Annotated in this window: 53 protein-coding genes (2 of these 53 running past the window's edge); 23 read left to right on the top strand and 30 right to left on the bottom strand. The window is 73.6% G+C overall.

Annotation, left to right across the window (positions count from 1 at the left end):
• The 5 genes from D6B71_RS04935 to mraZ form a co-directional block, all read right to left on the bottom strand.
• Positions 1–439, bottom strand: partial view of a peptidoglycan D,D-transpeptidase FtsI family protein gene (locus D6B71_RS04935; RefSeq protein WP_240641081.1) — the start only. Its footprint begins 1325 nt before the window's first position; only the first 439 of its 1764 coding nucleotides appear in the window; its start codon is at positions 437–439; its stop codon lies off the left edge, out of view.
• A 57-nt stretch (positions 440–496) separates the two neighbouring features.
• Positions 497–1162, bottom strand: coding sequence for a cell division protein FtsL (gene ftsL, locus D6B71_RS04930; RefSeq protein ID WP_126688184.1), 666 nt, complete (start codon positions 1160–1162; stop codon positions 497–499).
• Positions 1159–2124 carry a 16S rRNA (cytosine(1402)-N(4))-methyltransferase RsmH gene (gene rsmH, locus D6B71_RS04925; RefSeq protein ID WP_121252563.1) on the bottom strand — a complete coding sequence of 322 codons (966 nt, stop codon included), beginning with the start codon at positions 2122–2124 and terminating at the stop codon, positions 1159–1161. Before rsmH ends, ftsL begins: the two co-directional genes overlap by 4 nt.
• 22 nt (positions 2125–2146) lie before the next feature.
• Positions 2147–2314 (bottom strand): hypothetical protein, encoded by a 168-nt coding sequence (locus D6B71_RS22630; RefSeq protein WP_164519539.1) that lies wholly within the window; start codon positions 2312–2314, stop codon positions 2147–2149.
• 193 nt (positions 2315–2507) lie between these two features.
• On the bottom strand, positions 2508–2939 hold the full coding sequence (gene mraZ / locus D6B71_RS04920) for a division/cell wall cluster transcriptional repressor MraZ (protein ID WP_121252561.1): 432 nt from the start codon (positions 2937–2939) through the stop codon (positions 2508–2510).
• Between the two features lie 482 nt (positions 2940–3421).
• Here mraZ and D6B71_RS04915 point away from each other — a divergent pair, with 482 nt between their 5' ends.
• Genes D6B71_RS04915 through D6B71_RS04905 form a run of 3 tightly spaced genes read left to right on the top strand, consistent with a single transcriptional unit; the run spans position 3422 to position 8074 of the window.
• On the top strand, positions 3422–4399 hold the full coding sequence (locus D6B71_RS04915) for an AAA family ATPase (RefSeq protein ID WP_121252558.1): 978 nt from the start codon (positions 3422–3424) through the stop codon (positions 4397–4399).
• 13 nt (positions 4400–4412) lie between these two features.
• Entirely contained in the window at positions 4413–5699 is a 1287-nt protein-coding gene (locus D6B71_RS04910; protein ID WP_121252556.1) for a DUF58 domain-containing protein, read from the top strand.
• Complete coding sequence (locus tag D6B71_RS04905; protein WP_121252554.1) at positions 5696–8074, top strand: transglutaminase TgpA family protein; 2379 nt, start codon at positions 5696–5698, stop codon at positions 8072–8074. Before D6B71_RS04910 ends, D6B71_RS04905 begins: the two co-directional genes overlap by 4 nt.
• Positions 8075–8762: 688 nt before the next feature.
• Here D6B71_RS04905 and D6B71_RS04900 read toward each other — a convergent pair.
• The 7 genes from D6B71_RS04900 to D6B71_RS04870 all read right to left on the bottom strand — a co-directional run bounded on the left by D6B71_RS04900 (position 8763) and on the right by D6B71_RS04870 (position 16915).
• Positions 8763–9227, bottom strand: a complete 465-nt coding sequence (locus D6B71_RS04900; RefSeq protein WP_121252986.1) for a DUF3040 domain-containing protein — start codon at positions 9225–9227, stop codon at positions 8763–8765.
• A 193-nt stretch (positions 9228–9420) separates the two neighbouring features.
• Positions 9421–10593, bottom strand: coding sequence for a DNA polymerase IV (dinB, locus tag D6B71_RS04895; RefSeq protein ID WP_240641080.1), 1173 nt, complete (start codon positions 10591–10593; stop codon positions 9421–9423).
• A 42-nt stretch (positions 10594–10635) separates the two neighbouring features.
• Positions 10636–11397: a methyltransferase domain-containing protein gene (locus tag D6B71_RS04890; RefSeq protein WP_121252552.1), complete on the bottom strand. Its 762-nt coding sequence runs from the start codon at positions 11395–11397 to the stop codon at positions 10636–10638.
• A 64-nt stretch (positions 11398–11461) separates the two neighbouring features.
• A complete protein-coding gene (locus D6B71_RS04885) occupies positions 11462–15367 on the bottom strand; it encodes a DNA polymerase III subunit alpha (RefSeq protein WP_206051560.1) in 3906 nt (1301 codons plus the stop codon).
• A complete protein-coding gene (locus D6B71_RS04880; RefSeq protein WP_121252548.1) occupies positions 15357–15824 on the bottom strand; it encodes an SAV_6107 family HEPN domain-containing protein in 468 nt (155 codons plus the stop codon). The genes D6B71_RS04885 and D6B71_RS04880 overlap by 11 nt, the downstream gene beginning before the upstream one ends.
• 11 nt (positions 15825–15835) lie before the next feature.
• Positions 15836–16180 (bottom strand): DUF6504 family protein, encoded by a 345-nt coding sequence (locus D6B71_RS04875; protein WP_121252546.1) that lies wholly within the window; start codon positions 16178–16180, stop codon positions 15836–15838.
• Positions 16181–16369: 189 nt separating this feature from the next.
• A complete protein-coding gene (locus D6B71_RS04870) occupies positions 16370–16915 on the bottom strand; it encodes a hypothetical protein (protein ID WP_121252544.1) in 546 nt (181 codons plus the stop codon).
• A gap of 71 nt (positions 16916–16986) precedes the next feature.
• On the opposite strand from D6B71_RS04870, the gene D6B71_RS04865 reads away from it, so the two are divergent.
• Genes D6B71_RS04865 through D6B71_RS04850 form a run of 4 tightly spaced genes read left to right on the top strand, consistent with a single transcriptional unit; the run spans position 16987 to position 19785 of the window.
• Positions 16987–17484 (top strand): YbaK/EbsC family protein, encoded by a 498-nt coding sequence (locus tag D6B71_RS04865; protein ID WP_121252542.1) that lies wholly within the window; start codon positions 16987–16989, stop codon positions 17482–17484.
• 9 nt (positions 17485–17493) lie between these two features.
• Positions 17494–17850: an ArsC/Spx/MgsR family protein gene (locus tag D6B71_RS04860; RefSeq protein ID WP_121252540.1), complete on the top strand. Its 357-nt coding sequence runs from the start codon at positions 17494–17496 to the stop codon at positions 17848–17850.
• A gap of 8 nt (positions 17851–17858) precedes the next feature.
• Positions 17859–18473, top strand: a complete 615-nt coding sequence (locus tag D6B71_RS04855; RefSeq protein WP_121252538.1) for a DUF4126 domain-containing protein — start codon at positions 17859–17861, stop codon at positions 18471–18473.
• A 10-nt stretch (positions 18474–18483) separates the two neighbouring features.
• Positions 18484–19785, top strand: coding sequence for a phytoene desaturase family protein (locus D6B71_RS04850; protein WP_121252982.1), 1302 nt, complete (start codon positions 18484–18486; stop codon positions 19783–19785).
• A 34-nt stretch (positions 19786–19819) separates the two neighbouring features.
• Here D6B71_RS04850 and metF read toward each other — a convergent pair whose 3' ends face one another.
• Positions 19820–20710: a methylenetetrahydrofolate reductase [NAD(P)H] gene (gene metF / locus D6B71_RS04845; protein ID WP_121252536.1), complete on the bottom strand. Its 891-nt coding sequence runs from the start codon at positions 20708–20710 to the stop codon at positions 19820–19822.
• A 73-nt stretch (positions 20711–20783) separates the two neighbouring features.
• Here metF and D6B71_RS04840 point away from each other — a divergent pair, with 73 nt between their 5' ends.
• On the top strand, positions 20784–21902 hold the full coding sequence (locus D6B71_RS04840) for a polyprenyl synthetase family protein (protein ID WP_240641079.1): 1119 nt from the start codon (positions 20784–20786) through the stop codon (positions 21900–21902).
• Positions 21903–21935: 33 nt separating this feature from the next.
• On the opposite strand, the gene D6B71_RS04835 is transcribed toward D6B71_RS04840, so the two are convergent.
• Positions 21936–22301: an Rv2175c family DNA-binding protein gene (locus D6B71_RS04835; RefSeq protein ID WP_121252534.1), complete on the bottom strand. Its 366-nt coding sequence runs from the start codon at positions 22299–22301 to the stop codon at positions 21936–21938.
• Between the two features lie 135 nt (positions 22302–22436).
• Here D6B71_RS04835 and pknB point away from each other — a divergent pair, with 135 nt between their 5' ends.
• The 4 genes from pknB to aroF all read left to right on the top strand — a co-directional run bounded on the left by pknB (position 22437) and on the right by aroF (position 27739).
• Positions 22437–24560 (top strand): Stk1 family PASTA domain-containing Ser/Thr kinase, encoded by a 2124-nt coding sequence (pknB, locus tag D6B71_RS04830; RefSeq protein WP_240641078.1) that lies wholly within the window; start codon positions 22437–22439, stop codon positions 24558–24560.
• Between the two features lie 70 nt (positions 24561–24630).
• Positions 24631–25572: a deoxyribonuclease IV gene (locus D6B71_RS04825; protein WP_121252530.1), complete on the top strand. Its 942-nt coding sequence runs from the start codon at positions 24631–24633 to the stop codon at positions 25570–25572.
• Positions 25573–25576: 4 nt separating this feature from the next.
• Positions 25577–26479: a DMT family transporter gene (locus tag D6B71_RS04820; protein WP_240641077.1), complete on the top strand. Its 903-nt coding sequence runs from the start codon at positions 25577–25579 to the stop codon at positions 26477–26479.
• A 222-nt stretch (positions 26480–26701) separates the two neighbouring features.
• Entirely contained in the window at positions 26702–27739 is a 1038-nt protein-coding gene (gene aroF / locus D6B71_RS04815; protein ID WP_121252528.1) for a 3-deoxy-7-phosphoheptulonate synthase, read from the top strand.
• Here the strand turns inward: aroF and D6B71_RS04810 are convergent.
• From D6B71_RS04810 to D6B71_RS04795, 4 genes are all read right to left on the bottom strand, one after another.
• Entirely contained in the window at positions 27736–28728 is a 993-nt protein-coding gene (locus tag D6B71_RS04810; protein ID WP_121252526.1) for a threonine aldolase family protein, read from the bottom strand. The two genes, aroF and D6B71_RS04810, sit on opposite strands and share 4 nt — an antisense overlap.
• 19 nt (positions 28729–28747) lie before the next feature.
• Positions 28748–30088 carry a class II 3-deoxy-7-phosphoheptulonate synthase gene (locus tag D6B71_RS04805; protein ID WP_121252524.1) on the bottom strand — a complete coding sequence of 447 codons (1341 nt, stop codon included), beginning with the start codon at positions 30086–30088 and terminating at the stop codon, positions 28748–28750.
• 79 nt (positions 30089–30167) lie between these two features.
• Positions 30168–31622 (bottom strand): APC family permease, encoded by a 1455-nt coding sequence (locus tag D6B71_RS04800; RefSeq protein WP_121252522.1) that lies wholly within the window; start codon positions 31620–31622, stop codon positions 30168–30170.
• Between the two features lie 140 nt (positions 31623–31762).
• Complete coding sequence (locus D6B71_RS04795) at positions 31763–32977, bottom strand: pyrophosphate--fructose-6-phosphate 1-phosphotransferase (RefSeq protein WP_121252520.1); 1215 nt, start codon at positions 32975–32977, stop codon at positions 31763–31765.
• A gap of 179 nt (positions 32978–33156) precedes the next feature.
• Here D6B71_RS04795 and D6B71_RS04790 point away from each other — a divergent pair, with 179 nt between their 5' ends.
• Entirely contained in the window at positions 33157–33975 is an 819-nt protein-coding gene (locus D6B71_RS04790; protein WP_121252518.1) for a DUF1028 domain-containing protein, read from the top strand.
• Positions 33972–35495 (top strand): glycerol kinase GlpK, encoded by a 1524-nt coding sequence (gene glpK, locus D6B71_RS04785; RefSeq protein ID WP_121252516.1) that lies wholly within the window; start codon positions 33972–33974, stop codon positions 35493–35495. Before D6B71_RS04790 ends, glpK begins: the two co-directional genes overlap by 4 nt.
• 4 nt (positions 35496–35499) lie before the next feature.
• On the opposite strand, the gene D6B71_RS04780 is transcribed toward glpK, so the two are convergent.
• From D6B71_RS04780 to D6B71_RS04750, 7 genes are all read right to left on the bottom strand, one after another.
• Positions 35500–36405, bottom strand: coding sequence for a hypothetical protein (locus tag D6B71_RS04780; RefSeq protein ID WP_121252513.1), 906 nt, complete (start codon positions 36403–36405; stop codon positions 35500–35502).
• 23 nt (positions 36406–36428) lie between these two features.
• Complete coding sequence (locus D6B71_RS04775; protein ID WP_121252512.1) at positions 36429–37112, bottom strand: response regulator; 684 nt, start codon at positions 37110–37112, stop codon at positions 36429–36431.
• A gap of 9 nt (positions 37113–37121) precedes the next feature.
• Complete coding sequence (locus tag D6B71_RS04770; protein WP_121252510.1) at positions 37122–37643, bottom strand: flavin reductase family protein; 522 nt, start codon at positions 37641–37643, stop codon at positions 37122–37124.
• A 53-nt stretch (positions 37644–37696) separates the two neighbouring features.
• Positions 37697–39238 (bottom strand): hypothetical protein, encoded by a 1542-nt coding sequence (locus D6B71_RS04765; protein WP_121252508.1) that lies wholly within the window; start codon positions 39236–39238, stop codon positions 37697–37699.
• A 126-nt stretch (positions 39239–39364) separates the two neighbouring features.
• Complete coding sequence (locus D6B71_RS04760; RefSeq protein WP_206051559.1) at positions 39365–39937, bottom strand: M15 family metallopeptidase; 573 nt, start codon at positions 39935–39937, stop codon at positions 39365–39367.
• Between the two features lie 90 nt (positions 39938–40027).
• Positions 40028–41161, bottom strand: coding sequence for a MacS family sensor histidine kinase (gene macS, locus D6B71_RS04755; RefSeq protein WP_121252506.1), 1134 nt, complete (start codon positions 41159–41161; stop codon positions 40028–40030).
• Positions 41162–41172: 11 nt separating this feature from the next.
• Positions 41173–41895: a lysophospholipid acyltransferase family protein gene (locus D6B71_RS04750; RefSeq protein ID WP_121252504.1), complete on the bottom strand. Its 723-nt coding sequence runs from the start codon at positions 41893–41895 to the stop codon at positions 41173–41175.
• Positions 41896–42060: 165 nt separating this feature from the next.
• Here D6B71_RS04750 and D6B71_RS04745 point away from each other — a divergent pair, with 165 nt between their 5' ends.
• Both D6B71_RS04745 and D6B71_RS04740 read left to right on the top strand, forming a co-directional pair.
• Positions 42061–42861 (top strand): alpha/beta hydrolase, encoded by an 801-nt coding sequence (locus D6B71_RS04745; RefSeq protein WP_121252502.1) that lies wholly within the window; start codon positions 42061–42063, stop codon positions 42859–42861.
• 31 nt (positions 42862–42892) lie between these two features.
• Positions 42893–43291: a hypothetical protein gene (locus D6B71_RS04740; RefSeq protein WP_121252501.1), complete on the top strand. Its 399-nt coding sequence runs from the start codon at positions 42893–42895 to the stop codon at positions 43289–43291.
• A gap of 23 nt (positions 43292–43314) precedes the next feature.
• Here D6B71_RS04740 and D6B71_RS04735 read toward each other — a convergent pair whose 3' ends face one another.
• The 5 genes from D6B71_RS04735 to D6B71_RS04715 are packed head-to-tail and all read right to left on the bottom strand — an operon-like array spanning position 43315 to position 47294.
• Positions 43315–44268: an ROK family protein gene (locus D6B71_RS04735; RefSeq protein ID WP_121252499.1), complete on the bottom strand. Its 954-nt coding sequence runs from the start codon at positions 44266–44268 to the stop codon at positions 43315–43317.
• A gap of 10 nt (positions 44269–44278) precedes the next feature.
• Positions 44279–45220: an ROK family glucokinase gene (locus tag D6B71_RS04730; protein WP_121252497.1), complete on the bottom strand. Its 942-nt coding sequence runs from the start codon at positions 45218–45220 to the stop codon at positions 44279–44281.
• Positions 45217–45627: a hypothetical protein gene (locus tag D6B71_RS04725; protein ID WP_121252495.1), complete on the bottom strand. Its 411-nt coding sequence runs from the start codon at positions 45625–45627 to the stop codon at positions 45217–45219. The genes D6B71_RS04730 and D6B71_RS04725 overlap by 4 nt, the downstream gene beginning before the upstream one ends.
• Entirely contained in the window at positions 45624–46814 is a 1191-nt protein-coding gene (locus D6B71_RS04720) for an ArsA family ATPase (RefSeq protein WP_121252493.1), read from the bottom strand. Before D6B71_RS04720 ends, D6B71_RS04725 begins: the two co-directional genes overlap by 4 nt.
• A gap of 27 nt (positions 46815–46841) precedes the next feature.
• On the bottom strand, positions 46842–47294 hold the full coding sequence (locus D6B71_RS04715) for an SRPBCC family protein (RefSeq protein WP_121252491.1): 453 nt from the start codon (positions 47292–47294) through the stop codon (positions 46842–46844).
• A 134-nt stretch (positions 47295–47428) separates the two neighbouring features.
• On the opposite strand from D6B71_RS04715, the gene D6B71_RS04710 reads away from it, so the two are divergent.
• The 7 genes from D6B71_RS04710 to D6B71_RS04680 form a co-directional block, all read left to right on the top strand.
• A complete protein-coding gene (locus D6B71_RS04710) occupies positions 47429–49216 on the top strand; it encodes an AMP-dependent synthetase/ligase (protein ID WP_121252489.1) in 1788 nt (595 codons plus the stop codon).
• A gap of 212 nt (positions 49217–49428) precedes the next feature.
• The gene (gene cpaB / locus D6B71_RS04705) at positions 49429–50169 is read left to right on the top strand and encodes a Flp pilus assembly protein CpaB (protein ID WP_121252487.1); all 741 of its coding nucleotides are present in this window, start codon (positions 49429–49431) and stop codon (positions 50167–50169) included.
• A 6-nt stretch (positions 50170–50175) separates the two neighbouring features.
• Positions 50176–51372: a CpaE/TadZ family protein gene (locus tag D6B71_RS04700; RefSeq protein ID WP_121252485.1), complete on the top strand. Its 1197-nt coding sequence runs from the start codon at positions 50176–50178 to the stop codon at positions 51370–51372.
• 4 nt (positions 51373–51376) lie between these two features.
• The gene (locus D6B71_RS04695; protein ID WP_121252483.1) at positions 51377–52891 is read left to right on the top strand and encodes a TadA family conjugal transfer-associated ATPase; all 1515 of its coding nucleotides are present in this window, start codon (positions 51377–51379) and stop codon (positions 52889–52891) included.
• The gene (locus D6B71_RS04690; RefSeq protein ID WP_121252481.1) at positions 52891–54795 is read left to right on the top strand and encodes a type II secretion system F family protein; all 1905 of its coding nucleotides are present in this window, start codon (positions 52891–52893) and stop codon (positions 54793–54795) included. Before D6B71_RS04695 ends, D6B71_RS04690 begins: the two co-directional genes overlap by 1 nt.
• A 1-nt stretch (position 54796) precedes the next feature.
• Positions 54797–55717: a type II secretion system F family protein gene (locus D6B71_RS04685; RefSeq protein WP_121252479.1), complete on the top strand. Its 921-nt coding sequence runs from the start codon at positions 54797–54799 to the stop codon at positions 55715–55717.
• Positions 55717–57130: the 5' portion of a sensor histidine kinase gene (locus tag D6B71_RS04680; protein WP_121252477.1), read on the top strand. Its footprint extends 203 nt past the window's final position; 1414 of the gene's 1617 nt are visible here — the first part of the coding sequence; the start codon lies at positions 55717–55719; its stop codon lies beyond the right edge, outside the window. Before D6B71_RS04685 ends, D6B71_RS04680 begins: the two co-directional genes overlap by 1 nt.

The raw sequence follows: 57130 nt of genomic DNA, 5'->3' as shown, positions 1-57130 counted from the left end.
CGGCCAGCACGTCGGTGGCCAGCGTGGCGGGCACCCGCCGGGCGATGTACTCGAAGCGGCTGCCGTCCTCGCGGAGCTTGGTGAGCGTCTCGACGTAGTCGACACCGAGCCGGCGGGCGAGGAAGCGGGCGATCTCCGGAGCCCGGTCGACGGTCATGAAGGGGTCGGCGACGACCATCAGCCCCTCGACGGACTCGGCGAGAGGCTCCCCGTTGCGGTCGACGATGTCGCCGCGCGCCGCGGGGAGGACCACCTCGACGGTGCCCTCGGCGGCCGCCATCTCGGCGTACGCGCGCGGGTCGACGCCCTGGAGCTGGACCAGGCGGCCGGCGAAGACCGACAGCACCATCGCGATGACCACGAAGCCGATGCGCAGCCGGAGCTGCGGTGATCCGCGCAGGCCACCCACCGGGCGGCCCTGCGGGCGACTGCGAGGCACCTGGGCTCCTCGGGTTGGGTCGGACTGGATCGGCGGATCGGGCGGGTGCCCTGCGGGTCAGCGGCGGGCGGAGCGGGGACCGTCCTGGGACTGCTGTGACTGCTGGGACTGCTCCTGGGACCCATTCCTACCTTGCCCACGTGTCCCGGACGCGGCGTTGTCTCCCGTGTCGCCCGAGGAGTTGCGAGTTCCCTCCCCGGCTCCGTCACCGCGACCGTCCCGGTCACCGGGCAGCTCACCCTCGGGCGGCTGCACGATCGTCACCTCGGGCGCCGGGTCGAGGACCTCGGGCATGGCCGGCGGCACCGGCTGCAGGGCCAGCTGCCCGGCAGCCGCCGTCGGCTCACCCAGCACCTCGCCGTCGCCCAGCTGGAGGAAGAGCGGCGCGCCCGGCTGCACCATGCCCATCCGCTGCGCCCGCTCGGCCACCCGCTGCGGGTCCCTCAGCCGCTCCAACTCCATCTCCAGCGTCTGCTGGCGGGCGGCCAGGTTCGTCGCCTGCCCCTCCAGCGCGGTGGCGGCGAAGGACGCCTGCTGCATCGAGGTGTTGAACAGCAGCAGCCCGATCACCCCGCCGAGCATGACCAGGCTGACCAGGATCACGAACGGCACCTTGGGCGCCTGCACCCGTGCCCGCGGCACCACCGTGAGCCGGGCCCGCTCGACGGCCGCGCCGGCCAGTCGGGGCACTCGAGAACGGACCTGGACGGCAGGACTGCTCATGAGCTGGCTCCTCGGGTGCTCGGACGGACTCGTTCCACGGCGCGCAGTCGCACCGAGGCGGCTCGCGGGTTCTGCTCGATCTCGGCGGCGTCGGCCTTCTCGGCCCCCCGGGTGACCAGGCGCAGCGCCGGCTCCTGTCCGGCCGGGACGAACGGCAGGTCCTCGGGGACGTGGCTGCGGGTCACCTCGGCGAAGGCATGCTTGACCAGCCGGTCCTCGAGCGAGTGGTAGGCCTCGACCACGACCCGCCCGCCGACGCCGACGGCGTCGATGGCGGCGGGCAGTGCCCGGCGCAGCACCGCGAGCTCGTCGTTGACCTCCATCCGCAGCGCCTGGAAGGTCCGCTTCGCCGGGTGCCCTCCGGTGCGCCGCGCCGGCGCCGGGATCTCGGCGTACAACAGCTCGACCAGCGCGGCGGACGTCGCGAACGGCTCCCGCTCTCGACGACGCACGATGGCAGTGGCGATCTTGCGGGCGAACCGCTCCTCGCCGAAGTCGCGCAGCACCCGGGCCAGCTCGGCCGCGGAGTAGGTGTTGAGCACGTCGGCGGCGGTCGGTCCGGTCGTGCCGTCCATGCGCATGTCGAGCGGAGCGTCCTCGGCGTAGGCGAAGCCGCGCGCGCGGACGTCGAGCTGCATGGACGAGACGCCCAGGTCGAACAGCACCGCGTCGACGCTGAGCAGGCCGACCCGGTCGAGCACCTCGGGCAGCTCGTCGTAGACGGCGTGCACGCCGACGAACCGGTCGCCGAACTCGGCGAGGCGCCGTCCGGCGAGCTCGAGCGCCTGGGGGTCCCGGTCGATCCCGATCACTCGCGAACGGGGGCATCGGGTCAGCACCGCCTCGCTGTGCCCGCCGAGGCCGAGGGTGGCGTCGACGAGCACGGAGCCGTCGCGATCGAGGCTGGGGGCGAGAAGGGCGACGACCCGGTCCAGGAGGACCGGTTCGTGAGCGGGAGCCATGTCGGTACGCCGTCCGCCGCCGTCAGCTGCCCAGTCGCAGCAGCAGCACCAGCACGCCCGCGGTCGCGACCGAGGTGACGGCGGAGAACGCCATCAGGACCAGGGCCTCGTAGGCCTGCTGTCGCACCCGGCGACGCGAGCCTCCCACAGCCGACCGGGCGGCCGGGTGGGAGATCGGTGTGATGCTCATGGTGGTCGACCCCGCTCGGTGTGCATTGGTGGCGCGTTGGTGGTGCGTGCGTGAGGCGTCTTCGGGTGTGCGGCGTCCCCGCAGGGCCAGGTCCCGGCCCGCTCCCAGGGGAAGGTGCGCTCTGGAACCGGGGAAGGTGCCCCAGAGTGCGGTGGGAGCGGGCGTGGACCTCGCCCTGCGGAGGGTGGTCGGGTCAGCCGGAGGGACTCGGCTCCTCGTCGAGCTCGGCGAACTTGTGCTGCGCCGCGGCGGAGTACTCCCGCCAGCGGTCGGGGTTCCAGATCTCGATCCGGTCCATGACGCCGATCACGACGACGTCGCCGCTGAGCGAGGCGTAGTCCCGCAGCGAGGCCGGGATGCCCACCCGGCCCTGCTTGTCGGGCACTGCCTCCTCGGCCCCCGAGAAGAGCATCCGGGCGTAGTCCCGGGCACCTCGCGACGTCATCGGCGTCGCCTGGGCCCGACGGGCCTCCTCCATGAAGACGTCCTGGGGCCACACGACCAGGCAGTTCTCCTGACCTTGTGTCACCACGAGCCCCTCCACGAGTCGTTCCCTGAACTTCGCCGGGAGGAACAGCCGCCCCTTGTCGTCCAACTTCGGGGTGAAGGTGCCCATGAAGAACATCGGGCACCTCCTCGGCTGCTCCTGCGCAGCTCCTCCACTGCGCTCCACCTTAAACCACTTTCCCCCACCGTCAACCACCGAAGGCGTGTCTCGGGCACCGATTTCGGCCCGTTCCGCCCTCGCCCGCTCCGGCGTGTCCGAGATCCGGCTCGAGGTCAGAGACCGCGCCCCAACCACTCGCAACTCACATCCGTGCAGGTCAAAGCGGATATCGGCGGCGCCGACGCCGGGGTCGACGGGACCAGGCGGTGGCCGGGTGGAGCGTGGTGGAGGGCGGCGCGCGCCAGGTGGGGGAAGGTGGAGCGCCGGTGGAGGATCCGCCTCACCCAGTCGCTTCTCCGGGTCCTTCGGCAACCGGGGCGCCGTTCGCGACGTCGCACGATCATGTGGAGAGCGGGCGGGTTGCGGCCTCCACTACGGTGGTGGGAACACCCGGATGGCGCTCGCCGCGCCCGGACGGGCCGAACGGGGAAGGATCGGACGTGGGATCGCCGAGCAGCGGAGGGGCCGACCTCGAGACCCTGGCCAGGGTCGTCGACCGGGTCCGGCAGAACATCGAACGCGTCATCGAGGGCAAGCCGGACGTCGTGTCCGCCAGCCTGGTCGTGCTGCTCGCCGGCGGGCACCTCCTGATCGAGGACGTGCCCGGCGTCGGCAAGACCATGCTGAGCAAGGCCCTGGCCCGCAGCATCGACTGCACGGTGCGCCGCATCCAGTTCACCCCCGACCTGCTGCCCTCCGACGTGACCGGGGTGTCGGTGTTCAACCAGAACACGCGCGAGTTCGAGTTCCGCCCCGGCGGGGTGTTCGCCAACATCGTGGTCGGCGACGAGATCAACCGGGCCTCCCCCAAGACCCAGTCGGCGCTCCTGGAGTGCATGGAGGAGCGCCAGGTGACCGTCGACAGCACCACCTACGTGCTCGAGCAGCCGTTCATGGTCGTGGCCACTCAGAACCCGATCGAGATGGAGGGCACCTATGCGCTCCCCGAGGCCCAGCGAGACCGCTTCATGGCGAGGGTCTCGGTCGGCTACCCGGTCGAGGCCGCAGAGCTCGCGATGATCGCCACCCACACCGGGGCCAACCCGCTCGACGACCTCGAGCCGGTCACCGATGCCGGCGAGATCCGCAAGCTCAGCGGCATCGTCGGCCAGGTCCACGTCTCCGACGCGGTCCAGCGCTACGCGGTCGCCCTGATCTCCGCCACCCGGCGCACCGATGACCTGACCCTGGGTGCCTCGCCCCGCGCCACGCTGCACCTGGTGCGGGCAGCGAAGGCGTACGCCGCCATGCAGGGGCGCGACTACGTCCTGCCCGACGACGTGCTCACCCTCGCCCAGCCGGTGCTGGCCCACCGCCTGCTGCCCAGCGTCGAGGCCGCGATGAGCGGACGGTCCACGACCGCCATCCTCGACCGCCTGGTCGCCGGCGTGCCCGTGCCCGACAGCTCCCGGGTCTGAGCGAGCGGCGCCGATGCGGGAGGCACTGGCCGGCCTGACCATCCGTGGCCGCTCGTTCGTCGCCGCCGGGGTGACGGCGGTGGTGTGCGCGGTGCTGCTCGGCCAGCCGGCGCTGACCCGGGTCGGCGTACTCGTGCTGGCGCTGCCACTGATCACCGCCGTCGTCATCGGCCGCAGCCGCTACCGCCTGGCCCTGGTGCGCACGGTGACGCCGCAACTGGTCGCGGCGGGGCAGCCCGCGCGGGTGAGCCTGACGTTGACCAACGAGGGGCGGACGCCGAGCGGTGTGCTGCTGCTCGAGGACCAGGTCCCCTACGTGCTGGGCACGCGTCCGCGATTCGTGCTCGAGGGGATCGGTCACGGCTGGCGCCGTCACGTCACCTACCAGGTGCGCTCCGACGTGCGCGGCCGCTTCGAGATCGGGCCGATGAGCGTCCGGGTCAGCGACCCGTTCGGTCTGGTCGAGCTCGGCCGCGCCTTCCAGACGATGGTGCCGCTCACCGTCACCCCCCGCACCGTCGCGCTGTCGGCCATCCCGCTCGGCGGCGGCTGGACCGGCTCCGGCGACAACCGGCCCCGGGCCTTCGCGGTCGGCAGCGCCGAGGACGTCACGGTGCGCGAGTACCGCCAGGGTGACGACCTGCGTCGGGTGCACTGGCGCAGTTCCGCTCGCGTGGGCGAGCTCATGGTGCGCCGCGAGGAGCAGCCGTGGCAGTCACGCGCGACGCTCTTCATCGACAACCGCAGCCGGGCCCACCGCGGCCAGGGTCTCGCCTCGTCCCTCGAGGCGGCGGTCGCCGCCGCCGCCTCGATCGCGGTGCACCTGAGCCAACGCGGCTTCGCGGTGCGGCTGGTCACCGCCGCCGGCGAGGATCCCGCGAACGCCTGGCACTCCCGCGAGGCCGCCTTGAACACCGGCCCGCTGCTGGAGTCCCTGGCCGTCGTCCAGCCACTCAGAGCACCCGCGCTCGACACCGGTTGGCTCGGCGAGAGCACCGGTGGCGGGCTGCTGGTCGCCGTGCTCGGCTCGATCGAGCAGCACGACCTGCCGGTGCTGCGCCGGATGCAGCACCACACCGAGGCGGCGCTGGCGATCGCCCTCGACGTCGACGCCTGGGCCCACGGCGCGACCTCCGAGGCGACGCCCACCGCGGCCGCCGGCGCCGTGCCCGTGCTCGCCAGGCATGGCTGGCGAGCGGTGGGGCTGCGACCGCGCGACCGGCTCCAGTCGGTGTGGGAGGAGCTCGGACGAGTGCAGGCCGGTGGGGTCCCGTCCCGGCACGCGGAGGCGGCCCGATGAGGCGCACCGGCTTCGGTCTCGCGCTGGCGATGGGCCTCACTGCGGCGGGCACCACCTGGGTCGCGACCACCTCGTGGAGCGGCTTCACCGCCGAGCCGGACCGCTACCTGATGCCGCTGCTGTGGCTGGCCCTGACGGTGGCCGGCTCCGGCGCGCTGGCCCGGTGGGTGCGGCTGCCCCGGCCGCTGGTCGTGCCGCTGCAAGTGCTGGCCACGCTGCCGGTGGTGTCGCTGACGTTGACCGGGAAGCCGCTCCCCCTCGGTGACGGCTGGGTCGAGCTGCGCAGCGCGATCGACCTCGCGGTCGAGTCCGCCAACCGCTACGCGCCCCCGGTGCCCGCCGACGCGCCCGGCGTGCACCCGTTGCTGGTCCTCGGCGGCTGGGGCTGTCTGCTGCTGGTCGACCTGCTGGCCTGCACCCTGCGGCGGGTGCCGCTCGCCGGGCTGCCGCTGCTCGCCGTCTACAGCGTCCCGGTCGGGCTGCTGGGCGGTGCCCTGGGCTGGTGGGGCTTCGCGCTCACCGCCGCGGGCTTCCTGCTCCTGCTCTACCTGCACGAGAGCGACGAGGTGAACCGCTGGGGGCGCGGGCTCGACGGCGAGGGCGTGGCTCCGGACGCGGCGAGCTTCGGCGTCCGCACCGGGGCCGTGCGCGCCAGCGCCGGCACCATCGGCGGGGCGGCCACGGCGCTCGCGGTGGTGGTCCCCGCCTTCGTCCCCACCTTCGGCATCCACGTCTTCGACCTCGGACGTGGCGACGGTGGCGACTCCGAGATCACCATCGAGAACCCGATGACCGACCTGGTCCGCGACCTGATCCGGGGCGAGAACGTGCCGCTGATGCAGGTGCGCACCAACGATCCGCGGCCGGACTACCTGCGGATCGGGGTGCTCAACCACTTCTCCGGCGAGGAGTGGACCTCCGGTGACCGGCAGGTCCCCGACGACCAGGTCGCCGAGGGACAGATGCCGGCGCTGGACGGGGTCGACCCGTCCGTGCCGCGCACGCTGTACAGCTACCAGGTGCAGGTGACCGACGACTTCGAGTCGACCTGGCTCCCGACCCAGGCACCGATCAGCCGGATCCGAGCCGAGGGCGACTGGCGCTACGACGAGGCCACGATGGACTTCCTGGCCGCCGACGAGGACCTCACCACGGCCGGTGCGGCCTACAGCATGACCGCGGTCGAGCTGGACCTCTCCTCCGAAGCGCTGGCCTCCGCGCCCTCCCCTGCCGGAGAGATCGGCCCCGAGTTCACCGCCCTGCCACAGGCCCTGCCTCCGGTGGTGCGCAACCTGGCGGCCGAGGTGACCCGCGACGCTCCCACCCGGTTCGAGAAGGCCGTCGCCTTGCAGCAGTGGTTCCGTGAGGACGGCGGGTTCGAGTACGACGTGAGGTCGGCGCCCGGCAACGGCAGCAACGCGCTGGTCGAGTTCCTCTCCGACGACGAGGAGGGCCGCATCGGCTACTGCGAGCAGTTCTCCTCCGCGATGGCGGTGATGGCCCGCGTCGTGGGCATCCCCGCCCGGGTGGCGGTCGGCTTCCTCGAGCCCGCCCGGATCGGCCCCGGCCTCTGGGAGTACAGCGCGCACGACATGCACGCGTGGCCGGAGCTCTACTTCCCCGGCTCGGGCTGGGTGCGCTTCGAACCGACGCCGCCCGGACGGGCCGAGGACACACCCTCTTACACGACGCAGACCCTGCCCGGGGTCGATCCCACGACGGGGCCCACGAACCTGCCGAGCGCCGGGAACCCGCGAGACGACGAGGTCGCGAGCCGAGGCCCGGAGGAGACCCCCGAGTCGGCAGCGGTCGTCGACGACGAGAGCGAGTTCCCGTGGGGGCCCACCGCCGGCGCGGCCGTCGTCGTCGTCCTCGGCGCGCTCGCTCTGCTCCTGCCCCGCGCCCGCCGCTCCCGGCTCCGCCAGCGACGACTCCACGGCTCCCCCGAGGAGGCGTGGGCCGAGCTGCGGGCCACCGCCACCGACCTGCGCCTGCCCTGGCCCGAGGGCCGGTCACCACGGGCCACCCGCGCCTGGCTGGTCACGATGCTCGGCCGTCCCGTCGACGACCTGACGCCGGCCCGCCCGGCCCGCGGCCCCGACCAGGCGCCCGATGCCGTCCTCGCCCTGGACCGCATCGTCTCGGCGCTGGAGCGGCTGCGCTACGCCCGTGCGGTCGAACCCCACGTCGGCGCGTTGAGCGCCGAGGTGACGACCTGCGTGGCCGCCCTCGAGGGCGGCGCCACCCAACACGCCCGCCGGTTGGCCACCTGGTGGCCGCGCTCGGTGCTGAACTGGTCGGCGCTCGCGGTGCGCCGCCAGCCGCCGACGCCGATGGAGACCCGCTACGGCGGCGTGGTCGACCGCGTGGGGTGAGGCACCGCTGCGCGGGGCTTCCGCTGCGCGGGGCTTCGTGGTCTGCCTGACCATCTGGGCTGGTGGGTTGTGGGGAGTGGGGTGGGGGTCTGCGTCGCTCGCGCTCCCGGGCCGACAGGGACGATGCCGTCATGGACCGGCCCCACCTACAGCAGGGCGCGCGGGTTCACCGTGGGCTTGGAGTGTGGGGCCGGCCCACAACGGCTTGTCTTTAGCGTCCCGGCAGCGCGGCGCCTCCGACCCCCACCCCACCCGCGCAGGCGCCGGCCCACTGGCCCGGCGCCCCCGGGGAGGTGAGGAGTGCGCTTCGCGCATGACCCGGCCGGCCCAGGCCCGTCGAGTGGGCGAATCCCGGGTGCTGAGAGACATCGCGGCGTAGCCGCGAAACCCTCTCCCACCCGGGGTCGGTGAGCCCGGCGCCGGGCGCGGGGTGGGGCGGCGGAGCCGGAGGGGGCCCCCGGACGGCCGTGGATGGGACTGGCCCCCGCTCCGTGAGGAACGAGCGGAGCGGGTGGTTGGCCGGCCGGGGCCCCCTCCGGCGCAGCCGACCCGCCCCACCCACACACGCCACCGCAGCTCACCAGCACCACGCAGCCCCGCGCAGCGGAAAGCCCGCCGCGCAGCGGCGGACCACCACCCCGGGCGACACTCAGCCCACGATGTCGCACAGGGGCGAGACCCCCAGCGTTCAGAGGCCGCCGTTCTCCCGGCGGCGCCGCCACCGCTCTTCCATGCGCTCCATGAACGAGGACTGCGCGGCGGCGGGACGGTGGGGGGTCTTGCGGGAGCGGCCGGAGCGGCCCTTGCGGCCGCCGTCGATGACGGTGAACCCGCGGGAGGGGTGGGCCGCGGTCGGGTCGGCGGCGACCGCATGGCTGCCGCGGAGGGCGGCGAGCCCGACGTAGGCGGAGCCGAGCATGATCACGAAGCCGACGATGCCGATCGTGAACCCGGTCGGCCCGGGGTCGGCGATCACGCCGGTCATCAAGATGGCGATGCCGGCGACGAACGCGATGCCGGCGAAGACCGCGCGGCGTCGGGCAGTGCGTCGCAGGGTCGTGCCGCGCAGGGTGGAGGCGAACTTGGGGTCCTCCTCGACGAGCGCGCGCTCCATCTGCTCGAGCAGTCTCAACTCCTCTTCGGAGAGCGGCACCGTGTCCTCCAACGCACTCTTTGCCTTCGCAGCCAGCGGAACCCCACGACTGGCTGTCCTCCAGTCTAGGTGCCCCCCCGAGGACAGGGTAGGCACGATCGACAAATTCGTGTTCCTTGCTTCGCCACCTGGTCCCCGCCGCGACTGTCCCGCAAACCTCCGGCCGGCGTGTCGGCCCCGGTCTTGGCCTTCGTCAGCCGAGCAGGCTGGCCGGACGGACCGCGGCCGGGCCGAACCGCCGGGTCGCCCGGTCGACGGCCCGGTCGGCATCGGACCAGCCGTGCTCCCGCTCGTCCAGCGTGAGCTGGTGGTGCACGCTCTGCCGCGGGACCAACCCCTCGACCCGGACCCCCACCAGCCGGAGCCTGGCCCGCTGCAGCCCCAGGGCGTCGTAGAGGCGGGTGGCCGCGCGATAGACCTCGACGGTGACGTCGGTGGCCTCCGGCAGGGTGCGGGAGCGGGTGATCGTGGTGAAGTCGGCGAACCGCACGGTGATCGTGACGGTGCGGCCGGCCACTCCCGCGACACGCATCCGGCCGGTCACCTTCGCCGAGAGCCGCAGCAGCTCGCGCAGCACCACCTCGCGGTCGTCGACGTCACGACCGAAGGTCTCCTGCGCACCCATCGACCGGTCGGGGTCGTCGTCCATCCGCCGCGGGACGATCTCGCGGCGGTCGGTGCCCCAGGCCAGCTCGTGGAGGTGCCGGCCGAGGCTGTCGCCCACGGCCCGCTGCAGGGTGCGCAGCGGGGTGTGCGCCACGTCGCTGACGGTGACCAGGCCCAGCCGGTGCAGCAGGGCCCGAGTCTGCTCGCCCACCCCCCACAGCTCGCCCACGTCGAGCGGGTGCAGGAACGAGGTGATCGCGTCGGGAGGGACCACCAGCACCCCGTCCGGCTTGGCCCGCCGGCTGGCCAGCTTCGCCACCGACACCGAGGCCGCCACCCCGACCGAGCAGGTGATGCCCTGCTCGTCGTGGATCGCAGCGCGCAGCTGTTCGGCGATCTGCACCGGCGACCCGAGGCGGCGCGCGGCGCCGCGCACGTCGAGGAACGCCTCGTCGGAGGAGACCGCCTCGACCAGCGGGGTGACCCGCCGGAAGCACTCCATCACCGCCGAGGAGACCTGACCGAACAGGGTGTGGTCGGGCTGCACCACGACCATCTGGGGGCACAGCCGCCGGGCCCGGGTGGCGGGCATCCCGGAGCGTACGCCGTGCTGGCGGGCGTGGTAGTTGGCCGAGAGCACGACCCCGCGGTGGCCGCCCCCGACCATGACCGGCAACTGCTGCAGGTCGGGCCGGTCCCGCAGCGCCACCGAGGCGTAGAAGGCGTCCATGTCGACGTGCAGGATCGGCGTGCCGTTCACCTGGGCCCCCCGCAACCACCCGGGCCGCCCGGGCCGCCCGGATCAGCGCGCCAGCACGTGCAGCTGCGTGGCGAGGGGGAGGTACTCCGGCCGCTCGGCGACGGCACGCTCGAGGTCGACCAGGGCTGCCGTGGCGCCCGGCTCGAGGTCGAGCAGCGACCCCGGGACCAGGTCGGCGAAGACCCGCACGCCGTGGACCGAGACCGGGTCGAAGCCGGTGTCCTCGAGCAGGTCGGCGATCTCCTCGGCGGTGAACCGGCGGCCGGTGCGCCCATGGGCGTCACCGGCGGTCGCCGGGTCGAGCAGGGCCAGCGCCTGGCCGAAGTGTCCGGCCATGGCGCGGGCCAGCACCGCGGCGTGTCGCTGGGCCACCACCAGGCTGAGCGCGCCGTCGGGGCGCAGCACCTCACGCAGAGTGCCGAGCCCGGCGGCCGGGTCGACCACGACCTCCAGGACGCCGTGGCACAGCACCACGTCGGCGCTGTCGGGGCCGACGAGGTCGAGCAGGGTGGACAGGTCGCCCTGCTGGCCACGGACCTCGACCCCGAGCTCGCGGGCCCGGCGGTCCAGGGACGCCAGCGCGTCGGGACTGGGGTCGACCACCGCGACCCGGTGGCCGAGCTCGGCCACCCGGACCGCGAGGCCACCGGTGCCGCCGCCGATGTCGAGCACGTCGAGCACCGGACCGTCCGGGCGGCGCTCGAGGACCGGGCGCAGTGCCTCCCACACCACCGTGGTGCGGGCGGCGTTGCGACGCTCGCCAGGCCGTTCGGCGCCACGGGCGTCGGAGAGGGAGGCAGGCATGGCCGCCAGCCTAGTGCTTGCCGCTGGAAGTTCGTCGGGGGTGGCCCGTGCCCGAGTGCCGCCGTCATCCGGGGCTCCCCGGGCTGCGGTGCCAGAGCTTGCGGCCCACCTCACGGGCGTCCTCGCCGGCAGGTCGGACGTCGGCGTACGGGGAGAGCTTGAAGCCACTGGAGTGCACCAGCACCCGGCGTCGGCCCATGCCACCGGCTGCGCCCGCACCGCGGTCGGGAGGCTGGGCCACCACCGGCCGGGTCGATCGGCTCTCGGCAGCGCCGGCAACGGCGTGAGAACCGGCCGCATCGAACCCGGCGGGAGCCGCCGCCATCTGCTCCCGGACCGCCGCGAGGCCGGCCTCGGCCGAGGGGGCGGACCGCCACAGGGTGTGCAGTTCGGGCAGCTCCCAGCAGCCGGTGGCCCGCAACGACACCCCCCGCCGGCCGGTGCGGCGCAGCTCACCGCGCACCACCAGCAGCCAGGAGTGGAACACGGTCGCCGCGTAGGGCCCCTGGGCGTCCTCGAAGAAGGTGGCGTCGACCGGACCGGTGCCGTCGTCGAGGGTCAGGAACACCACGCGGCGCCCGGAGCGGATGGGTGGCGTCTGGGTGGCCACCTTGACCCCGGCCACCAGCAGCTCGGACCGGCTCCGGCGACGCAGGAGGTCCTTGCTGCGGGTGACGCCGAGGGCGTCGAGGAAGCCGTCGTAGGTCTCGACCACATGGCGGCTGGCATCGAGCCCGAGGATCTCCAACTCGGCCCGCATCTTCTCCTCGGGGCTCAGCTCGGGGAGGCCGGAGACCTCGCCCTCCCCCGGGGTGTCTCCGAGGTCGAGCGCCAACTGCACCGAGGTCACCGGAGCCGGCGGCGCGCCGGCCCGTGACTGGGCCGCGGCGCGGGCCCACACCCCCGGCTCGGCCAGCGCGTGCCGTTCGGTCGCCGGAGCCGTCTCACGCTCTGCCGGCTCGGTGCTGTTGCGCGCCGCGGCGTCGTCCGCCCGGGTGCGGGCCGGGGTCACGGTGGCCCGGCGCCGGGCCAGGCCCCGGCCGCGCCCGGCGCGGTCGGCGGCACGGGCGTTCCGGTCGAGCTCGGCGACCTGCAGCAGCAGGTCGCGCCGGGTCACCTGGCCGCGCCGGCTCACCCCGCGGTCACCCGACCCGAGGTCGTAGACCGCGTCGAAGCCACCTGCCAGCACCAGCCGCTCGACCACCGGGCGGGAGACCCGGGCGCGCTGCCAGAAGTCGCCGAGCGAGTGGAACGGCCGCGCCGTGACCACCCGGTCGACCTCTGCCGCGCTGATCCCCTTCACTTCGGAGAGCGCCAGCCGGATGCCGTAGCGGGGCGCCTCGTCGGCGGCGTCCTCGGCAGGCAGACGTTCGACGCGGTAGTCCCGGTCGCTGGCGTTGACGTCGAGGCCGAGCACGGCCACCCCGAACTGGCGGGCGTCGTCGAGGATCAGCCGCTTGGGGTACATGCCGGGGTCGTGGGTGAGCACCCCGGCCAGGAAGTGCGCCGGCCAGTGCGCCTTGAGCCACGCGGACTGGTAGGTGGGCAGGGCGAACGCCGCGGCGTGGGCCTTGCAGAACCCGAAGGAGGCGAACGACTCGAGCACCCGCCACACCGTCTCGACCACCGGCAGCGGGTAGCCGCGACCGAGGGCGCGGGGGAAGAACCAGTGCCGCACCTGGGCCATCCCCTCGACGTCGCCGAGCGCGCGCCGGGCCTCGTCGGCCTCGGCGTTCGTGACGCCGGCGAAGGTGGCGATGATCTCGATGACCTGCTCGTGGAAGACCACCACCCCGTGGGTCTGCTCGAGGATCGGGCGCAGGTCGTCGTGGAGGTAGGCCGGCGGCCGCCAGCCCTGCTTGGCCTCGAGGTAGGGAGTCACCATGTCGCTCTTGACCGGCCCGGGGCGGAACAGCGAGATGTCGGTGACGATGTCGGTGAAGCTCTCGATGCCGGACTTGCCGACCAGCTCACGCTGGCCCGGCGACTCGATCTGGAAGACCCCGAGGGTGCGGGAGGAGGAGATCATCGCGTAGGTGTCGGGGTCGTCGAACGGCACCTGCTGCTCGTCGTCGATGTCGAGGGCGACGTCGTCGACCCGGCGGATCTCGGTGACGGCGTGCGCCATCGCCGACTGCATGCGGATGCCGAGCACGTCGAGCTTGAGCAGGCCGAGGTCCTCGACGTCGTCCTTGTCGAACTGGCTCATCGGGAAACCGGCGTAGCTGGCCTCGACCGGCGTGCGGTCGAGCAGGGTGGCGTCGGAGAGCAGCACGCCGCACGGGTGCACCGCGACGTGTCGGGGCAGTCCGTCGAGGCGCTCGACGAGCTGGAACATCAGGTCGAGCCGGCTCTCCCCCAGCCCACTGGCCCGCAGCTCGGGCAGCTCGCGCAGGGCGGTGCGGGCGTCGCGGGCCCGGATGTGGGGGAACGCCTTGGCGATCGCGTCGACCTCGCCGGGCGGCATGCCGAGCGCGGCACCCACGTCGCGCACCGCGTGGCGAACGCGGTAGGTGTCCATCATCGACACGCACACGCAGCGCTCGCCGCCGTAGCGGTCGAGGATGCGCTCGTAGACCTCGGTGCGCCGCGCCGACTCGACGTCGACGTCGATGTCGGGCAGCGCCTGGCGCAGCGGGGAGAGGAACCGCTCCATGAGCAGGCCGTGCCGGATCGGGTCGACCCCGGAGATCCCGAGCAGGTAGTTGACCAGGCTGCCGGCGCCTGACCCCCTGGCCGCGACCCGCACCCCCATCTCGCGGATCAGGTCGGTGACGTCGCCGACGGTGAGGAAGTACGACGCGTAGCCGAGGTCGCGGATCAGGCACAGCTCGTCGTCGAGCCGCTTCCAGACCACCTGTTTGGGGCCGGAACCGTAGCGGTCGCCGATCGCCCCCTCGCAGCGCGCCCGCAGCAGCCCGTCGGCGCTGTGGTCTCGGGTCAGGGCACCGGAGGCGAGCTCGAACTCGGGGAAGTGGACCTCGCCGAGACCGAGGTCGGCCCGCGGGTCGAGCGCACACCGGTCGGCGACCGTGCGGGTGCGCGCCAGCAGCCGCAGCGCCTCGCGGGCCGGGTCGCCGAGGCCCGAGGCACGGCAGATCTCCTCGGCGACCTCGGCCATCTGCTTGCCCGAGAGCAGGCGCCCCTCGGCGTTGCCCCGGTCGACGTGGCGACGGTCCAGCGCCACCAGCCGCCGAGCCGCGTCGAGCACGTCGGCGGTGACCGCGTCGCGACGGTCGGCGTAGCGGACGGCGTTGGACAGCACCGTGCCGAGGCCCGCCTGCCGGGCGACCCCGGCCATCCGGGCCGCGTGGGGGGTGGTGCCGGGCCCCCACGAGCCGTCGCGGCCGGCCGGCAGCCGGTGGGAGACGAGCTCGACGAGCAGGTTGGCGGACGGGACCAGCTCGCGCCAGGGCGCGAGCGCGGCCAGCGCCAGGTCGGCACGGCGCCGGGTGACCGCCGAGCCCAGCTCGGACCCGGGACCCAGCAGCACCATCAGGTCGCCGGCCGCCAGGGGCTCGGCCAGCTGCTCGGCGAGCAACCCCAGGTCGAGGACCGGGCTGCCGCGCTCGCCGGCGAGGTGGGTCGCCGAGACCAGCCGGCACAGGGCCGCCCATCCGGCCCGGCCGCCGCGCCCACCGGCCGAGGCCAGGAAGGTGACCCGGGGCAGCCTGGCGTCGCGGAACGCCCCGCCGCGCACCGGCGTGCGGGGCCTGGCCGGCGCCGAAGCCGGACTCGAGACCAGGGTCGGGCGGTAGGCGAGGTCGACTCCGAGCAACGGGCGGACCCCGGCGGCCAGGCAGGCCTTGGCGAACTTCACCGCCCCGTAGGTGCCGTCGCGGTCGGTGAGGGCGAGGGCGTCCATCTCCTGCTCGACCGCCCGCTCGACCAGCACCTGCGGGTGGGAGGCGCCGTACTGCAAGGAGTAGCCCGACGCCACGTGCAGGTGGACGAAGGGGTCAGGCGACACCGGTCCGAGCCTCGCTCCGGGTGGCTCGGCCCGCGGGGACCGCGAGGCGCTCGGCACAGGGCACATGGGGGACCAGGCCGAGCGCCTGCTCCACCACGGCGAGGAAGCGGTCCGCGTCGCGGACCAGGTCGTCGGCCTCGCGCTCGCTGACCGCGCGGGTCGAGCCGGCCTCGGCCGCGGCCCGCTTGGCCGCGCCCGCGGCGAAGAACCGGGCCCACTCCTCCAGCTCGGGGGCGACCTCGGTGAGCAGCACCCAGGCGTTCTTCTGGGGGCGGCGCCGGGCCGGCGCCGGCCGGGCCCGCGCGGCCAGCAGCGCGGCCGCGGCCCGCAGCGCCGCAACGTGCGCGCAGGCGTAACGGGTGGGGATCTCGTCGGCGGCGATCGCCTCGTGCAGCGACTCGGCGGCCCGGGCGAGGTAGGAGTGCGTGGTCGCCGGGAGTGCGTAGGGGTTGGTCATGGCGAGCCCTCTCAGTCCGTGCAGCCGAGGAGCTGCCACCGACCCTCGGCCCAGTCATAGGAGAGCTCGAAGACCCCCTCGCGCCCCTCGACCCCGGGACCGGTCGCCCCGCGGCCGGCCTCGACCCGCCACAGCTCGCGCTCGACGAGCAGGTCGCCCAGCGGCGTGGGGCCGGGGTCGTCGGCCCCGAGCACCGCCCGCGCCCCCGCGGACTGCCACCACGGACCGGTCTCCACCCAGTGGGCGAGCACCGCGCGCACCTTCCACAGACGACCGCGCCACAGGAACTGCTCCGGCCCCTCCACTCCGGTGACCAGCCCCTTGCGCACCTCGACCGGGTCGTCGTACCGCCTCATGCCGCCTCCTCCAGCGTCATCAAGGCGGGGGTCGGGTCAACCCCCACCGGCGAAGGTGTTCGAACATTTGTTCGAACGACTTCACCGTACACCTCACCACCGACCGGACGTCAAGGCCCCGGCCGGGGCGGTGCAGCGGCTGTGCACTGCGGAGGGGGACGACTGTCAGGAAGGGCGTCAGGAAGGGCGTCAGGAAGGCTCGCCGGCGGGCTCGTGGGGAGCCTGCGGGTCGTCCAGTCGATCGTCCTGGGCGGCGCGCCGGCGGTGCCAGGCACCGGTGACGTAGGCCGTGGTGTCGCGGTGCCAGAGGAACCACAGCAGCGCCACTTCGAGCACCACCGAGACCACCGAGAGCACCGAGAAGACCGACGGCATCCGGGTGCGCAGGATCGCCAGCGTGGAGACCGCCACCAGGACGACGGTCACGGACAGCGTCACCCTCGCCCAGTGGTGGCCACTGCGGAAGAACGCGGCGAGCACCGCGATCAGCAGCACCATGACGACGAACAGCACCAGCACCACCGGCACGAACGCGGGGGTGATCGGCTCGGCCTTGAGCGCCTCCAGCCCGTCGTGGGCCAAGATGCTGCGCGCGCTGGCGTTGCCCTCCGCCCAGGCCCGGACGATCTCGTCCTCGAGCACCACGGTCAGCACCGCGACCACGGAGGCCAGCAGCAGCAGCGCCCCCAGCAGCTGCATCGCCCGATCGACCGAACCCGGTCGCTGCCGACCCATGTGCGCTCCTCTCCGAAACCCCACGACGAACCCGAACTCCCCATGGTCGCACCCTCGCTAAGGTCGCGGCCATGAGCACAGACCGTCCAGACGAGCACTCGCGTGAGCACCCGAGCATCACGCACTTCCGTGACGAGCACGGCAGGCGTGGCGGGGCCGGTCAGATCGTCATTCTGCCCGACTCGGTGCACACGGCCGCGCTCGCCGCCCAGGCGCTCGGCTGCGAGGTCGGCGCGATCGCCAACAGCCTGCTCTTCGACGCCGCCGGCACACCGGTGCTGATCCTCACCTCCGGGGCCCACCGGGTCGACACCGCCAAGACCGCGGCGACCCTCGGCCTGCCCCGGCTGGACCGGGCCGACGCCGCGTTCGTGCGCCGCCACACCGGGCAGGCCATCGGCGGGGTCTCCCCCATCGGCCACCCCTCCCCGATCCCGACCTACCTCGACTCCTGGCTGCGTCGCCATCCCGTCGTCTGGGCGGCCGCCGGCCACCCGGCAGCGGTGTTCTCCACGACGTACGACGAGCTGGTCGCCCTCACCGGCGCCGCCGAGATCGACGTCGAGTAGGAGGGACTCGTGGAGATCTGGCTCAACCCCGCCTGTTCGAAGTGCCGCTCCGCGGCGGCCGAGCTCGACGCGGCCGGCATCGACTACACGGTCCGGCGCTACCTCGACCGACCGCCGACGCCCGAGGAGCTGGCCGGGGTGCTCGACCGGCTCGCGCTCGAGCCGTGGGACCTCGCCCGGCCGAAGGAGACCCGCGCGGCCGGCATCGACCTCCCCCGCGACGCCGCGCACCGCGATGACTGGCTCACCGCGCTGAGCCGCCACCCGGAGGCGATCCAGCGTCCGATCCTCACCGCCTCCGACGGCACCACCGTCGTCGGCCGCGACCCCGACGCGCTGGCCCGCGCGATCGCCGCCGAGAGCTGAGACGGTCCGTGGAGTCCCTCGCGCTCTCGTTCACCAGCGGCTGGGCCAGCGGCGTCAACGCCTGGCTGGTGGTGCTCGTGCTCGGTGTGACGGATCGGCTCGGCGACGTCGAGGGGATCCCCGACGTGCTCGGCCGGTGGGATGTGCTGGCCGTGGCCGCAGCCCTGTTCGCCCTGGAGTTCGTCACCGACAAGATCCCCTACGTCGACTCCACCTGGGACGCGATCTCGACGGTGATCCGCCCGACGGTCGGCACGGTCGTCGGAGTGCTGCTGGCCGGCGAGGCCGACTCGTTGGAGCAGGCGGTCTCCGGTGCGGTCGGCGGAGGTACGGCGCTGCTCTCGCACGCGGTCAAGGCGGGCAGCCGGCTGGCGATCAACACCTCCCCCGAGCCGGCGTCCAACCTGCTGGCCAGCGTCGCCGAGGACGTCGCGGTGCTGGCCGTCGTGTGGTTCGCGATCGAGCACCCGCGCGCCGCGGCAGCTGTCGCCGCGGTGCTCCTGGCGGCCGGGCTGGTCGTGCTCTACCTGCTCGCCCGGCTGGTGCGCCGCGGCTGGCGGCGCTGGCGGCACCGTGGCCGGGCCGCACCGGGCCCCGCCCCCGGCCCCCGGGCCGGACCGTAGGCTGCGCGCCATGGCACGGGTCGTGGTCGTCGGCGGCGGCTTCGGCGGGCTCGCCGCCGCCGCCCGCCTCGCCAAGCTGGGGCACGAGGTGACGCTGCTCGAACGGTCTGCGGCCCTGGGCGGCGCGTTGAGCAGCGTGAGTGCGGGGGGCTTCACCTGGGACGCCGGACCCTCCGCGACGCTGCTCCCCGCGGTCGTGCGCGACCTGTTCCGCAAGTCGGGCCGCCCGCTCGAGCGCGAGCTGGAGCTGACCCCTCTCGACCCGCTGCGCGAGCACCGGTTCGAGGACGGCACCTCGGTGCGGCTGCCCGGCGGCTCGCGCGCCGCCCAGCTGGCCGCGTTCGACGAGCTCGGCCCCGGCCTCGGGCAGCGCTGGGTCGACCACGTCGCGTCCTACACCGAGGTCTGGGAGGTGCTGCGGCGCAACTACTTCGAGGTGCCCTGGACGCCGGCCGCGCTGCCACCCGAGGTCGCGGCGCTGCTGGACTCCCGCGAGATGCTCCACCGGCGGCTCCGCCGCACCTTCAAGGACGAGCGGCTGCGCATGGTCGCCGCCCATCCGTTCCTCGCCGACGGCCACCAGCTGCGCGACGTGCCCGCCTGGGCCGGTCTGACGGCGTACCTCGAGCAGCGGTTCGGGGCGTGGACCGTGCCGGGCGGGCTGGCAGCGCTGGGCAGGGTGCTCGGCGAGCGGATGGTCACCCGGGGCGTCGAGGTGCGGCTCGGCGTGCCCGCCCTGGACGTGGTGGTGCGGGAGGGCCGGGCGGTCGCCGTCGCCACCGCCGGCGGCGAGGTGGACGCCGATCTGGTCGTCTGTGCTGTCGACCCGCGGCAACTGCCCGCCCTGGCCGACCACGTGGCCCGCACGATGCCGGCCATCCCCCCGGTCGTGGCGCATGTCGGCCTGGAGGGCGACCTGCCGGAGCTGCCGCCCGAGGTGGTCCTGCACGGCGACCCGACGCTGGTGGTCCGCACCGGTGGCACCGCTCCCCCGGGCGCCGCGGCGTGGACGGTGCACGCCCGCGGCCGCCTCGCCGAGGACGTGCTGCGGGCCCTGGCCCGGCACCGGCTGGACGTGCGCGCCCACGTCGTCGAGCGGCTGGACCGCTCACCCCGCGACCTGGTCGAGGCCTGGGCGGGCTCGCCGCTGGGGGTGCTGTGGCAGGGCCGGGGCACCGTGCGCCGCCGGCTCGGACCGACCACGCCGGTGCCCGGGGTGTACGCCGTCGGGGCGCACGCGACCCCCGGCAGCGGGCTGCCGTTCGTCGGGCTCTCCGCGGCGCTGGTCGCCCAGCTCGTCGGCCCCACGTGAGTCGAGGCCCAGCCCGACGGTCCGGTCCGACGGCTCAGGCGGTCACGTTCAGCGCGGCGAAGATCTCCAGCGTGGCCTTGGACCGGTTCAGCGTGTAGAAGTGCAGGCCCGGCGCCCCGCCGGCCAGCAGCTCCTCGCACAGCTCCGCGGCCAACGCGATGCCCTCGGCGCGCAGCGCCACCGGGTCGCCCTCGTGGGCGGAGATGCGGCGCACCACGCGCTCGGGGACCTCGCAGCCGATCAGCTCGCCCTGCCGCCGGATGGCGTTGAGGTTCAGGATCGGCATGATGCCGGGCAGGATCGGGATGTCGACGCCGCGCGCACGCACCCGCTCGACCAGCCCGAAGTAGTCGTCGGCGGAGAAGAACATCTGGGTCACCGCGAACGCCGCACCGGCGCGGGCCTTGGCCACCAGGACGTCGGCGTCCTGGTCCAGCGAGGTCGCCTGGGGGTGCCCCTCGGGGAACGCGGCCACGCCGACGCAGAAGTCGTGGCGGGCGCGGGCCAGCGTGACCAGCTCGGAGGCGTAGTCGAGCCCGCCGGGGGTGGCCGTCCACGGTGCCCGGGGACCCTCGCTCGGGTCACCGCGCAGCGCCAGCACGTTGTGCACGCCGGCCTCGGCGTAGGCGTCGAGGATCGACTCGAGCTCGGCGCGGGTGTGGCCGACGCAGGTCAGGTGTGCCAACGGGGTCAGCGAGGTCTCGGCGGCGATCCGTCCGGTGACCCGGACCGTGGTGTCGCGCGTGGAGCCACCGGCGCCGTAGGTCACCGAGACGAAGGTCGGCCGATAGGGCTCCAGCGCCCGGATCGCCCGCCACAGCTGCTCCTCGCCCTCGGCGTCCTTGGGTGGGAAGAACTCGAACGAGAACGAGCGCCCGCCCTCGCGGAGCAGGTCGTCGATGCCGCGGCTGCGGTCTGGTGCCATGGGCTCGATCCTAGGGATCACTGCCCGCTGCCCCTGGCCCTGTCCACACAGCGGCAGCCACTAGGCTCCCAGGGTGAGTCCCACCTCCCCAGCACCGGATCCCGTCGAGCGGTCGGCAGGTTCCACGGAGCCGGTCTGGGACGCCGCGGCGTTCCGCGCCGCGGTGCAGGTCGAGCTCGACGCGTTCTTGGACATGCAGGGCCAGCGGCTCACCGCGCTCGGCCACGACGCCGAGCGGCTCCTCGACGAGGCCCGCCAGGCGGTCACGGGCGGCAAGCGGCTGCGCGCGGCGTTCTGCGCCTGGGGCTACCGCGCGGTGCGTCCGCAGCCGGCCGACGAGGCGTCGCTGGTGCGCGCCTGCGCCGCGCTGGAGCTGCTGCACGCCAGCGCCCTGGTGCACGACGACTTCATGGACGCCTCCGACACCCGGCGGGGCCGGCCGGCCACCCACCGCCGCTTCGAGAGCGAGCACCGCGGCGTGCAGTGGCGCGGGGATCCGCAGCAGTACGGCGCCGCCGCGGCGATCCTGCTCGGTGACCTGCTGCTGAGCTGGTCCGACGAGCTGCTCCGCCGTTGCGGGCTGCCGCTGGCCGACGTCGGTCCGGCCCTGGAGGTCCTCGACCTGTGCCGCACCGAGGTGATCGCGGGCCAGTTCCTCGACGTCTCGGTGCAGGCGCGCGGCCGCGCCGACGTCGACACGGCGATGACCGTGCTGCGGTTCAAGTCCGCCAAGTACTCCATCGAGCGGCCGCTGCACATCGGAGCCGCCCTGGCCGGGGCCGACGGCGCGACGCTCGCCGCACTGTCGGGCTTCGGACTGCCGCTGGGCGAGGCGTTCCAGCTGCGCGACGACCTGCTCGGCGTGTTCGGCGACCCCGACGCCACCGGCAAGCCCGCGGGCGACGACCTGGTCGAGGGGAAGCGCACCGTGCTGGTCGCCCTGGCGCTCGACGCGGCCGCGCCGGAGGACGCCCTGCTGCTCGACCGGTCCCTCGGCAACCCGCTCGACGAGGCCCAGGTCTCCCGGCTCCGGCAGGTGATCGACGACAGCGGGGCCCGTCAGCAGGTCGAGGACGCGATCCGCGGGCTGACCGCCCGAGCCCTCGAGGCCCTCGACCGGGCTCCGGTCGACGCTCATGCCCGGGCGGCACTGCGCGAGCTGGCCGAGGCCGCGACGCAGCGCACGGTCTGATCCGGCCCCCGGGCCGGACCGTTCAGGCGCGGGTCAGAGCAGTGCCTGTGCCCGCCGCTTGACCTCCGAGCCGCGGTTCTCGCGGAGCGCGTCGATGGGGCGGCCCGGGTAGTCGTCGTCGGTGAAGATCCACGCGATGCACTCGCGGTCGTCGTAGCCGGCGTCGTGCAGCAGCGTGAGCAGCCCCGGCAGGCCCTTCACCGGCAACCCGTCCTGGACGAAGTCGGCCGGTACCTGCTGGCCGGCGCCGGGCGCGGGCACCGCGGCGGCCAGCTGGTGCTCGCGGATCATCGTGCGGACCTTGGCCACGGTGACGCCCAGCTGACGGGCGGCCTCGGCCCAGTCGATCCAGTCGGGCACGAGCGCGGCGAGGTCCGCGTCGGCGAGAGGTGCGGTCATGCCGCCAGTCTCCCATCCGCGCCCCAGAGGGGGCCCGGCGGCGCCACGCCGGGAGCGTCGGACCGCGCGGCGACCGCGCCGGTCCGTACCATGGGCGGGTCGGATCCTTCCCCGTCCGGCCGCAGGAGGGTCGCCGTGCAGCCAGATCGCCATGCCCAGCCGGGCACCGGCGCGCGCCCAGCCGACCCCGGCAACGGACAGCTGCCCCCCGGCCACCTGCTCGACGGCCGCTACCGGATCGGCCCGCGGATCGCCCGCGGCGGCATGGCCAGCGTCTACGAGGCCACCGACCTGCGCCTGGACCGCACCGTCGCGGTCAAGGTGATGCATGCCGGGCTCGGCGACGACGAGGAGTTCGCGGCCCGGTTCGTGCGCGAGGCACGGGCTGCTGCCGGGCTGTCCCACCCCAACGTCGTCTCGGTCTACGACCAGGGCCGCGACGCGGGCGTGGTCTACCTGGCCATGGAGCTGGTCTCGGGACACACGCTGCGCGACGTGATCCGCAAGGAGAGCCCGCTGTCCCCGGCGCGGGCGCTGGCCCTGCTCGAGCCGGTGCTCTCGGCGCTGGCGGCCGCGCACCGGGCCGGCTTGATCCACCGCGACATCAAGCCCGAGAACGTCCTGATCGCCGAGGACGGCCGGGTCAAGGTCGCCGACTTCGGGCTGGCCAAGGCGATCAGCGCCGACACCCAGCACACCGTGACCGGCGGGGTCCTGATCGGCACCGTCTCCTACCTCGCCCCCGAGCTGGTCGTCGACGGCAAGGCCGACGCGCGCGCCGACGTGTACGCCGTCGGGGTGCTGCTCTACGAGCTGCTCACGGGCCGCAAGCCCCACCAGGGCGACTCCCCGATCCAGGTCGCCTACAAGCACGTGCACGAGGACGTGCCCCCGCCCTCGCGGGAGGTCCCCGGGCTGCCCGCCTACGTCGACGCCCTGGTCGCCCGCGCCACCGCCCGCGACCGCGTCCACCGCCCGGCCGACGCCGGGGTGCTGCTGCACCAGGTGCACCGGGTCGCGCACGCGCTCGCCGAGGGCGTCGACGACGATGCCGACCTCACCGCCGACCTGACCCCGCTGCTCCTCGCCGGCTCATGGCCCGACGCCCCCGAGGCCGACGAGCGTGACGAGGTGCGCAGCGACACCGCCGAGCTCGGCGAGGCCCCGGTCACCGAGCCGCTCCGGCGCGCGCCCGCACCGGCATGGGACGACGACGAGATGGCGGCCCTGCTCGGGCCGTCCCGCGCCACCACCGCCGTCGCGGTGCCCGCCGACCGCACGCGCGCCGTCCCGGCTCGCCCCGCCTCCCCACCCGGCTCTCCTCCGGCCGCGCCGCCCGCGCGCCCCGCGGCCGGGCCGGCCCGGCCCCGCCGCTCCCGCCGCGGCCCGCTGCTGCTCGTGCTCGCCCTCCTGGTCGTCGCGGCCGTGGGCGGCGGCGCCTACTGGTTCGGCTGGGCCCGCTACACCTCCACACCCGGGGTGATCGGGCTCGCCGAGGCCGCCGCCGTCGACCGGCTCGAGGCCGCCGGCCTGAGCGCCGAGCTCGGCGACCCGGCGTACTCCGAGACCGTGCCGAAGGGGAGGGTGATCAGCACCGACCCCGAGGCCGGGGCCCAGGTGCTCGACGGGGGCACGGTCACGCTGGTGCTCTCGCTGGGCAAGGAGCGCTACGACGTGCCCAAGCTGGCCGGGCTGACCCGCGGGGAGGCGGAGGCCGAACTCACCGACACCAGCCTGACCCTGGGCCAGGTGGTCGAGCGGTGGTCCGAGACCGTCCCCGAGGGCACGGTGATCCGCAGCGACCCCGCGCGGGGCACGACGCTGCGGCCCGGCACCGCCGTCGACCTGGTGGTCAGCAAGGGCCGCCGGCCGATCCCGGTCAAGGACTGGACCGGCAAGGACGCCGACCGCGCGACGGCCGCGATGGAGAAGCGCGACCTGGTGGTCGAGGTCACCGGCGAGGAGTACTCCGAAGTCGTGCCCGAGGGCCACGTGATCTCCCAGGACCCGACCTCCGACACCCTCTTCAAGGGCGACACGGTCTCGCTGGTCGTCTCCCTCGGCCCGCCGCTGGTCGAGGTGCCCAGCCTGGTCGCGGTCGGCGTCGACGAGGCCACCCAGCGGCTGAAGGACCTCGGCTTCGAGGTCGACGTCGAGAACTCCTCGGCCTACATCGGGCTCGGCTACGTCTACTCCAGCGACCCGGGTGCCGGCGAGATGGTCCCCAAGGGCAGCACGATCACGCTGTTCCTCGTCTGACCCCGGGACGACCCAGGTCACACCGCCGCCGATTCCGTCCGGCACCGCTCGCCGCACTACCGTTTCGGCCGTGCCCGACCCGCTCGACGACCCGCCTCCGGACCCGGCTGCCCGCAACCCGATCGGCACCCACGTCCTGGTCGGCAAGGGGCTGGTCGCCGGCGCTCTCGCCTCCGCCGAGGAGCTCGGCTGCGAGACCTTCCAGGTCTTCGTCGGCAACCCCCGCGGCTGGGCGCTGAGCCCGGGCAGGCCGGCCGAGGACGAGGCGTTCGGGGCCGCGACGCGCGAGCGGGGCATGCGGGTCTTCATCCACGCCCCCTACCTGGTCAACCTCGGCTCCCCCACGCCGACCACCTACGAGCGCTCGGTGGCCTCGGTGGCGCACAACCTGGTCCGGGCCGCCCAGATCGGCGCCGAGGGCGTGGTGGTGCACACCGGGTCGTTCGTCGACCCCGGCACCGACGAGGCCGAGAGCCGGGCGCGGTACGCCGCGGCGATGCGGCAGGTGCGCGACGGGCTGCTGCCGGCGCTCGAGGCCCTCGGCGACGGGCCCGAGGCACCGTGGCTGCTGCTGGAGCCGACCGCCGGCCAGGGCCGCTCGCTGTGCGCCGGGGTCGAGGACCTGGCGCCCTACCTCGACGCGCTCGACCACCACCCGCGGGCCGGCATCTGCCTCGACACCTGTCATGTGTTCGCGGCCGGGGCCCCGCTCGACGAGCCGGGAGGCGCCACGGCAACCGTCGACCGGGTCCTCGAGATCGGCGGCCCGGGCCGGCTGCGGCTGGTGCACGCGAACGACTCGATGGACGTGCGCGGCGCCTTCAAGGACCGCCACCAGCGCATCGGCGAGGGGCACATCGGCGCCGAGGCGTTCCGCGAGCTGTTCGCGCACCCGGGTCTGGCCGGCGTCCCGTTCGTGCTCGAGACGCCCGACTCGCGCACCGCCGACAACCGCGACATCCCCCTGCTCAAGCGGCTGCGCGCCGAGGCGCACACCGGCGCGTCGGTGTGAGCCGGTGACCACCGACGCGGCCCCGCGCCGCTCCTCGCTGCTCGCCACCGCCGCGCTGCTGTCGGTGACGGCGATGTGGGGCTCGACGTTCTTCCTGATCAAGGACCTGCTCGACCGGGTCCCCACGCTCGACTTCCTCGGGGTCCGGTTCCTGATCGCCGGCCTGGTGATGCTCCTGGTCGCCCCCCGCGCGGTCGCCCGGCTCTCCCCCGAGGCCCGGCGGCACGCCCTGGTGCTCGGGCTGGTCTACGGCGTCGCCCAGATCCTGCAGACCGCGGGCCTGGCCCACACCGCGGCCTCGGTGTCAGGGTTCATCACCGGCATGTACGTCGTGTGCACGCCGCTGTTCGCGGCCCTTCTGCTGCGCACCCGGATCACCGCGCTCACCTGGGGGGCCGTCGGGCTGGCGACCGCCGGCCTGGGCGTGCTCACGCTCGAGGGGTTCGCGGTCGGCTACGGCGAGGCGATCACGCTGGTCGCGGCGATGCTCTACGCGCTGCACATCGTCGGGCTCGGGGCCTGGTCGACGGCCCGCGACGCGCTCGGCATGTCGATCGTGCAGCTGCTGGTGATCGCCGTGGTGTGCCTGATCGGCACCGCCCCCGACGGTCTGGTGCTGCCCGACAACACCCGAGACTGGCTCTCGGTGGTCTACATGGCGCTGTTCGCGGGGGCGCTGGCGATGCTGGCCCAGACCTGGGCGCAGGCCCACCTGCCGCCCACCCGCTCGGCGATCATCATGAGCATGGAGCCGGTGTTCGCGGCCTTCTTCGCGGTGCTGCTGGGCGGGGAGTCGACCACCGCCCGGATGGTGACCGGGGGCCTGATGGTGCTCACCGCGATGGTGGTCGTCGAGCTGGTCCCCCGTCGCAAGGTGGAGGCCGAGGTCACCCACCTCGCGGTCTGATCCCCCTCCCCCGTCCGCATCCTGAATGCGGGTGCGGTCGCAGGCACCGGTCGTCTACCGTCTGCTGCGTGACGCGGACCTATCTGTTTGGACACCGGCCGGGCTCTCCCGTGCCGGGCGTCCTCGCGTAGGCCCGCCCGCACCCACACCGACGCCCCGGCTGCACCCGGGGCGTCTTCTCATGTCCGGGGTCGGGTCCGGGCAACCGAGAGAGGAACAACCATGGTCGTGGTCATGGCGCCGGACGCCACCGACGAGGACATCGCCCACGTCGTCGCGCGCGTGGAGGGGGTGGGCGGCGAGGCGAACGTGTCCAAGGGCGTGGTGCGCACCATCATCGGGCTGGTCGGGGACATCGACTCCTTCCACCACCTGAACCTGCGCACGCTGCGCGGGGTCGCCGACGTGCACCGGATCTCCGACCCCTACAAGCTGGTGAGCCGCCAGCACCACCCCGAGCGCTCGACGGTGTGGGTGGGGCAGCCGGGGCGGCAGGTGCCGATCGGGCCGGCGACGTTCACGTTCCTGGCCGGCCCGTGCGCCGTCGAGACCCCCGAGCAGACGCTCGAGGCCGCGCGGATGGCCAAGTCCGCGGGGGCGACGATCCTGCGTGGCGGTGCCTACAAGCCGCGCACCTCGCCGTACGCCTTCCAGGGGCTCGGCGTGCGCGGCCTGGAGATCCTCGCCGACATCCGGGAGGCGACCGGCCTGCCCGTGGTCACCGAGGTCGTCGACGCCCGCGACGTTCCGGTGGTCGCCGAGCACGCCGACATGCTGCAGATCGGCACCCGCAACATGGCCAACTTCGGGCTGCTGCAGGCGGCCGGCGAGGCGGGCAAGCCGGTGCTGCTCAAGCGCGGGATGACCGCGACGATCGAGGAGTGGCTGATGGCGGCGGAGTACATCGCCCAGCGCGGCAACCTCGACGTGGTGCTGTGCGAGCGCGGCATCCGCACCTTCGAGCCGTCCACCCGCAACACCCTCGACATCTCCGCGGTGCCGGTGGTGCAGGCCACCAGCCACCTGCCGATCATCGTCGACCCCTCGCACGCCGCGGGCCGCAAGGACCTCGTCGTGCCGCTGTCCCGGGCGGCGATCGGGGTCGGCGCCGACGGCATCATCGTCGACGTGCACCCGACCCCTGAGACCGCTCTGTGCGACGGGCCGCAGGCGCTGCTCGGCAACGACCTGCGCGAGCTGGCCCAGGCGGTACGCCGGCTGCCGGAGCTCGTGGGCCGGGCCGAGGTGGCGGTGCGCTAGAGACCGGCGAGCACGGCGGCGGCGCGCTCGGCGTCGTCGCGGGTGACGTCGAGGTGGGTGACCAGGCGCAGGGTGGTCGGGCCGACGGTCGCGATCCGCACCCCGGCGTCGGCGGCGGCCGCGACCACCGCGGCCGCGTCGGCGCGCTCCCAGACCACGATGTTGGTCTCGACGGTGGCCGGGTCGACACCGACGGCCTCGGCGAGCAGCCGGGCGTGGGCGTGGTCGTCGGCGAGCCGCTCGACGTGGTGGTCGAGGGCGTGCAGGCCGGCGGCGGCGAGGATGCCCACCTGGCGCATGCCGCCGCCCATCCGCTTGCGGTGCACCCGGGCCTCGGCGACCGCGTCGGCGCCGCCCACCATCAGCGACCCGACCGGGGCGCCCAGCCCCTTGGAGAGGCAGACCGCCAGCACGTCGGCGACCGCGCCGTAGTCGCGCAGCGACACCCCGGTCGCCACGTGGGCGTTCCAGATGCGGGCACCGTCGAGGTGCACGCCGGTGCCCACGCCGGTGGCGAACTCGCGCAGGTCGCGCAGCTCGGCCAGCGGCTGCACGGCTCCCCCGGCGAAGTTGTGGGTGTTCTCGATCGAGATCGCCGCGGTGGCGACGAAGAACGGCCCCATGTCGGGCGCGAACAGGCGCCGGATGGCCGGGAGGTCCAGCTGACCGCGCGGGTGGATCCAGGTGCGCATCGTCAGGCCGGTGAACGCGCCGTGGGCGCCGAGCTCGGCGCGGGCGATGTGGGCGCCGGCCTCGCAGAGCACCTCCTGCCCGGGCCGCACCAGCGACCGCACCGCGAGCACGTTGGCCATCGACCCGGTCGGGGTGAACAGCGCGGCCTCGTGGCCGAACAGGTCGGCGACCCGCTCCTCCAGCCGCCGGACCGTGGGGTCCTCGCCGTAGACGTCGTCGCCGACCTCGGCGCGCGCCATCGCCTGGCGCATCGCCTCGGTGGGACGGGTGAGCGTGTCGGAGCGGAGATCGATCATGAGAGGTCGATCACCGCAGTCAGGCCTTGCGCAGCATCTCGGCGACGAGGAAGGCCAGCTCCAGCGACTGCACGCGGTTCAGCCGCGGGTCGCAGACCGACTCGTAGCGGTGGCCGAGGTCCATCTCGGCGAGCTCCTCGCCGCCGCCGACGCACTCGGTGACGTCGTCGCCGGTGAGCTCGACGTGCAGGCCGCCGGGCCAGGTGCCGAGGGAGCGGTGCACGTCGAAGAACCCCTGGACCTCTTCGATGACGTCGTCGAAGGCGCGGGTCTTGTAGCCCGAGCTGGCCTCGAAGGTGTTGCCGTGCATCGGGTCGCAGACCCAGGCGACCTCGATGCCGGAGGCGGTGACCTTCTCGACCAGGTGCGGCAGCCCCTCCCGGATCTTCTTCGCGCCGAACCGGGTGATGAACGTCAGCCGGCCCGGCTCGTTCTCGGGGTTCAGCTTGGCCGCGAGCGCCAGCGCGTCGTCGGGCGTCGTGGTGGGGCCGAGCTTGACGCCGATCGGGTTGCGGATGTGGCTGAGCAGCTCCACGTGGGCGTTGTCGAGCTGGCGGGTGCGCTCGCCGATCCACAGGAAGTGGCCGGACACGTCGTAGGGCAGGTTCGTGCGCGAGTCGATGCGGGTCAGCGCGTGCTCGTACTCCAGGACCAGCGCCTCGTGGCTGGAGTGGAAGTCGACCCGGTGGAACTCGTCGGGGTCGGCGCCGATCGCCTGCATGAACGTCAGCGCCCGCTCGATCTCGGCGGCCACCTGCTCGTAGCGCTGGCCGACCGGCGAGGTGCGCACGAAGTCGGTGTTCCAGGTGTGCACCTGACGCAGGTCGGCGTAGCCGCCGGTGACGAAGGCGCGCACCAGGTTCAGCGTCGCCGCCGACGCGTGGTAGACCTCGACCAGGCGCTGCGGGTCGGGCACGCGTGAGGCCTCGGTGAAGTCGTAGCCGTTGACCGCGTCACCGCGGTAGGCGGGCAGCGTGACCCCGTCGCGGGTCTCGAAGTCCGACGAGCGGGGCTTGGCGTACTGGCCGGCCAGCCGGCCGAGCTTGACCACCGGCACCGACGCGGCGTACGTCAGCACCACCGCCATCTGCAGCAGCACCCGCAGCTTGTTGCGCACGTTGTCGGCGGTGACGCCGGCGAAGGTCTCGGCGCAGTCGCCACCCTGCAGCAGGAACGCCTCGCCGCGGGCGACCGCGGCGATCTTGTCCTTCAGCTCGTCGCACTCGCCGGCGAACACCAGCGGCGGCATCGTGCGCAGCCGGGTGACCGCCGCGCCGACCGCGTCAGCGTCGGGGTAGGTGGGCTGCTGGGCCGGGCCGAGGGCGTGCAGGGAGGACAGGGAGGGGATGGCGCTGCTCACCGGTCAAGGGTACGCGCGCGGCAGCGGGCGACCCGAACCGGCGAGCGGCGGCGAGATCCGGGGCCCGCGTCGGCGTCGGTCAGCGGTCGAGGTGCTCGATGTCGCGGAAGCCGGTCTTCTTGGCCCGCAGGCCGCGGTTGGCCAGCCAGGTGAGTGCCCACAGCACGATGCCGATGGCGAGCAGTCCGGCGGCGATGCGGTACTGGATGTAGTCCTCGGAGTTGCGCGCCCAGGGGCCCACGAGGAACGCCGAGAGGATCGCCCCCAGCCACGGGATCGCGGTCGGCGCGCGGAACCCGCGCCCGGTGCGGTCCCGGCGCAGCACCAGGCAGGCGACGTTGACCGCGGTGAACACGCACAGCAGCAGCAGTCCGGTGGTGCCGGAGAGGGCCGAGACGATGCCGGACTCGCTCTGGGTGCGCACATAGACGATCAGCCCCATGGCCAGGGCCGTCGTGAACACGATGGCGGTCCAGGGCGAGCGGCGGCCGGGGAGCACCTTGCTCAACACCGGCGGCAGCACCTCCTGCTTGGCCATACCGTAGACGAGCCGGCTCGCCATCAGCATGTTGATCAGCGCCGTGTTGCCGACCGCGAAGACCGTGAGGAACGGGAAGATCGTGTCGATCGGGACGCCCGGCGCCCCCACCTTGACGACGTCGAGCAGGATCCCGGCGTCGGGGTTGGACGGGTCGGTCAGGTCGCCCGCGGGGATGACCATGATGACCGCGACGGCGACGAGCATGTAGAGCAGCGCGCACAGCCCCAACGCGGTCAGCATGATGCGGGGGAAGGTGTGCTCGGGGTCCTTGGTCTCCTCGACCATGTTCACCGAGTCCTCGAAGCCCACCATCGCGAAGAACGCGATCGTCGTGGCCACGGTGACGCCGAGGTAGAGGCTCTTGTCCTCCGGTGTCTCGAAGGCCACCAGCCGCGACACCTCGCCGTCGCCGCTGCCGATCGCCCAGAAGCCGATCAGGATGACCGTCGTCAGCGCGGCCAGCGAGATCGAGGTGAGGACGACGTTGAACTTCACGCTCTCGCCCACGCCGCGCAGGTTGACCGCCGACACGATCAGCATGAACACCAGCGCCGCGACGAGCGAGGCGACCTCGCCGGTGGGGACGCCACCGACGACCTCGTCGAGCCCGATGAGGAAGTTGGAGGCGAGCAGGCTCGAGGACGTCGAGGCGCTGGTGATGCCGGAGCAGGCGACCGTGAAGGCGACCAGGAACGTGACGAAGTGGAGGCCGAACGCCTTGTGCACGTAGAGCGCGGCCCCGGCGGCCTGGGGGTACTTCGTGACGAGCTCGAGGTAGGAGAACGCGGTCAGCGTGGCGATGCCGAAGGCGAGCAGGAACGGCAGCCACGCCAGGCCGCCGACCTCGCCGGCGATCTTGCCGGTGACCGCGAAGATCCCCGCCCCGATGATGTCGCCGACGATGAACAGGAGCAGCAGCCCCGGCCCCAGCACCCGCTTGAGCTCGGGCCCGGGGTCGGTGGCCTCCACCGGTGCGGTGCGCTCTGCGGTCATGGCGGCCCCCTGTCGCGGATGTCGGGCTGCAGGCACGGTGCCCCGTCCCGACCACGTTCAACCGCCGCACGCGAAGGCGCCGCGGCGCCTCCCCTCGAACACGAGGAGGCGCCGCGGCGTGGTGTCTGTGTCGAGCCGACCTACACGGGGTCGCCCATCGGCTGGCCGATGGCGGCGAGCAGCTCGCCGAACCACGGCACGGAGGTGTCGAACACCTTGCCGCCCTTGATCCGCGGGAACTCGCAGACCCGCAGCTCGTCGCCGGCGTCCTCGTCGTGGCCGACCACGCCGCTCTCGCCACGCAGCGCCGCCTCGACCGCGAGGTCGGCGCAGGCGTGGATCAGCTCGAGGTCCTGCTGGTTGGGGGCCGCCGAGCGGGAGAAGTAGCCGCTCTTCTGCACCATCTTCTTCTCGGCACCCACCATGTGCCCGAACTGCTTGCCGAACCAGGCGCCGGGGTTGATCGTGTCGATCTTGACGTGGCCGAAGGCGTCGCGCTTGGGCTCCTCGCCCTGGGCGAGCATCTCCTCCACGATCGTGGAGACGCCGGCACCCTCGGAGAGGAAGATGTTGACGCAGCCGGTCTCGTCCATGATCGCCTTCAACCGCTCGGCCTCGGCGGCGATGTCGAAGGCCAGCTCCGGCACGTAGACCGCGTGCACGTCCCAGTTGCGCTGGGTGTTGTCGCCGAAGCCGGAGAACTCCTGCTGGGTCAGCCACTCGCGGTACTTCAGCGCGGTGGCGGCGGTCAGCCAGCCGCAGTTGCGCCCCATCACCTCGTGGATAATGAGCATCCGCGGGTTGGAGGAGTGCTCGGCGACGATGTTGCGGGCGAACAGGGCGCCCTGCTCGGCGGCCGTCCAGGCGCCCAGCGACTGCCGGATCGGGACCACGTCGTTGTCGATGGTCTTGGGCAGGCCGACGACGGTCAGCTCGTAGCCGTTCTCATGGAGGTACGCCGCGAGGTCGGCCGCGGTGGTGTTGGTGTCGTCGCCGCCGATCGTGTGCAGCACGTCGACGCCGTCCTTGGTCAGCTGCTCGGCGGCCACGTGCAGCGGGTCCTGCCCCTCGGCGACCAGCCCGCGCTTGACGCAGTCCTTGACGTTGGTGAGCTTGACCCGGCTGTTGCCGATCGGGCTGCCTCCGAAGCGGTGCAGCAGGTGGGCCTGGGCCCGGTCCTCGGGGGTGACGGTGACGTACTCCCCCTGCAGCAGCCCGGCGTACCCGTTGCGGTAGCCGATGATCTCGATCTCCGGCTCCAGCGCGGTGTAGCGCTCGATCAGGCCTCCGACGGCGGAGGACAGGCAGGGGGCCAGGCCACCGGCGGTGAGGAGGGCGACGCGACGGACGGTCATGGGGATCGTGGGTCCTTCTGGTCGAGGGCCACGGCGCGGTGGCTCCGGATTGGATCGTTCACAGACGCAGCCCAGACTACGGCTCCGCCGGCCCCCGAGCCAGGGACTGAAGTCCCCTGCGCCGGCGGTCCGAGGTCGATGTCGGACATCGACGCACCGGACCTCACTAGGGTGCGGTCATGACGTTCTCGATCGTGGCCAGGTCAGCCGACGGAGAGTCGTGGGGGGTGGCCGTCGCCTCGAAGTTCCTCGCGGTCGGGTCGGCCGTGCCCGCCGCGGTCGCCCAGGTCGGGGCGATCGCGACCCAGGCCGACGCCAACGTGGCCTACAAGGGCATCGCGCTCTCCCACCTCGACGAGGGAGCCACCGCCGAGGTGGCGCTGCAGCGGCTGCTGGAGGAGGACGACGGGCGCGAGCACCGCCAGGTCGGCCTGGTCGACGCGGAGGGCAACGCGGTCTCGCACACCGGCGCCGAGTGCCTCGACTGGGCCGGCGGCCGCACCGGGCCCGGCTACGCGATCCAAGGCAACGTGCTGGCCGGTGAACACGTGGTGGCCGCCATGGAGGCGGCCTGGGAGGCCTCCGACCCGGCGGCCCCGCTGGCCCGGCGGCTGCTCGCGGCGCTGAGCGCCGGCGACGAGGCGGGCGGCGACAAGCGCGGCCGGCAGTCGGCCGCGCTGCTCGTGGTGCGCGACGGCGCCGGGTACGCCGGGCTCGACGACATCGCGGTCGACCTGCGGGTCGACGACCACCCCGCTCCGGTCACCGAGCTGGCCCGACTGCTCGAGCTCAACGACCTCTACCTGACCGCCTCCACCGAGGCGGAGAAGGTCGCGGTCACCCCCGAGCTCGAGGCCGAGCTGCAGGCGTTCGCCGAGGCCCACGGGCACCGCGACTTCGCCGCCTGGGTCGGCACCGAGAACTACGAGATGCGGGTGGCCCCCGACCTGGCTTGGATCGACGAGCGGGTGCTCGCGGTCGTCCGGGAGACTGCGTGAGCGCGGGGCGCGGCTCGGTGCTGGCGATCGACGCCGGCACCACCGGGGTGACCGCGCTCGTGGTCGACGCAGGTGGCCGGATCACCGCCCGCGGCTACCAGGAGTTCGCCCAGCACTTCCCGCGGCCGGGCTGGGTCGAGCACGCGCCGGAGGAGATCTGGCAGGCCACCCTCGAGGCGGTCCGCGAGGCGCTGTCGCGCACCGACGCCGCCGAGCTGCGGGCGGTCGGCATCACCAACCAGCGCGAGACGGTCGTGCTGTGGGACCGCGAGACGATGGGCTCGCCCCGGCGCGCGATCGTCTGGCAGGACCGGCGTACCGCCGAGATCTGCGAGCGGCTGCGCGGGGAGGGCCACGAGGACCGGGTGGCCGAGCTCACCGGCCTGCGGCTCGACCCCTACTTCTCCGGCACGAAGCTGGCCTGGCTGGCCGAGCACGAGCCGCACACGTGGGCGCTGGTCGAGTCGGGGCGCTACGCCGTCGGCACGGTCGACTCCTACCTGGTCGCCCGGATGACGCGCGGCACCTGGCACGTCACCGACGTGTCGAACGCGTCCCGGACGCTGCTGTTCGACCTGTCGACCGGCGACTGGTCCGACGAGCTGTGCGGCCTGTTCGGCGTCCCCCGCGACGCGCTGCCCGAGCTGGTGCCGAACTGGGGCGAGGTGGCGACGACCGATCCTCGCTCGTTCCTCGACCTGGAGCTGCCGATCGCCGGGCTGGCCGGCGACCAGCAGTCGGCGCTGTTCGGGCAGACCTGCTTCGACGTCGGCGACACCAAGTGCACCTACGGAACCGGTTCGTTCATCCTCACCAACACCGGCACCGAGCTGGTGCGCTCCGACGCCGGGCTGTTGACGACCGCCGCCTGGCGCTCCCCCGGCGGCGAGCTGACCTACGCGCTCGAGGGCGCGATCTTCGTCACCGGGGCCGCGGTGCAGTGGCTGCGCGACGGGCTGCAGGTGGTCGGCTCGGCCGGCGAGACCGAGGCGATCGCACGCACCGTGCCCGACACCGGCGGGGTGGTCTTCGTGCCCGCGTTGACCGGCATGGGCGCCCCGCACTGGGACCCCCACGCCCGCGGCACGATCGTCGGGATCACCCGCGGCACGACCCGCGCGCACCTGGTGCGGGCCACGCTCGAGGCGATCGCCTTCGAGGTCCGCGACGTGCTGGAGACGATGCCGGGCTGGGAGCGCGACGCCCCGGGCCAGGATGCCGAGGGCGGCATGACGTCGCTGCGGGTCGACGGCGGTGCCTCGGCGAACGGGCTGCTCTGCCAGTTGCAGGCCGACCAGATCGGTCTGCCCGTCGAACGGCCGCGCCAGCAGGAGACGACCGGGCTGGGGGCGGCGTTCCTGGCCGGGCTCGGCACCGGCGTGTGGGGCTCGACCGACGAGCTGCGAGAGACCTGGGCTCTGGACCGCCGCTTCGAGCCGGCGGGTGATCGGGAGGCCCACGACGCCGCCCACGCCCGGTGGCTGCGCGCGGTGGAGCGGGCCAAGGGCTGGGACGAGTGACCGGTCAGTCCCCGTCGCCGAGCCGCTGCAGAGCCTCCGCGGCCGCGTCGCGGGCCTGTTGCGCCTCCGCGGCCGACTCCTCCGCCTCGGCGCGCACGTCCTCGGCGTCGCCGAGCTCGTCGTCCACGGCCTCGTAGCGCTCCTCCAGCTCGGCGAGCCTGACCCGGACCTCGTCGATCTCGGCCTGCACCTGCATGCCCAGCGCCTCGAGCCGCTCGACGTCCGCGACGGCGTCGGCCAGCGCCTGCCGGGCCTGGGCGAGCGCCTCGTCGGCGGTGTCGAGCTCGGCCTGTGCGGCCTCACGGGCCTTGCGGTCGGCATCGGGGTCGGGGACGACGTGCAGCTCGGGCCGCTGGGCCGGCTCGTCGGTGACCGGCGTCGCCTCGTGGCCGAGCGCCTCGGGGAGCGCCACCGCGTCGCGCAGGTCGGCGGCCTCCACCCCGGTCGCGGAGAGCGCGGTCACGAGCAGGCCGCTGCGCAGCGCCCCGGCACAGCCCTCGTCGACCATCGCCGCGGTGAGGGTGCCCTCGACCTGCTCGGCCACGGCGTCCGTGACGCGCTGACCACGCTCCTTGGCGATGCGGCGGGCCTGGGTGGTGACCGCCGCGGTCAGCTGGCGCCGCTGCCGGGTGAGCTGGCGCAGCTCGTCACCGGCCAGGTTGGCCTGGGCCTCACGCAGCGCGCTCCCCACCGACAGGACCTGGTCGACCTGCTCGGCGTCGACACGCACCAGCAGGTTCAGCACCCAGGCGGCCAGCGACGGCTTGCGCAGGGCCTTGACCCGCTTGGCCAGGTCGGCGTCGCCGCCCTTGATCTCCTTGGCCCGAGCGTCACGGACCGGGGTGAACTCCGCCAGCGGCAGGGCGTAGAGCTCGTCGGCGATCCCGAGGAGTGCTGAGCCGGCGGCCATGACCGGGAATCGTAGGGGGCGCCTCAGTCGTCCTCGTCGAGGCCCTGCTCGATCGCGTAGCGGGTCAGCTCGACGCGGTTGTGCAGCTGCAGCTTGCGCAGGGTGTTCTGGACGTGGTTCTGGACCGTGCGGTGCGAGAGCACCAGACGCTCGGCGATCTGCTTGTAGGACCAGCCCTTCGCGACCATCTTGAGCACCTCGGTCTCACGCTCGGTGAGCTGCTGACCCGGCGGCTCGCCCGGACCCGCGCCGCCCTCGGCCATCCGGCGGAACTCGCCGAGGACCAGGCCGGCGAGTCCGGGCGTGAAGACGGTGTCGCCGCGCGCCACCCGGCGTACCGCGTCGAGGAGCTCCTCGCGGGAGGCGGACTTCACCAGGTAGCCGGTGGCGCCCGCCTTCACCGCCTCGAGGACGTCGCTCTGCTCGCCGGAGGCCGAGAGGATCAGCACCCGGGCGGAGGGGTCCTGGCGCAGCACCTCGGCGGTCACCTCGACGCCGTTGGGCGCCGGGATCTGCAGGTCGAGCACGACGACCTGCGGCCGGGCGGCCGGGAAGCGGGCCAGCGCCTGCTGGCCGTCGGCGGCCACGGCGACGACGTCGAAGCCGGCCGCCGCCAGGTCGCGTTCGACGGCGTCGCGCCACATCGGGTGGTCGTCGACCACCATCACCCGCACCGGCGCCGCCGTCGGCGCTGCCCCCTCGACCATGCCCGCACCCTACGAGACGGTCGGGGGCGGAGCCTGGTAGCGCCCGCGGCGGTGCGTCAACGGGGGCGCGTCGTCGTCGCCGATCGTGACCTGCTCGACCACGCAGGTGACCAGGTTCGACCAGCCCACGGTCGCGGTTGACTCGACGGCGACGCCGGCCCAGGTGGCCGCATCGGCGAGCCGCGGCCCCCAGGTGGTGTCCACGAACTCCGTCTGGCGGAACGGTCCGCCAGGAGCCGGAGCCACCCCGGCGAAGGCGTCGGCGAGGTCGCGGTGTGGCCAGGCGAGCAGCGACACGACGGCGCGACCGGTCCGTGCGAGCTCGTCGGCGAGGTCGGAGTCGGGGTCGACCAACGCCAGCAGCCGCGCTGGCTCGCCGTTCGCGACCATCATCGAGGTCACCGTCAGGCCGGCTCGCCGATCGTCGTCGCCCGCGGTCCAGAGGGTCACGGAGCCGCCCAGCCGGCCCCGGAACCTGCGCACCGGGTCGGGCGTGGGGTCGGCGAAGGGATGGCCGCTGTGGATCGTCACTTTGGTGAGGCTAGTCGGCGCGCGGGCGGCAGCCCGCACCGGCAGACCGAAGCTCAGTCGTTGGGCCAGTCCCCGCTCGGATCGATCAACACGTCGACGCCGGCGGGCCCGGGGAGATAGATCTCGAGGCCGGGTGGGGCGGTGAGGATGAGGTCGGCCTCTTGCTCGGTGAGCGGATGGGTGCCTTGGTCGTCGACGGGCGCGCAGGGGCCGTGGGGGCTCTGCCAGAGGTAGCGGCCGGGGCCGGCGGATCTGCTGCGGTAGCCGCCGTGGGTCTTCCATCGATGATGTCGCCGGCGTAGCGGTGCGCTGTTGTGGGGGCCGGTCTGACCGGATGGACCACCCTCATCGGGCGGCTTGTAGGGGACGACGTGGTCGGCGTCGGTCTGATCACGGCTCGCAGCGGTCGCATAGGGGAAGACGTCTCCGCCGGCCAGCAGCCAGATGTGGTCCTTGAGCCTCTCGGGGTGCTCGTAGGCGTCCACGCGAGGTCGGGTGGCGAGGTCGAGGACCGGCTGCAGCTTCACGTCCGCATGCCCGAGGAGCTCGGCCAGGCACTGGGCGAGCATCGGGCCGAGGCCTTCGACCCGGGCGATCCCGGCCTGCCTCTGGAGGGCGGCCTGGTGGAGGTGGACGAACACCTTCCCCCGGGGACGGAGCGAGGCCAGCTGCCGGGCGGTCAACGCCTTGAGGCGGTCGAGGGTGGCGTCGAGGTGCTCGGGGGCATAGGCCGGGCGGCCAGCAGGCTCAGCCGCCTCCGCCTCGGGCTCGGGGTCGTCGTCGTGCTCGGAGTCGGCCTGCTCGGGGTAGGTGTGGTCCAGCAGCAGGCGCAGGAGGTCGGCGGGTCGGGCGAGCCACCCGACGGCCAGCGAGCGGAGCTCTTGGTGGTTGTGGTCGTGGCCGTGCTCGAGGGCGAGGATGTCGGCGACCCGGTCGACGAGTGCGTCGAACCAGACCGCGTCGCCGGCGGTCACGCGGGCGATGATGTGGCGGAAGCCGTGCTCGTCGGTCTTGGAGAGTTTGACGTAGCGCTCGTGGCGGGCGCGTTCACGCCGTTGGGTGTGGGCTTCGGGGTCGGCCTCGATGATCTTCGCGGCGGTCAGGTCGAAGACCTTGCCGGGGGCCACCTTGCCGATCGCCTTCGCCACGGCTCGGTCGACCAGGCCGACCTTGTCGGCGTCGAGGCCGCGGCTCATGACTGCGACCCGGCGGGCGACCCAGGGCTCGCAGCCCAGGGCTTCGACGACCTTCCAGGTGGCCGGGAGGCGGTGGTGCAGGTCGAGGGTGTCGGCGATCAGCGCTCGGGCGGTGGCGGCGTGCGTCTGCCGGGCCATTCCCAGCTCGGCGATGCAGACCTCTCGGATTGCAGGCGTGCCGTCGCCGCCGGGGTGGGTCATCGGGTCCACCAGCCCGGCCAGCTCACCGACCGCTTCGCGGACCGGTTCACCGTGCAGGGCCGCCCAGTGCGCGGCGAGGCGCATCTCGGTGACCTCGACAGCCCGCCGGCCCGTCGTCGCGTCGGTGACCGCGGCCAGCGTCGCCCGCGCGTCGAGATCGGCGATCTCATGCGGTTCGGGGTGCTGGTCGGTGGACATACGTCGATTCTAGTTCGCACAGGTGTTCGAGACAAGGGAGTCTTCACAGGTCTCTGCAGGCTTGACCACCGGACAAGCTCGACCGCCGGGAGGGTCTCGGCAGGCTCGACCACCGGGCTCGCGAGGCTAGGGCCGGCTCCCAGCGTCCGGCAGCATCGCCGGGCAGCTGTCACCCGGAGCGGTGGCCAGCTCGAAGTGCCACGCCTCGTTGGCGAAGGTCCGGCACAGCCCGTAGGCGGCACCGTGCTCGCCGAGCCAGGCCGCGGCCCGTGGCGGACCGATGTCGACGGCGTCCCCGGTCACATGCTGGGAGGTGTCCGGAGTGGCGACCCAGCGCAGCGCCTCCTCCTCGCTGCCGTGCTCAGCAACAGCCTGAGCGAAGAGCTCCTGCTGGTGCGCCCGGCTGCGCCACCCGCTGTTGACGCTCAGCGTCACCCCGTCGCGCTCCGCATCGTCGGCCGCGGCCTGGACGGCCGCACGCAGCTCGGGGTCGAGGCCCGCGATCGTCGAACGATCGGTGTCGAACGGACTGATGCGCCCGTCGAGCGGGGCACGGCCCTCCGACCACATCGGCACCAGAGTGTCCGGCGCCGGGTCGGCGGCACACCCGAGGGTGACCAGCGCGACGGCGAGCGCGAGGCCCGAGCGCCAGCGGCGGAGCCGGCGCGACGGGAGAGGTCGAGGCAGTGGATCTGGCACACCATCGAGGCTGGCAGCGGAGGCGCTCCCGGGCCTCCACCCCAGGTGCCGAGCCCGTCGACCTGCGGCCAGACCTCGTCATCCTCTGGGTCAGCCGGTGCCCTCCAGCGGAACCGTGAGCACCCACTCGGTGCCGAACGAGCCCGTGCTCAGCTCGGCCGTGCCGCCGAGGTCGGCCAGCCGCCCTCGGACCGACTCGCTGACCCCGAGCCGGCCGTCGGCCTCGGCCGCGGCGAGCCGCCCCTCGGGGATGCCGGGGCCCTCGTCGCGCACCGACACCTCGACCCGGTCGGCGAGCGCCTCGAGGAACACCCACGCCGGCGCGCCCGGCCCCACGTGCCGCTCGACGTTGTCGAGGCAGGCCCCGACGGCCGCGACCAGCTCGGTGGCGACCGGCGCTGGCAGCGGCACCGGGCCGGCCGGGCCCGAAAACGTCACGTTGCCGCGCCGCTCAAGGGCGGCGAGCTCGCGCACGAGGTCGACCGTGCCCGATGCCCGCTCCGCCGAAGTGGCGTCCTGGGCCCGGATCAGGCGACGCAAGGCCGCCTCCTGCTCGCCGGCCAGCCGGCCGAGCTCCGCAGCGTCCCCACCCAGTTCGCGGCCGCGCCGCTGCACCAGCGCCAGGACCTGCAGCACGCCGTCGTGGACCGCCCGAGCCAGCCGGGCCCGCTCCGCGGCGGTCGCCGCCGCGCGCTCGGCGGCGTCGCGCTCGGTGGCCATCCGCTGCAACGACTCGCACATGTAGCCCACCACCGGGCCGCCCACCAGGATCAACAGCACGTTGCCGTAGATGGACTGCGTCAGCTCCTGCCGGATCGCCACATCCGTGGCGGCCAGCAGCGCCGCCGCGACCAGGCCACCGATCCAGCGCCAGTGCACCGCCCATGCCAGCAGCGACGCGGCGATCCAGAAGCCCGGAACGGTGGCCGAGAACCCCTCCCCCTTCGCCCAGGGGGTCAGCACCAGCAGTGCCTCGGCGACGGCGAGGTCGGCCACCAGCAGCCACGCCCGGCGGTGCCGGGGCACGGCGTACGCCGCGGTGGCCACCGCGGTCCAGAGCACCATGCCGGCCACACAGACCGCCGCCAGCACGGGACGTTGGAAGTCGTCGGCGCCGTAGAGCGCCATGCCGACCGCGTTGAGCAGCATGACCGCCCGCAGCACGGCCAGCGCCCGGAACAGCCGGTCCTCGACCGCCTCCGCACCGCCGCGCGCGGGCGGCACAGCCCGCAGGGTCAGGACGCCTTCTTGTGCTCGTCGGCGGCCGTCTCGCGCTCGAGGCGCTTGGCCTCCTCCTTGGCGCGGGCGGCGTACATGTCGACGTACTCCTGACCGGAGAGCCGCATGATCTCGTACATGATCTCGTCGGTGATCGAGCGCAGGATGTAGCGGTCGTTCTCCATGCCCTCGTAGCGGGAGAAGTCCAGCGGCCGGCCGAACCGCACCACCGGTCGCGTGATCGACCCGAACTTCTTGCCGGGCGGGGCCACCACGTCGGTGCCGACCACCGCCACCGGGATCACCGGCACCTTCGACTCCAGCGCGAGCCGGGCCACCCCGGTCTTGCCGCGGTAGAGCCGACCGTCGTGGGAGCGGGTGCCCTCGGGGTAGATGCCGAACAGGTCGCCCTCACCGAGGATCCGCTTGGCCGCCGACAGCGCACCCTCGGCCGCCGAGCCGCTGGTCCGGTCGATCGGCACCTGGCCGGAGCCGGAGAAGAACTGCTTCTGGAACCAGCCCTTGATGCCGGGGGTCGTGAAGTACTCCGCCTTGGCCACGAAGGTGACCCGCCGCGGCAGGGTGAGCGGCATGAACAGCCAGTCGGCGTAGGAGAGGTGGTTGCTCGCGAGGATCGCCGGGCCGTCCTCGGGCACGTTCTCGATGCCCTCGACCTGCGGCCGGAAGACGACGCGCAGCCAGGGGCCGAGCGCGACCCACTTGAGGAACCAATACAGCACCGCGCCACCTCCACCACGCCACCACGGCCGACCTCGACCGGTCACCGGCACCCGATGTCCGGACGGGCGAAGCCTAGGGCATGGCACCATCCCGGCCACCGCCGCCGCCGCTGGCGGAGCCACGTCGCCGCGACGCCGCGTCGTGACGTGCTGCACAATGCGGCCATGCCGTCCCGGTCACCCCGCCCGTCCCCGCCCGCCCTCCACCCGCTGGCCAGCCCGCTCACCGTGGCCGCCCGCCCCGAGCTGACCGGCGGCCGCCGGATCGGCGTGCTGCTCAGCCACGGGTTCACCGGGTCCCCGGCGTCGATGAAGCCGTGGGGGGAGCACCTCGGGTCCCTCGGGTACGGCGTGGAGGTGCCGCGCCTGCCCGGGCACGGCACCACCTGGCAGGAGATGAACCGCACCACGTGGGCCGACTGGTACGGCGAGGTCGCCCGCGCCTTCGACAAGCTCTGCCTCGACCACGACGCCGTCGTCGTCGGCGGGCTGTCGATGGGCGGCGCGCTGGCGCTCCAGCTCGCCGCCGACCACCCCGACCGGGTCGCCGGCGTGATGGTGGTCAACCCGGCCCTGGCCACGAAGCGCCGGGACGTGAAGCTGCTGCCGGTGCTCAAGCTGCTGCTGCCCTCGATGCCGGGCATCTCCAACGACATCAAGCTGGCGGGCGCCGACGAGCACGCCTACGCCCGCACCCCGCTCCGCGCCGCACACTCGATGTTCAGCGCCTGGCCGGCGCTGGTGGCCAGCCTGCCCCGGATCACGGCTCCCCTGCTCTACTTCCGCTCGACGGTCGACAAGGTCGTCGACGAGCTCACCGAGCCGCTGGTCACCGGCGGCGTCTCCTCCTCGGAGGTGACCGTGCGCCGGCTCGAGAACAGCTACCACGTCGCCACGATCGACAACGACGCCCCGCAGATCTTCGCCGAGTCCGCCGAGTTCGTCGCGCGCGTCGCCGCGGGCTGACCGGGCACCGGTGGCCGACTACCCTCGAAGCGTGCAGCCCGACAGCGAGGACGAGGCCTGGCGCGCGATCGTCGAGAACTACGGCGAGCGACCCGACCTCGACCCCGACGACCCGCCTCCCGCGGCCACGGCGCCGGACCCGGTCGAGCCGGCCGAGGACCACCGGCTCGACGACGACCCGTGGCCCGAGGAGCGCTTCGTCCCGCCGCCGCCACCGCCGCTGCCCCACCCCTCACGTGACCGGATGGCCGCCTGGGTCGGCGTGTTCGGCTCGCCCACGGTGCTGCTGGTGTGTCTGGTGCTCGGCATCGAGCTGCCCACACTGATCGCGTTCGGCCTGGTGGTCGCGTTCGTCGGCGGCTTCCTCTATCTGGTGCTCCGGATGCCCCGCGGACCGCGCGACCCCTGGGACGACGGCGCCCAGGTCTGAGCGCCTGCGACGTGGCGGCCTCGTCAGGCGGCAGCGGCGCGGGCCAGGTCGGCGGCGCCCACGACCCCGGCCTCCGGCCCGAACCTGGCCCGCAGCAGCGGCGGGATCCGTCGGTGCGGCGCGGCGACCAATGACCGGTCGAGGGCGGCACGAGCCGGGTCGAGCAGCCGGTCACCGGCCGCCGACACGCCGCCCCCGACGACGACCAGGTCCGGATCGAACGCCGCCACCAGGTTGGCCAGGCCCACGCCGAGCCAGTCGCCCACCGAGGCGAACGCCTGACGGGCCACCAGGTCGCCGGCCTCCGCGGCCTCGGTCACCATCGGACCGACCAGCCGCTCGGGCACGCCCTCGCACATCTCCTCCAGCATCGTCGGCTCGACCCCCAGACGGGAGCGGGCCCGGCGCACCAACGCGTTGCCGCTGGAGTACTGCTCCCAGCAGCCGCGCCCGCCGCACTCGCACTCGCGGCCGTCGGGCACCACCTGCATGTGCCCGAACTCCCCCGCCAGGCCGTTGCGGCCGCGGTGCACCCGCCCGTCGAGCACCAGTGCTCCGCCGATGCCGGTGCCCATCGTCACCAGCACCGCGTCGGCGACGCCGCGCGCCGCGCCGTACCTCAGCTCGGCGCGGGCCGCGCAGTTCGCGTCGTTGTCGAGCGCGACCGGGACTCCCCACAGCTGCTCCAGCCTGGAGCGCACCGGATCGCCGCGCCAGGGCAGGTGCGGGGCGAACACCACGCGTTCCGTGGCCGCGTCGACGAACCCCGCCGCCGCCAGGCCGACGCCGGCGAGGGAGCGGCCGTCGGCGACCTCGTGCACCGCCTCGGTCAGGGCCTCCTCGACCAGCCGTGCCTCCACCCGACGGCCAGGGGTGGTACGCCGGGCGGTCCGCAGCACCGCGCCGCTCTCGGCCACCTCGGCCGCGAGCACCTTGCTGCCGCCGATGTCGACGCCGACGAACACCCCCGTGGACAAGCGCGACCCCTCAGCGGCGGGCCAGGTCGGCGGCGCCGATCAGCCCCGCGCGGTTGCCGAGCCGGGCCGGACGGATCTCCAGGGCCGGGTCGTGCCGGTCCTCGACCAGCTCGCGGTGGAAGGCCTCCTTGGCCGGACCGAGGAGCAGGTCGCCGGCCTCGCTGACCCCGCCGCCGACCGCCACCACCCGCGGGTCGAGCACCTCGGCCAGCGACGCGACGCCCTCGCCCAGCCACCGGCCCAGCTGGGCCAGCAGGCCGAGGGAGAACGGGTCGCCGTCGCGGGCCAGCTCGGTGACCAGCGGTCCGGTCACCTGCTCGGCGTCGCCCCCCGCGCGCGCCAGCAGTGCCTCGGAGCCGGGGATCCCGGACGCCACGCCGGCACGCGCCTCGCGCACCAGCGCCGACCCGCTGGCGTACTGCTCGAAGCAGCCGGACTTGCCACAGCCGCAGGTGAGCCCGCCCGGCACCACCCGCATGTGGCCGATCTCGGCGGCGACGCCGAAGGCGCCCCGGTAGAGCCGGCCGTCGAGCACCAGGCCGCCACCGACGCCGGTGCCGACCGTGACCAGCAGGAAGTCCTCGACGTCGTGTCCGGCGCCGTAGCTGAACTCACCCCAGGCGGCCGCGTTCGCGTCGTTCTCGACCACCACCGGCAGGTCGAGCCGGCTCTCCAGGTCGGCCTTGAGGTTCACGTCGCGCCAGGCCAGGTTGGGGGCGAACAGCACCGTCGACCGGGCCTTGTCGATGTAGCCGGCCGCGCCGACGCCGACCGCCTCGACCTGGTGGCGGGACGCGAGCTGCTTGACCACGCCCGCGATCGCCTCCTCGATCGCGTCCGCGTCGCTGGCCGGCGACTCGACGCGCAGCTCCTCGAGGACCGTGCCCTCCTCGTCGACCACCCCGCCGGCGATCTTGGTGCCGCCGACATCCACGCCACAGGCGAGGCTCATCGCTCCCCCTCCAGATCGGTCTCGTCATCCAGGTCGATGTGCTCCACCCCGGACTCCCGCGGCCGCCCCTGGGGCACCTGGGTGGCCAGCGCGCCGGCGGCCGCCTGCAGCAGCGAGGACGCCGCGGCGCTCAGGTGCGCGCGCACCTCCGGGCTGGTGCGGCGTACCAGGTGCACGGTGCGGCAGATCGGGCAGTAGGTGCACTCGGGCGCTCCGGTGGCCAGGTGCTCGTCGACCGTGCCGGCCGCCCGGACCACCTGCTCGCCCAGGCCGGCCACACCGGAGGCGACCTCGGGCTGGAACGCCTGCGCCCAGTCAGCCAGCGCGCCGAACAGCTTGGTGGCCTCCTCGGCGACCGAGCCGATCGGCTCCCGGTCGTCGGGATCCTGATCGTGGGGGTCTGTCACCTGGTCTCCTGCTGGACGGTGTCGGCGGCGCCCTGGAACCGGACGCGCAGCTCACCCCGCTCCACGCTCGCCCCGGCGACGCGCAGGCGCGCCAGCGCGGTGGGCAGGGTGAGGACACGACGATACGACCCCACGGTCACGACCAGATCATCGCCGTGGCGGGCCAGGTCGACCTGGTCACGCGAGACGTGCGGCAGAGCGAGGTGCAGCAGCTCGCCTCCGGCGGTCCGACTGACCCGGAACGGGCCCTCTCCGGTGGGTGCCGCCAGCGGATCGGACCCGGCGTACAGCTCCGCGGCCAGGTCGGCCAGCGCCGTCACGCCGACCGGCTCCTCGGGGCGGTAGACCGAGCGCCATACCGGCAGCCCGCGGAAGGACTGCTCGACCTCGAGGAGCACCCGGTCCTGCGCCCGGACCCAGCCGGACCGCCAGTCGTCGGCGCCCTCGGCCGGGAAGACCCGGTTGGCGACCACGCCGTCGACGCGGTAGCCGAACAGCGACAGCGAGGTGTAGGAGCGGCGCGCCTCCGCGAGCACGATCCCCTCCGGGGTGAGCACGATGCGCACGCTCGCCTGGGGGCCGGCCAGCAGCGACCGCACCTCGTCGAGCTCGGCGTGCAGTCGTTCCACGGCGCCGAACACGCCGCCGCCGGGCATCGGCACGCCGGCCGCACGGGAGAGCACGGGTCGCAGCGCGGTCACGACCCGCTGCTGGGTGGGGAACACCCGCTGCATGTACCAGCCCAGGGCCTCGGGGAGGGCGAGCAGCCGCAGCGTCTCGGCCGTGGGCGCGCAGTCGACGACGACGACGTCCCAGGCACCGGAGCCGGCGTGCAGCCGCAGCTCGAGCAGGGCCAGCACCTCCTCGGCCCCCGGCAGCACCGTGAGCTCCTCGGCCGCCAGCGGGTCGACACCTGCCGCGTCGAGCACCGAGAGCAGGTAGTGCTGGATGTCGGCCCAGGACTGCTGGAAGCGCAACTGGGCGTCGACCTGCTGCACGAACAGCCGCTCGGCCACCTGGGTGGGCTCCGCACCGACCGGATGGCCGAACGCGTCGGCCAGCGAGTGCGCCGCATCGGTGGACAGCACCAGCGTGCGGTGGCCGGCGGCCGCGGCCAGGGCAGCGGTGCCGGCCGCGACGGTGGACTTGCCCACCCCGCCCTTGCCGGTGAACAGCAGGATGCGCACGTCGTCGGGTCCGTCGGAGGCCGGCGGTCAGCCGAGCGACTCGACGCGCTTCTTCAGCCCCCGCAGCGCGGTGTCGATCAGGATCTTCTCGCCCTTGCGCTTGAGCATGCCGATCAGCGGGATGGAGACGTCGAGGGCCAGCCGGTAGGTGACCTCGGTCGACCCGCTCGGCAGCTCACGCAGCAGGTAGGCACCGTCCAGGGCCTTGAGCATCTTGCCCTCCAGCAGCGTCCAGGTGACGCCGCGGTCGCCGTCCCAGACGTACTCGAGGGTGTACTCGTCGCGGATCGGCGACACGTCGAGCTCGAAGTAGACCTGCTCGGCGCGGCCCTTGGCCGGACCCGAGTCGAAGGTCGAGACCACGTCGGCGCGGGTGACGCCCTTGGCCCAGTGGGGGTACTCGTCGAAGCCCGCGATCACCGCCATGATGTCGGCGGGGGCGGCGTCGACGACGATCGACGAGGTGGTCTGCTCGGCCATCGCGGGTCCTCACAAGGTCATCGGGCAGGCGCGTCGGCGTGCGCACCGGGACGCTCGGGCTGCGAGCGTACCGGATGAGGCGGCACCGCTCTCCGGAGGTAACCTGCGGGAAAACCCCCCACCAGGAGGCATTAGTGCGTGAGTTCTCCACGCCCCTGACGATCGAGGTCCCAGCGACGGGCAACCTCACCGATGACGTGGTGACGAACGCGCGCGAGGCCCACGACGAGATCGGCTTCAGCCGCAGCACCGAGCACGGCTGGGTGGACGTCACCTACGGGCAGTTCCAGGCCGAGGTCAGCGCCGCCGCGAAGGGCCTGATGGCCGCCGGCGTCGAGGCAGGAGACCGGGTCGCGCTCATCTGCAAGACCCGCTACGAGTGGACGCTGCTCGACTACGCCATCTGGTTCGCCGGCGCGGTGACCGTGCCGATCTACGAGACCTCCTCCGCGGAGCAGATCGAGTGGATCCTGCGCAACTCCGGAGCGAAGGCCGTCGTGGCCGAGGGACCCGAGCACCTCAGCCGGATCAACGAGGTGCGCGAGGGCCTCACCCATCTGCACCACGTCTGGTCGATCGCCGACAACGCCGTCGAGGTGCTCTCCCGGCTCGGCGAAGACGTCGGTGACGACGAGCTCGAGAAGCGCCGCACCCAGGCCACCCCGCTCGACGTGGCCACGCTGGTCTACACCTCCGGCACCACCGGCTCTCCCAAGGGCTGCATGCTCACCCACGGCAACTTCATGTTCGAGCTCGGCGTCGCCGTCGACGAGCTCGAGCGGCTCTTCGACACCGAGGGCGCCTCGACCCTGCTGTTCTTGCCGTTGGCCCACGTGTTCGCCCGGATCATCCAGGTGGGCTGCATCAAGGCCCGGGCCCGGCTCGGCCACAGCTCCGACATCAAGAACCTGCTGCCCGACCTGCAGGAGTTCAAGCCGACGTTCATCCTCGCCGTGCCCCGGGTCTTCGAGAAGGTCTTCAACACCGCCTCCCAGAAGGCCACCGCCGACGGCCGCGGCCGGATCTTCGACCGGGCGGCCGAGATCGCGATCGCCTACTCCCGAGGCATCGAGAGCGGCCGCCCGTCACTGGCGGTGCGCGCCCAGCACTCCGTGTTCAAGCGACTCGTCTACGGCAAGCTGCTCGACGCGCTCGGCGGCCAGTGCGAGTTCGCGGTGTCCGGCGGCGCCCCGCTCGGCGAGCGGCTCGGCCACTTCTACCGCGGCATCGGGGTGACCATCCTGGAGGGCTACGGCCTCACCGAGACCACCGCCGCCCTGAGCGTCAACCTCCCCGACGCCATCAAGATCGGCTCCGTCGGCCGGCCGCTGCCCGGCACCGCGGTGCGGGTCAGCGACGACGGTGAGCTGCTCTTCCGCGGTGGCCAGGTGTTCTGCGGCTACTGGGAGGACGAGGAGGCCACCGCCGCCGCACTGGAGTCCGACGGCTGGTTCCACAGCGGCGACATCGGCGAGGTCGACGACGAGGGATTCGTGCGGATCACCGGCCGCAAGAAGGAGATCCTGGTCACCGCCGGCGGCAAGAACGTCGCCCCCGCCGTGCTCGAGGACCGTCTGCGGGCCCATGCCCTGGTCGACCAGTGCATGGTCGTGGGCGACGGGAGGCCGTTCATCGCCGCCCTGGTCACCCTCGACGCCGAGGTGCTCCCCGTCTGGGCCGAGGCGAACGGCAAGAGCGGAGCCCTCGACCGACTGGTCGACGACCCCGACCTGCTCGCCGAGATCGAGGCCGCCGTCGAGGACGCCAACAAGGCGGTCTCGAAGGCCGAGTCGATCCGCAAGTTCCGGATCGTGGAGGCGGCCTGGACCGAGGAGGGCGGCCAGCTCACCCCGAGCCTGAAGCTGAAGCGCAACGTGGTGATGCGCGAGTTCAAGGACGAGGTCGCCGCGCTCTACCTGTGACCCGCCGCGGGCGAGACGCGGTGTGACCAGGGGCACGCCGAATGGGCGCATTTCCCGCGCATAGGGCGAGGTTTCCCTAACATGTGCCCCGGCGGTGTCGAAGTCTCGGTCGGGAGCCCTTCGGCACCGTTGTGCATGGGTGCGACAGTCAGCGAAACGTCAGCGGGTCGAGTGGCTTCCCGGCACGGTCGGCGAGGCGGAAGGGCTCGGGTATGGATCGACGCAGGATTCTCCTCCTGGCGGCGGCGCTGGTCGCCGCGCTCGGAGCCGCCCTGGTCTTCGTCTACGTCCAAGGGGCCGACGAGCGGGCCGAGGCGCGCTTCGAGACGGTCGAGGTGCTGCGCGCCACCGCCCAGATCCAGAAGGGCGAGTCGATCGAGGACGCCCTGGCCAGCGGCAAGATCGCGCTGCAGCCGGTGGTGTCGGACCAGCGGCTGCCCAGCGCCCTGCAGGACGCCGCCCAGCTCGCCGGCAGCGTGGCCCTGACCTCGGTCTTCCCCGGCGAGCAGATCATCCCCGAGCGGTTCGGCACCCCCGCCCAGGCCTCCTCGCAGACCTCGCTGCAGATCCCCGACGGCCAGCTGGCGATCTCGGTCAACCTCACCGACCCGGCCCGCGTCGCCGGCTTCGTCAACCCCGGCTCCGAGGTCGCGGTCTTCCTCAACGGGGCCGACCAGACCACCGGCCAGGCCTTCACCCGGCTGCTGCTCGAGCGCGTCACCGTGCTCGGCGTCGGCTCCACCACCCCGGTCTCCACGACCACCACCGACCAGTCCGGCGCCCAGACCACCGAGCAGCTGCCGCGCACCCTGCTCACCCTCGCCCTCACCCAGGCCCAGGCCCAGCGGGTGCTGTTCGCCCAAGGCAGCGGCGAGCTCGCGTTCGCGCTGCTCACCACCAAGAGCACGGTCCGCCCCGACCCCGGCGTCACCGCCGAGAGCCTGTTCGAGTGAGCCTGGATGCCTGTCCTCGTCGAACCTGAGAGCACCACCGTCGCGACGCTGATGCCGGCGCTCCCCGCCGGCTCCCACGCCGTCGACTCCCCCCGGCCTCTCGAGGCGTGGCTCACCCAGCACACCGAGGAGTACGTCGTGGTCCTCGGGCCGCACGTGCCCCTCGAGGAGGCGCTCGCGACCTGCGAGGAGCTGCGCATCTCCCGTCCCACCGTCAGCGTGGTGCTCGTCCGCGAGTCGCTCGACACCCACGTGCTGGCGGCCGCGATGAAGGCCGGCGCCCGCGACGTGGTCCCCCTCGACGACCCCGCTTCGGTGGGCGCCGCGGTGGGCCGGGCCCATCAGCTGTGGGTGGCCCTGCGCGGCCCCGGGGGCGCCCGGCCCAGCGGCCAGGTCGTCACGGTCTTCTCCCCCAAGGGCGGCGTCGGCAAGACCACGCTCGCGGTCAACCTCGCGCTCGCCCTCGGCGCCCACGGCGCCCGCAAGGTCTGCCTGGTCGACCTCGACCTCGCCTTCGGCGACGTCGCGATCACCCTGCAACTGTTCCCCACCCACTCCATCGAGCACGCGATCGGCGCCGAGGACAGCCTCGACCCCGGCATGCTCGAGGGGCTGCTCACCCGGCACCCCGACTCGTTGATGGTGCTCGCCGCCCCCGCCCACCCCGACGCCCGGGAGCGGGTCACCGCCACGCTCGTGGCGCGGACCCTGCGCATCCTGCGCGAGGAGTTCGACTTCGTCGTCGTCGACACCGCACCGGCCTTCGACGAGCAGACCCTCACCGCGCTCGACGAGACCGACGAGTGCGTGCTGGTCGCCACCCTCGACGTGCCGACGCTGAAGAACGTCAAGGTCGCCCTGGAGACCCTCGACATGCTCAACATCGCCCGCGGCCACCGCCACCTGATGCTCAACCGTGCCGACGACCAGGTCGGCATCAGCGCCGACAAGGTCGAGGCCATCCTCGGTCTGCCGGTCACCGCGCGGATCGCCACCTCCGTCGAGATCGCGGCCGCCACCAACGCCGGCACCCCGATTGTGCTCGGCAAGCCGGAGCACCCCTCCAGCCAGGCCATCCGCAGCCTCGCGACCCGCTTCGCCGGAGAGGTCGCCACCCCGCCCGCCACCGCCCACGGCGCCGGGCTCGGCACCCACACCGCCGAGCCCGAGCGGAGCGGCCGCCGATTCAAGCTCCGGAGGTGACCCGATGAGTCTGGCCGACCGTCTCGCCGCCGCCCGCCGGGAGGCGGAGCAGAGTGGCCGGCACGCCGGTGCCGGCGCCGAGACCACCCCCGGCCCCGCCGCCGGGGACCCGGCGACGCCCGCCGGCGCGCCGACGCACGCGGCCGTCGTACCGCCTCAGCCGGCGGCGCCGACCGAGCCGGCCAAGCCGGCCAAGCCCGCCGAACCGAGCGGCGGCTCCCGCCGCTCCTTCACCAGCCAGCAGCACGACCGGCTCGAGGAGCTGAAGTCCAGCGTCCACGGCCAGCTCCTCCGGCAGCTCGGCCCGCACCTCTACGACGCCGACATGGACCAGGCCGAGCTCGACCAGCAGGTGCGCTCGGTGCTCGCCGAGGTGCTCTCCTCCCAGGACCGACCGCTGAGCAGCAGCGACCGGGCCCGGGTCACGCAGGAGATCACCGACGACATCCTCGGCTACGGCCCGATCGAGCCGTTCCTGCGCGACCCGGACGTGTCCGAGGTGATGGTCAACGGGCCGGCGTCGATCTGGCTGGAGAAGCGCGGCCGGCTGACCCCCGCCGACGCCCGCTTCGCCGACGAGGACCACCTGCGCCGGACCATCGACAAGATCGTCTCCCGCATCGGGCGGCGCGTCGACGAGTCCAGCCCGATGGTCGACGCCCGGCTGCCCGACGGGAGCCGGGTGAACGCCGTGATCCCGCCGCTGGCCGTCGACGGCTCGGCGCTGACGATCCGCAAGTTCGCCACCGACCCGCTGACCGACGAGGACCTGGTGCGGTTCGGCTCGCTGACCCCGCAGACCCGCGACTTCCTGGCCGCCTGCGTCCGGGGCCGGCTCAACGTCATCGTCAGCGGCAGCACCGGCGCCGGCAAGACCACCACGCTGAACGTGCTCTCCTCGTTCATCCCCCACGACGAGCGCATCGTCACGATCGAGGACGCCGCCGAGCTCCAGCTCAAGCAGGAGCACGTGGTGCGACTGGAGTCGCGGCCCTCCAACATCGAGGGCAAGGGCGCGGTGCACATCCGCGACCTCGTCAAGAACAGCCTCCGGATGCGGCCGGACCGGATCATCGTCGGCGAGGTGCGCGACGCCTCCGCGCTCGACATGCTGCAGGCGATGAACACCGGCCACGACGGCTCGATCTGCACGCTGCACTCCAACGGCCCCCGCGACACGCTCTCGCGGATGGAGACGATGGTGCTGATGGCGGGCATGGACCTGCCGGTGCGGGCGATCCGCGAACAGGTGGCGTCCGCGGTCGACCTGATCGTGCACCAGACCCGGTTCAAGGACGGCACCCGGCGGATCACCCACATCACCGAGGTGGAGCGCATGGAGGGCGACATCATCACCCTCCAGGACATCTTCGTCTTCGACCAGACCGCCGGCTTCGACGCCGAGGGGCACAGCCTCGGCCGACTCAAGGCGACCGGCCTGCGGCCGCAGTTCCTCGAGAAGATGGCCTACGTCAACGTCACCGTCGACCCGCTGCTGTTCCTGCCGGAGCGGAACTGATGCGCGCCCTCCTCGCCGCGACGGCCGGGCTCCTCTCACTGCTGCTGGTCGGCGCCCCGGCCGCGGCCGACGACCCCACCGGGGCCTCGATCGCGCACGTCGAGGTCCGCAAGGCCGGGCTCGAGGTCCTCGTCTCGGTGCCGGCCGGCGCGGAGGTCCGGCTCGACCAGGTCACCGCCACCGTCGACGGCCGGGACGCCGCTGCCGAGGCCGTGCGGGCTGCGTCCTCGACTGCCGTACGCCGCACCGCGGTGCTCGCGATCGACACCAGCAGGTCGATGGCCGGTGCCCGCTTCGAGGCGGCCCGAGCCGCTGCCGCGGCGTTCCTGGCGGCGGTGCCGCCCGACGTCGAGGTCGGCATCGTCACGTTCGCCGACGAGGTGTCGCAGGCATTGCCGCCCACCGTCGACCGGGCCGAGGCGGCGGCGGTGCTCGACCAGCTCACACTGAGCCGGCAGACCCGGCTCTACGACGGCGTCCAGGCCGCGGTCGCGATGGCCGGAGGCGAGGGCCAGCGGTCGGTGCTGGTGCTCTCCGACGGCGCCGACACCACCGGCGTCGACGTCGCCGACACGGTCGCTGCGGTCTCCGAGGCGGAGGTCCTGCTCGACGTGGTCGCGCTCGAGCAGACCCCCGAGTCGCTGGCCCGGCTGGAGGAGCTGGCGGCCGCCGGAGCCGGCACCGTGGTCGAGGCCGACCAGGACGCCCTCGTCGCCGCGTTCGACGCCGAGGCGGCCGTGCTCGCCCGCCAGCTGCTGGTCAGCGTCGACGTCCCCGACGACGTGACCGGCACCGAGGCGACGCTCCAGATCACGCTGCCCGCCGGCGGGGAGCCCCTGGTGGTCCAGGCGTTCACCACCGTGCAGCGCCACAAGCCACAGGCGCCGGCCGTCGCGCCACCGGTCGTGGCCGACGACACCGGGTGGGTGCCCCCACGCTGGCTGATGTACGCCGGTGTCGGCGTCTTCGGTGCCGGCCTGCTCGCCCTGGCCGTGCTGCTGGTGCCCGGACGCCGCGCGGAGCTGTCGATGGCCGACCGGGTCGCCCGCTACGCCGACACCACCACCACCGAGCAGCCCGGCCACCGGGTCGACGCCGAGCAGGCGCTGTCCCAGGCCACCGACGCCGCCGCCCAGGTGCTGAACCGCAACAAGGGCCTCGACGTGCGGATCACCCGCCGCCTCGAGGCGGCCGGCAGCGAGCTGAAGTCGTCGGAGTGGCTCCTGGTGCACACCGGCGTCGTCGTGGTCGCCGGGCTGCTCGGGCTGCTCCTCGGCGGCGGCAGCCTGCTGCTCGGCATCGTGTTCCTCGCCCTCGGTGCCATCGGGCCGTGGGCCTGGCTCGGGCTGCGCCGGTCCAAGCGCCGCAAGGCGTTCAACGCCGCGTTGCCCGACACGCTGCAGCTGATGTCGGGCTCGCTGTCGGCCGGGCTGTCGCTGGCCCAGTCGGTCGACACGGTGGTGCGCGAGGGCGCCGACCCGGTGTCGGGCGAGTTCAAGCGGGTACTCGTGGAGACCAGGCTGGGCGTGTCGCTCGAGGAGGCCCTCGACGGGGTGGCCGAGCGGTTCGACAGCAAGGACTTCGAGTGGGTGGTGATGGCGATCCGGATCCAGCGCCAGGTCGGCGGCAACCTCGGCGAGCTGCTCGACACCGTCGCCGCGACCATGCGGGAGCGGGAGTACGTGCGGCGTCAGGTCTCCGCGCTGGCCGCGGAGGGCAAGCTGTCGGCGATCGTGCTCTCGGCGCTGCCGCCCGGGTTCCTGCTCTATCTCGTGGTCAGCAACGGCGACTACGTCGCGCCGCTGTTCTCCGATCCCCGCGGGTGGGTCATGCTGGGCGGCGCGACCCTGTGGCTGGGCGTCGGCGTGTTCTGGATGAGCCGCGTGGTGAAGGTGGAGGTGTGAGATGACGATGCTCTTCCTCCTCGGCCTGCTGCTGGTCGGTGTGGCCCTCGTGCTGGTCGCTGCTGCCCTGCGCGACGACGCCGAGGCGTCGGGGGTGGGCCGCTCCCTGGCGCTGGTCCGGGCGATGGGCTCGGCGCCCTCCGAGCTCACCCAGGAGCTGGAGCGTCCCTTCGGCGAGCGGGTGCTCGAACCGCTGCAACAGCGCGCGCTGCGGGTGGGCCGGCGGTTGACGGGGGCCGACTCGGCCGACCGGATCCGCCGCAAGCTCGACCTGGCGGGCAACCCGCGCGACTGGAGCGTCGACCGGGTCGTCTCGGGCAAGGTCATCGGCGCGGTGTCGCTCTGCCTGGTCGGCTTCGCGCTCTCTCTGGTCTTCGGCGTCGAGCTGCCGATGCGGGTGGTGATGGCGCTCGGCGGGGCGGCTCTGGGCTTCTTCGTGCCGGATCTCTACCTCTACCAGACCGCCTACGACCGGGCGGCCCGCTTCGAGCGCGACCTGCCCGACGCGATCGACCTGCTCACGATCAGCGTGGAGTCGGGCCTCGGGTTCGACGCGGCGCTCCAGCAGGTGGCCCGCAACACCGAGGGCCCACTGGCCGAGGAGTTCTCCCGGGTGCTCCGCGAGATCCAGATCGGGCAGGGCCGCTCCGGCGCGCTGCGTGCGATGGCCGAGCGCACCAACGTCGCCGACCTGCGCTCGTTCGTCGGCGCGATGGTGCAGGCAGACGCCTTCGGCATCCCGATCTCGCAGGTGCTGCGGGTGCAGTCGAGCGAGATGCGGGTCAAGCGCCGGCAGCGGGCGGAGGAGAAGGCGCAGAAGGTGCCGGTCAAGATCACAGTTCCGCTGATCTTCTGCATCCTGCCGTGCCTGTTCGTCGCGGTGATGGGCCCTGCCGCGCTGAGCATGATGGACAACTTCTGATGCGACCCTCGCCGCTCTCCGTCGTCCGGCTCGCCGGAGCGGCGAGGGCGTTCGCCGTCCTGGTCCTGTTGGTCCCGGTCTTCTGGTCGGACGACTCGACCGCGATGGGCGCGCTGGGCGCGGTGGCCGCGCTGTGGCTGCTCTGCCAGGTGTTCGACCGCCGCGCCGACCGGCTGCTGCGCCCACTGGGGGTGCTGGAGCCGGCCCTGGTCGGCGTGCTGGCGGGCTACGCCCTGCAGAGCTCCTACGCGATGCTGGGGGCGCTCGCCGTCCCCCCGTTCACCGCGGGCCTGCGGGGAGGACTGCGCGGCGTGGCACTGGCGATGGCGAGCCTGCTGGGCGGCTTCGTCGGCACCGGGCTGCTGCTGTTCGGCCGGTTCTCGGACGAGCAGGTGAGCGAGCTGGCCACCTGGTCGTTCACCGGCCTCGGCCTGGGCCTGATCGCCAGCTTCGTGCACTCCGCCCTCCGGCGCACCGACGACCCGCTCGGGCCCTACCTCTATGCCCAGGACCTGATCCGGCAGTTGATCGGGCTGACCGGAGGCCTCAGCTCGGGGCTGGACCCGAAGACCCTGGGCGGAGCGATCCTGAGCGCCGTGCTCGACGACCTGCCCGCGGCGACCGTGGCGCTGCACGTGCCACGCGGCGACGGGCTGACCCCGCTGGTCACCAAGTCCGTCGACAGCGACATCCAGCCGGCCCCGGCCGACGGCGTGGCCGCCCGGGCCTGGGCCGAGGGTCGGCCCGTCGAGGTCGGCGCCGAGTTCGCCTTCCCACTGCTCAGCGAGGGCAAGCCGACGGCGGTCGTGGCCGGACGGCTCTCGGATCAGCTGGATCTTGGCCGCCTGGGGCTCCCGGAGCGCAGCCACCGGCTGATGCGCCGACTGGAGTCGAGCGCGGTGCACCTCGACACCGCGCTGATGTTCGACGCCTTCCGCGACGCGGCCACCGCCGAGGAGCGGCGCCGGCTCTCCCGCGAGATGCACGACGGGATCGCCCAGGACATCGCGTCTCTGGGCTATCTGATCGACGCGATCGCGGCCCGCGAGGAGTCCTCGGAGCAGCGCGAGCGCATCGACCTGCTGCGCGGCCAGGTGACGCAGATCGTCGCCGAGGTGCGCCGCTCGGTGATCAACCTGCGCACCAGCATCGGCGAGAACGAGAGCCTGGGCACCGCGATCGGCTCCATCGCCCGCAACCTCAGCCAGGTCTCGGGCACACCGATCCACGTCACGCTCGACGAGCGGACCACGCGGCTGCGGCCCGAGGTCGAGGCCGAGCTGTTCCGGATCACCCAGGAGGCGATCAACAACGCCGTGCGGCACGCCGGGGCCAGCCGGATCGACGTGCACTGCCAGGTGCAGCCGCCGGCCGCGCGGATCACGGTGGCCGACGACGGCCGCGGCCTGCAGG

The organism is Nocardioides ferulae, from assembly GCF_003660455.1.
Classification (GTDB): Bacteria; Actinomycetota; Actinomycetes; order Propionibacteriales; family Nocardioidaceae; genus Nocardioides; species Nocardioides ferulae.
The sequence above is the reverse complement of the archived record's forward strand: the minus strand, read 5'-3'. Positions and strand labels throughout refer to the sequence as shown.

Bases quoted from the DNA above. Each gene is read 5' to 3' on its own strand.
- D6B71_RS04905 (WP_121252554.1), top strand. From the start codon at position 5,696: ATGAGGCGCACCGGCTTCGGTCTCGCGCTGGCGATGGGCCTCACTGCG.
- metF (WP_121252536.1), bottom strand. From the start codon at position 20,710: ATGGCACCAGACCGCAGCCGCGGCATCGACGACCTGCTCCGCGAGGGC.
- D6B71_RS04800 (WP_121252522.1), bottom strand. From the start codon at position 31,622: ATGACCGCAGAGCGCACCGCACCGGTGGAGGCCACCGACCCCGGGCCC.
- D6B71_RS04700 (WP_121252485.1), top strand. From the start codon at position 50,176: ATGCCTGTCCTCGTCGAACCTGAGAGCACCACCGTCGCGACGCTGATG.
- D6B71_RS04790 (WP_121252518.1), top strand. From the start codon at position 33,157: ATGACGTTCTCGATCGTGGCCAGGTCAGCCGACGGAGAGTCGTGGGGG.
- D6B71_RS04870 (WP_121252544.1), bottom strand. From the start codon at position 16,915: ATGGGTCGGCAGCGACCGGGTTCGGTCGATCGGGCGATGCAGCTGCTG.
- ftsL (WP_126688184.1), bottom strand. From the start codon at position 1,162: ATGAGCAGTCCTGCCGTCCAGGTCCGTTCTCGAGTGCCCCGACTGGCC.
- D6B71_RS04780 (WP_121252513.1), bottom strand. From the start codon at position 36,405: ATGGCCGCCGGCTCAGCACTCCTCGGGATCGCCGACGAGCTCTACGCC.
- mraZ (WP_121252561.1), bottom strand. From the start codon at position 2,939: ATGTTCTTCATGGGCACCTTCACCCCGAAGTTGGACGACAAGGGGCGG.
- D6B71_RS04685 (WP_121252479.1), top strand. From the start codon at position 54,797: ATGACGATGCTCTTCCTCCTCGGCCTGCTGCTGGTCGGTGTGGCCCTC.
- D6B71_RS04910 (WP_121252556.1), top strand. From the start codon at position 4,413: ATGCGGGAGGCACTGGCCGGCCTGACCATCCGTGGCCGCTCGTTCGTC.
- D6B71_RS04890 (WP_121252552.1), bottom strand. From the start codon at position 11,397: ATGCCTGCCTCCCTCTCCGACGCCCGTGGCGCCGAACGGCCTGGCGAG.
- D6B71_RS04850 (WP_121252982.1), top strand. From the start codon at position 18,484: ATGGCACGGGTCGTGGTCGTCGGCGGCGGCTTCGGCGGGCTCGCCGCC.
- D6B71_RS04810 (WP_121252526.1), bottom strand. From the start codon at position 28,728: ATGATCGATCTCCGCTCCGACACGCTCACCCGTCCCACCGAGGCGATG.
- rsmH (WP_121252563.1), bottom strand. From the start codon at position 2,124: ATGGCTCCCGCTCACGAACCGGTCCTCCTGGACCGGGTCGTCGCCCTT.
- D6B71_RS04730 (WP_121252497.1), bottom strand. From the start codon at position 45,220: ATGAGCCTCGCCTGTGGCGTGGATGTCGGCGGCACCAAGATCGCCGGC.
- D6B71_RS04875 (WP_121252546.1), bottom strand. From the start codon at position 16,180: ATGAGGCGGTACGACGACCCGGTCGAGGTGCGCAAGGGGCTGGTCACC.
- D6B71_RS04865 (WP_121252542.1), top strand. From the start codon at position 16,987: ATGAGCACAGACCGTCCAGACGAGCACTCGCGTGAGCACCCGAGCATC.
- D6B71_RS04690 (WP_121252481.1), top strand. From the start codon at position 52,891: ATGCGCGCCCTCCTCGCCGCGACGGCCGGGCTCCTCTCACTGCTGCTG.
- cpaB (WP_121252487.1), top strand. From the start codon at position 49,429: ATGGATCGACGCAGGATTCTCCTCCTGGCGGCGGCGCTGGTCGCCGCG.
- D6B71_RS04795 (WP_121252520.1), bottom strand. From the start codon at position 32,977: ATGACCGTCCGTCGCGTCGCCCTCCTCACCGCCGGTGGCCTGGCCCCC.
- D6B71_RS04745 (WP_121252502.1), top strand. From the start codon at position 42,061: ATGCCGTCCCGGTCACCCCGCCCGTCCCCGCCCGCCCTCCACCCGCTG.
- D6B71_RS04880 (WP_121252548.1), bottom strand. From the start codon at position 15,824: ATGACCAACCCCTACGCACTCCCGGCGACCACGCACTCCTACCTCGCC.
- D6B71_RS04835 (WP_121252534.1), bottom strand. From the start codon at position 22,301: ATGACCGCACCTCTCGCCGACGCGGACCTCGCCGCGCTCGTGCCCGAC.
- aroF (WP_121252528.1), top strand. From the start codon at position 26,702: ATGGTCGTGGTCATGGCGCCGGACGCCACCGACGAGGACATCGCCCAC.
- D6B71_RS04775 (WP_121252512.1), bottom strand. From the start codon at position 37,112: ATGGTCGAGGGGGCAGCGCCGACGGCGGCGCCGGTGCGGGTGATGGTG.
- D6B71_RS04715 (WP_121252491.1), bottom strand. From the start codon at position 47,294: ATGGCCGAGCAGACCACCTCGTCGATCGTCGTCGACGCCGCCCCCGCC.
- D6B71_RS04695 (WP_121252483.1), top strand. From the start codon at position 51,377: ATGAGTCTGGCCGACCGTCTCGCCGCCGCCCGCCGGGAGGCGGAGCAG.
- D6B71_RS22630 (WP_164519539.1), bottom strand. From the start codon at position 2,314: ATGAGCATCACACCGATCTCCCACCCGGCCGCCCGGTCGGCTGTGGGA.
- D6B71_RS04765 (WP_121252508.1), bottom strand. From the start codon at position 39,238: ATGTCCACCGACCAGCACCCCGAACCGCATGAGATCGCCGATCTCGAC.